This window comes from Enterococcus durans NBRC 100479 = LMG 10746, assembly GCF_001544215.1.
In the GTDB taxonomy this organism is placed as follows: domain Bacteria; phylum Bacillota; class Bacilli; order Lactobacillales; family Enterococcaceae; genus Enterococcus_B; species Enterococcus_B durans.
In genome coordinates, this window is record NZ_BCQB01000021.1 from 1 (window position 1) to 50,419 (window position 50,419).

General features: G+C 38.3%; 38 protein-coding genes and 1 pseudogene. 6 read left to right on the forward strand and 33 right to left on the reverse strand.

Going from position 1 to position 50,419, the window contains the following annotated elements; all coding sequences use genetic code 11:
• Positions 1-440: 440 nt before the first annotated feature.
• The 5 genes and pseudogenes from ED2_RS07535 to ED2_RS07550 all read right to left on the reverse strand — a co-directional run bounded on the left by ED2_RS07535 (position 441) and on the right by ED2_RS07550 (position 5,836).
• Complete coding sequence (locus ED2_RS07535; protein WP_016176501.1) at positions 441-2,372, reverse strand: PTS fructose transporter subunit IIABC; 1,932 nt, start codon at positions 2,370-2,372, stop codon at positions 441-443.
• 17 nt (positions 2,373-2,389) lie between these two features.
• Positions 2,390-3,304: a 1-phosphofructokinase gene (gene pfkB / locus ED2_RS07540; protein ID WP_016176500.1), complete on the reverse strand. Its 915-nt coding sequence runs from the start codon at positions 3,302-3,304 to the stop codon at positions 2,390-2,392.
• A complete protein-coding gene (locus tag ED2_RS07545; protein ID WP_016176499.1) occupies positions 3,301-4,053 on the reverse strand; it encodes a DeoR/GlpR family DNA-binding transcription regulator in 753 nt (250 codons plus the stop codon). Before ED2_RS07545 ends, pfkB begins: the two co-directional genes overlap by 4 nt.
• A 265-nt stretch (positions 4,054-4,318) precedes the next feature.
• Complete coding sequence (locus ED2_RS16375) at positions 4,319-4,501, reverse strand: hypothetical protein (RefSeq protein WP_016176498.1); 183 nt, start codon at positions 4,499-4,501, stop codon at positions 4,319-4,321.
• 10 nt (positions 4,502-4,511) lie between these two features.
• A pseudogene (locus ED2_RS07550) lies at positions 4,512-5,836 on the reverse strand (hypothetical protein).
• Between the two features lie 140 nt (positions 5,837-5,976).
• On the opposite strand from ED2_RS07550, the gene ED2_RS15670 reads away from it, so the two are divergent.
• Positions 5,977-6,126, forward strand: a complete 150-nt coding sequence (locus ED2_RS15670) for an SPJ_0845 family protein (RefSeq protein ID WP_005879995.1) — start codon at positions 5,977-5,979, stop codon at positions 6,124-6,126.
• Positions 6,127-6,199: 73 nt separating this feature from the next.
• On the opposite strand, the gene yihA is transcribed toward ED2_RS15670, so the two are convergent.
• From yihA to ED2_RS07590, 7 genes are all read right to left on the reverse strand, one after another.
• Positions 6,200-6,787 (reverse strand): ribosome biogenesis GTP-binding protein YihA/YsxC, encoded by a 588-nt coding sequence (yihA, locus tag ED2_RS07560; protein WP_005879997.1) that lies wholly within the window; start codon positions 6,785-6,787, stop codon positions 6,200-6,202.
• Between the two features lie 169 nt (positions 6,788-6,956).
• Positions 6,957-8,207: an ATP-dependent Clp protease ATP-binding subunit ClpX gene (clpX, locus tag ED2_RS07565; protein WP_005879999.1), complete on the reverse strand. Its 1,251-nt coding sequence runs from the start codon at positions 8,205-8,207 to the stop codon at positions 6,957-6,959.
• A 186-nt stretch (positions 8,208-8,393) separates the two neighbouring features.
• A complete protein-coding gene (gene tig, locus ED2_RS07570; RefSeq protein ID WP_005880001.1) occupies positions 8,394-9,680 on the reverse strand; it encodes a trigger factor in 1,287 nt (428 codons plus the stop codon).
• 139 nt (positions 9,681-9,819) lie between these two features.
• Positions 9,820-10,767 (reverse strand): hypothetical protein, encoded by a 948-nt coding sequence (locus tag ED2_RS07575; RefSeq protein WP_016176495.1) that lies wholly within the window; start codon positions 10,765-10,767, stop codon positions 9,820-9,822.
• 91 nt (positions 10,768-10,858) lie between these two features.
• Positions 10,859-11,521, reverse strand: a complete 663-nt coding sequence (locus ED2_RS07580; protein WP_005880005.1) for an RDD family protein — start codon at positions 11,519-11,521, stop codon at positions 10,859-10,861.
• A 2-nt stretch (positions 11,522-11,523) separates the two neighbouring features.
• Positions 11,524-12,552, reverse strand: coding sequence for a signal peptide peptidase SppA (gene sppA / locus ED2_RS07585; RefSeq protein WP_005880007.1), 1,029 nt, complete (start codon positions 12,550-12,552; stop codon positions 11,524-11,526).
• A 12-nt stretch (positions 12,553-12,564) separates the two neighbouring features.
• Positions 12,565-12,855 (reverse strand): hypothetical protein, encoded by a 291-nt coding sequence (locus tag ED2_RS07590; RefSeq protein ID WP_005880009.1) that lies wholly within the window; start codon positions 12,853-12,855, stop codon positions 12,565-12,567.
• 394 nt (positions 12,856-13,249) lie between these two features.
• On the opposite strand from ED2_RS07590, the gene glmS reads away from it, so the two are divergent.
• Positions 13,250-15,058, forward strand: a complete 1,809-nt coding sequence (glmS, locus tag ED2_RS07595) for a glutamine--fructose-6-phosphate transaminase (isomerizing) (protein ID WP_016176494.1) — start codon at positions 13,250-13,252, stop codon at positions 15,056-15,058.
• 180 nt (positions 15,059-15,238) lie between these two features.
• On the opposite strand, the gene ED2_RS07600 is transcribed toward glmS, so the two are convergent.
• From ED2_RS07600 to nifJ, 5 genes are all read right to left on the reverse strand, one after another.
• A complete protein-coding gene (locus ED2_RS07600; protein ID WP_060789739.1) occupies positions 15,239-16,948 on the reverse strand; it encodes a fibronectin type III domain-containing protein in 1,710 nt (569 codons plus the stop codon).
• A 430-nt stretch (positions 16,949-17,378) separates the two neighbouring features.
• Positions 17,379-18,734, reverse strand: coding sequence for a phosphoglucosamine mutase (glmM, locus tag ED2_RS07605; RefSeq protein WP_016176491.1), 1,356 nt, complete (start codon positions 18,732-18,734; stop codon positions 17,379-17,381).
• A 23-nt stretch (positions 18,735-18,757) separates the two neighbouring features.
• Entirely contained in the window at positions 18,758-19,912 is a 1,155-nt protein-coding gene (locus tag ED2_RS07610; protein ID WP_005880017.1) for a CdaR family protein, read from the reverse strand.
• Entirely contained in the window at positions 19,909-20,796 is an 888-nt protein-coding gene (gene cdaA / locus ED2_RS07615) for a diadenylate cyclase CdaA (protein ID WP_005880019.1), read from the reverse strand. Before cdaA ends, ED2_RS07610 begins: the two co-directional genes overlap by 4 nt.
• Positions 20,797-21,154: 358 nt before the next feature.
• A complete protein-coding gene (nifJ, locus tag ED2_RS07620; RefSeq protein WP_016176490.1) occupies positions 21,155-24,820 on the reverse strand; it encodes a pyruvate:ferredoxin (flavodoxin) oxidoreductase in 3,666 nt (1,221 codons plus the stop codon).
• Between the two features lie 263 nt (positions 24,821-25,083).
• On the opposite strand from nifJ, the gene ED2_RS07625 reads away from it, so the two are divergent.
• Positions 25,084-25,608: a thioredoxin domain-containing protein gene (locus ED2_RS07625; protein ID WP_016176489.1), complete on the forward strand. Its 525-nt coding sequence runs from the start codon at positions 25,084-25,086 to the stop codon at positions 25,606-25,608.
• A 283-nt stretch (positions 25,609-25,891) separates the two neighbouring features.
• Here the strand turns inward: ED2_RS07625 and ED2_RS16040 are convergent, their stop codons facing one another.
• The 9 genes from ED2_RS16040 to uvrB all read right to left on the reverse strand — a co-directional run bounded on the left by ED2_RS16040 (position 25,892) and on the right by uvrB (position 38,017).
• A complete protein-coding gene (locus ED2_RS16040) occupies positions 25,892-26,050 on the reverse strand; it encodes a hypothetical protein (protein WP_232103813.1) in 159 nt (52 codons plus the stop codon).
• Positions 26,051-26,146: 96 nt separating this feature from the next.
• The gene (locus ED2_RS07630; RefSeq protein WP_255209472.1) at positions 26,147-27,553 is read right to left on the reverse strand and encodes a hypothetical protein; all 1,407 of its coding nucleotides are present in this window, start codon (positions 27,551-27,553) and stop codon (positions 26,147-26,149) included.
• Positions 27,554-27,803: 250 nt separating this feature from the next.
• Positions 27,804-28,739: a DNA-binding protein WhiA gene (gene whiA / locus ED2_RS07635; protein ID WP_005880027.1), complete on the reverse strand. Its 936-nt coding sequence runs from the start codon at positions 28,737-28,739 to the stop codon at positions 27,804-27,806.
• Between the two features lie 42 nt (positions 28,740-28,781).
• On the reverse strand, positions 28,782-29,780 hold the full coding sequence (locus ED2_RS07640) for a gluconeogenesis factor YvcK family protein (protein ID WP_005880029.1): 999 nt from the start codon (positions 29,778-29,780) through the stop codon (positions 28,782-28,784).
• Positions 29,777-30,661 (reverse strand): RNase adapter RapZ, encoded by an 885-nt coding sequence (gene rapZ / locus ED2_RS07645; RefSeq protein WP_016176487.1) that lies wholly within the window; start codon positions 30,659-30,661, stop codon positions 29,777-29,779. The genes ED2_RS07640 and rapZ overlap by 4 nt, the downstream gene beginning before the upstream one ends.
• A gap of 272 nt (positions 30,662-30,933) precedes the next feature.
• A complete protein-coding gene (locus ED2_RS07650; RefSeq protein ID WP_005880033.1) occupies positions 30,934-31,656 on the reverse strand; it encodes an amino acid racemase in 723 nt (240 codons plus the stop codon).
• Between the two features lie 3 nt (positions 31,657-31,659).
• Complete coding sequence (locus tag ED2_RS07655; RefSeq protein WP_005880035.1) at positions 31,660-32,922, reverse strand: D-aspartate ligase; 1,263 nt, start codon at positions 32,920-32,922, stop codon at positions 31,660-31,662.
• Positions 32,923-33,196: 274 nt separating this feature from the next.
• Positions 33,197-36,013 (reverse strand): excinuclease ABC subunit UvrA, encoded by a 2,817-nt coding sequence (gene uvrA, locus ED2_RS07660; RefSeq protein ID WP_060789740.1) that lies wholly within the window; start codon positions 36,011-36,013, stop codon positions 33,197-33,199.
• Positions 36,014-36,022: 9 nt separating this feature from the next.
• A complete protein-coding gene (gene uvrB / locus ED2_RS07665; RefSeq protein ID WP_016176485.1) occupies positions 36,023-38,017 on the reverse strand; it encodes an excinuclease ABC subunit UvrB in 1,995 nt (664 codons plus the stop codon).
• A 293-nt stretch (positions 38,018-38,310) separates the two neighbouring features.
• On the opposite strand from uvrB, the gene ED2_RS07670 reads away from it, so the two are divergent.
• A complete protein-coding gene (locus tag ED2_RS07670; RefSeq protein WP_005880041.1) occupies positions 38,311-39,807 on the forward strand; it encodes an amino acid ABC transporter substrate-binding protein/permease in 1,497 nt (498 codons plus the stop codon).
• A 1-nt stretch (position 39,808) separates the two neighbouring features.
• A complete protein-coding gene (locus ED2_RS07675; RefSeq protein ID WP_016176484.1) occupies positions 39,809-40,546 on the forward strand; it encodes an amino acid ABC transporter ATP-binding protein in 738 nt (245 codons plus the stop codon).
• Positions 40,547-40,803: 257 nt separating this feature from the next.
• On the opposite strand, the gene dnaJ is transcribed toward ED2_RS07675, so the two are convergent.
• The 6 genes from dnaJ to ED2_RS07705 form a co-directional block, all read right to left on the reverse strand.
• Positions 40,804-41,973 (reverse strand): molecular chaperone DnaJ, encoded by a 1,170-nt coding sequence (dnaJ, locus tag ED2_RS07680; protein ID WP_005880045.1) that lies wholly within the window; start codon positions 41,971-41,973, stop codon positions 40,804-40,806.
• Between the two features lie 347 nt (positions 41,974-42,320).
• A complete protein-coding gene (dnaK, locus tag ED2_RS07685; protein ID WP_016176483.1) occupies positions 42,321-44,153 on the reverse strand; it encodes a molecular chaperone DnaK in 1,833 nt (610 codons plus the stop codon).
• A 51-nt stretch (positions 44,154-44,204) separates the two neighbouring features.
• On the reverse strand, positions 44,205-44,768 hold the full coding sequence (gene grpE / locus ED2_RS07690; protein WP_005880049.1) for a nucleotide exchange factor GrpE: 564 nt from the start codon (positions 44,766-44,768) through the stop codon (positions 44,205-44,207).
• Positions 44,769-44,855: 87 nt separating this feature from the next.
• Entirely contained in the window at positions 44,856-45,899 is a 1,044-nt protein-coding gene (gene hrcA / locus ED2_RS07695; RefSeq protein WP_016176482.1) for a heat-inducible transcriptional repressor HrcA, read from the reverse strand.
• Between the two features lie 248 nt (positions 45,900-46,147).
• Entirely contained in the window at positions 46,148-47,320 is a 1,173-nt protein-coding gene (hemW, locus tag ED2_RS07700; RefSeq protein WP_060789741.1) for a radical SAM family heme chaperone HemW, read from the reverse strand.
• A gap of 330 nt (positions 47,321-47,650) precedes the next feature.
• Positions 47,651-49,033 carry a tyrosine-type recombinase/integrase gene (locus ED2_RS07705; protein WP_016176480.1) on the reverse strand — a complete coding sequence of 461 codons (1,383 nt, stop codon included), beginning with the start codon at positions 49,031-49,033 and terminating at the stop codon, positions 47,651-47,653.
• Between the two features lie 251 nt (positions 49,034-49,284).
• Here ED2_RS07705 and ED2_RS07710 point away from each other — a divergent pair, with 251 nt between their 5' ends.
• The gene (locus ED2_RS07710) at positions 49,285-49,416 is read left to right on the forward strand and encodes a hypothetical protein (RefSeq protein ID WP_255209473.1); all 132 of its coding nucleotides are present in this window, start codon (positions 49,285-49,287) and stop codon (positions 49,414-49,416) included.
• A 176-nt stretch (positions 49,417-49,592) separates the two neighbouring features.
• Here ED2_RS07710 and ED2_RS07715 read toward each other — a convergent pair whose 3' ends face one another.
• Positions 49,593-50,141 carry an EF0163 family protein gene (locus tag ED2_RS07715; RefSeq protein ID WP_025481321.1) on the reverse strand — a complete coding sequence of 183 codons (549 nt, stop codon included), beginning with the start codon at positions 50,139-50,141 and terminating at the stop codon, positions 49,593-49,595.
• Between the last annotated feature and the right edge of the window lie 278 nt (positions 50,142-50,419).

Consider the following 50,419-nt stretch of genomic DNA (forward strand, 5'->3'; position numbering starts at 1 on the left):
ATAATTATATTTCCCACGAAAATGAATCGTTATTTTCTAATTGCTTTCATCTTTACTGGTTGCTTTCAATGTAAAGATTTCTCTTCTCAATCACTCTCATCAAATTATAACATTTATTCATTTTTTCAAACTAAAAGGAACGGTTTCGTTTTCTCCACTAAGTTTTATGTTCTTGTTTATTACAAAAAAATACCAAGATTCCAAATAGTATTTTCAGCTATATTTGTAGATACACTATGTATTCACGAAGATTTTCTCAGCAATATAAATAATTTTAAATTTTTCAAAATTGAGAAATCCATCATTATTGGCCAATGCGATTTATTAATTTTTGATTATAAATAAATGATACTATACACATTTTAAGCCGTCAAAGATTTGCACAAAAAAACTACTTGATTTCCTCAATAAAGGAAACCAAGTAGTTACTAGAACTGATCTTAAGCTTTTGCTAATTCGGGTGTTTTTCTCAATAGACCATAGATCACACCGGAAACAACTGCACCGATAGCAATAAATACAAGATACATGATTGGTTGACTTACTAGGAAAACAACGAAGATACCACCATGTGGTGCAAGTAATTTAATTCCCAATGCACCAACTAAGCCACCAGTTAGGGCTGAACCAATAATGAAACTTGGAATAGCACGAACAGGGTCAGCGGCTGCAAAAGGTATAGAACCTTCTGTAACAAAGGATAGCCCCATGATGATGTTTGTCAAACCAGCATCTTGATCTGTTTTGCTAAATTTATTTTTGAATAGACGTGTTGCTACGAAAATAGCTAATGGTGGAACCATACCACCTGCCATAACAGATGCCATGACTATACTTCCGCCAGTTGCAACAGTTGTAGCTAAAGTAGCTGTCCCAAATACATATGCTGCTTTATTGATTGGTCCACCAAGATCGGCTGCCATCATTCCAGCTAGCAAAGCACCAAGTAGTGCGGCATTTGAACCACTCATGCCAGTCAAAAAGCTATTCAATGCATCATTGATCGCCTTCATAGGGACATTGACCAGCAACATCAAGAATCCGGTAATCAATAAACCAAAGACTGGGTAAAATAGGATCGTTTTAATCCCATCCAATGATTTTGGCAAATTCTTGAATACTTTACGTAAGAACACGATCACATAACCTGCGATGAAACCACCGATCAATGCACCTAAGAATCCTGCACCACCAGTATTTGCTAAAGCACCAGCTGCAAAACCAACAACTAATCCAGGACGATCACCAATACTTGAAGCAATGAATCCCGCTAAGACTGGTAACATGAAGCCAAATGCAGCTTGTCCGATTTGATTGAACCAACTAGCAAGTTGGTTATAATTTCCTAAGTGTGCCAATTGATCGTGAGGAACACCCATGAATTGGTCGATCATAAAGGAAAGAGCGATGGCGATCCCGCCACCAATAACAAACGGTAACATATGAGAAACACCATTCATCAAATCTTTATAGATTCTTTGACCAACTGTACCATCAGCATTTCCTTCATCTGCTGCACCATCTTTTCCTTCTCCATGGAAAACTGGGGCAGTGTCATTCGTTGCCAATTGGATCAATTCTTCTGGCTTGCGGATACCATCGCTGACTGGTCGATTGACTAATTTTTTCCCATCGAAACGATCCATTTCAACTTTTTTATCTGCAGCAACGATGACCCCATCTGCTCGAGCGATATCTTCTGCTGTCAAACGATTCTTGATCCCTTCAGAACCATTTGTTTCAACTTTGATATCAACGCCCATTTCTTTTGCTTTTTTCTTAAGCGAATCTTCTGCCATATACGTATGAGCGATTCCTGTTGGGCAAGCAGTTACAGCAACGATATATTTCTTTTTAGGATCTAAACTTTTTTCTGTTGCTTGTGCTTCCTTTTCAGCTTTTTCTTCTGCTTCTTTTTGTTCTTCTGCTGTTTGGAATAATTCTTGAACAGCTTCTGGTGTTTCCACCTGTTTTAATTTTCCGACAAAATCTGGGTCGATCAAAAGTCGGGATAATGCTGCTAATGCTTGTAAATGAGTATCATTTGCCCCTTCTGGTGCAGCAATCATGAAAAACAAATATGTTGGTTGACCATCTAATGATTCATAGTCAACACCTTTTTTGCTTTTGGCAAATAAAACTGTTGCTTCTTTGACAGCTGCATTTTTTGCGTGAGGCATTGCAATACCGTCACCTAAACCAGTTGATGTTTGTGCTTCACGTGCTAAAATACCGTCTTTGTAGGTTTTAATATCTGAAATACGACCTGCTTCATACATTTTTTGGACCATTTCATCAATTGCGCCTTTTTTATCAGTCGCTTGTAGGTCCATGATCATTGCATCTTTGATCATTAAGTCTTTAATATTCATGATAACCCTCCTAGAAATCAATCAATTTTTGTAATTTCAACTTCTGGTATTAATTCATCGATCAATGCCTTTGTTGCTAAATCATCAGAGAATGCTGTAGCACTTCCACATGCAACTCCCCATTTGAATGATTCAACTGGATCTTGATCTTTGCTGTAAGATCCAATAAAACCAGCAATCATTGAATCTCCTGCTCCTACCGAATTTTTCAACGGACGTACTAAGACATTCGACTGATACGCACCATCTTTTGTGAAGAGTAAAGCACCATCACCGGCCATAGAGATCAATACGTTTTGAGCACCTTCTTCAAGTAATTTTTTACCATATGGAAGGATATCCTCGATACTCTTGAATTCTGTGTGATATAGTTCAGCTAATTCATGATTGTTCGGCTTGATCAGTAATGGTCTTTTCGCTAAAGCATCTTTAAGATCATCACCTGTTGTATCAATCACAAATTCTGCTTCTTTTCCACGGATAATCTCAATTAATTCTTGGTAAAATCCGTTTCTTAAACTTGCTGGTGTGCTACCTGACAAAACAACGATATCGCCTTTTTTAACGTTATTCATCACTTGTTTTAAATCTTCAATTTCTTTTTCAGAAAGAACTGGTCCTAATCCATTGATCTCCGTTTCAGTATCCGATTTCAATTTGATATTGATTCGTGTATCAGATTGGACGTTGGTAAAGGCTGTATTGATTTGCTCTTCCTTTAACCATTCAGAAATAAAATTGCCGGTAAATCCACCTAAAAATCCAAGAGCGGTCGATTCCGTGTCCATCCTTTTCAAGATCCTTGATACGTTGATACCTTTCCCACCAGGTAGTTTGAAGTCTTCTTTCATTCGATTCAAATCACCTAGTTTCAATCCATCAACTTTTACAATAAAATCAATTGACGGGTTCAATGTTACTGTGTAAATCATTGTATAGCCTCCTTAATTGTTGTCCGTTCACGATATTGTTCCGCATATTCTGATGGACAACACTCGGTTACGATCGTAGCTGCTTCTAAAGGTGCGACAAAAGTGAAACTTAATTGATTGAATTTCGATTGATCGACTAAGACAAAACTTTCTTCTGAATGTGCCATCGCTAGACGTTTTACCGCAGCTTCTTCTGGGTCAGGCGTCGTAAAACCACGCTCAACATGGACACCATTCATCCCCATGAACGCTTTATTGAAATGAAAGTCTTTTAATTGCTCGATCACGCTAGAGCCTAATACTGCATTCGTTGATAACTTGATAATGCCTCCTAGAATGATCGTAGGAAGTTGTAAGTCAACTAGACTTGCAGCATGTTTGACTGAATTGGTGACAATAGTAATTTTTTTTCCCTGTAGATAAGGAATCATTTCCAATGTCGTTGAACCAGCATCCAAGTAGATCACGTCTTCATCATTGATCAATTCCGCCGCGATTTGGGCAATTTTATGTTTTTCGTGAACGTTTTTGAGCGTTTTTTCGCTCATTGCTTGTTCAAAGCCTAAAAGCTGTCCTTTTTTTGCACCACCATGGATACGTTCAAGAAGTCCATCGTTTTCTAAGTCCTGTAAATCGCGTCTGATTGTTGATTCAGAAGCATTTAGAAGGTTTACTAGATCCTGTGACTTCACGATCTTATGTCGATCCAATAAATGAAGTATTTTCTGTCTTCGTTCCTCTGTAAGCATTTCCACGATCACCTCATGACAAATAGTAGCACATTGTTTTTATAAATTCAATACAAAACATTCAAAAACATTCAAAAATATTCTCTTACAACCATTAACGAATCATTTCATTCAAAATTCACCCTATATATCAAAAAAAGTGATAAATGACAGAACCTTGAATACGTCCACGTAAGTTCAAATACCACAGGTTTTTGTGTGCTTCGACGTTCTGTTATTTATCACTTATTTAACTATCACTTTCGGTCAACCAGCTGGTTAGCGATTAGACCTTTTCCTTTTGTTTACTTATTTTAGTTTTATGAAGGGTATAATAATAAAAGCCCAGTCCGGTAAGCATGACTAAAAATCCCAAAATTGAACGTATCGGTATTCTAGGAATCAAAAAAATGAGTAAAGCAAGTAATGCTGTAGGTAGCATGATGCGATAGTATAAACGTTTATCCATTTTTTTCACCTCAACTTTTTTGCGCTGTCGCTAACTGTTCTAACTTAGGATAATCTAAGATCTCTACTCTCAAATGATGGATATCTTTCTTTACGTCAAAAGCCAATCTACCTCTTCGTTTTTTAAATCTTTTGAACTTGATATCGGATAATTCCTCACGTATCTCATCCAGAGGCACTTTTTTTAAAATATCACTTGGGACATAAAGCCGCAAAATCAACAGGTATTCTTGATACTTTTCATCCTCTACCGCTACTTCCAAGTACTCTCGGATATAATAACAATAAGCTTGAATACCGTTATCTAGTGTAATGCTCGGATCGATTACTTTATAAGACATCATTTGCGCACGTTGCTCATCCACCCAAGGGAAGTAAGCTTGAGTATTCAATGCACCTTTTATCCTCTTTTCTTTATATTCATCTTTTTCAAAATTATAATTTCTAGTAACAAAAAAGGTAGCTTTCTTCTTGGGGGCAGGCTGCATCATTCTGTTTTGATATTGAACAGATTGAACACTTTTGTCTGTATAGGCATATTCTATAAAAGGAGTTTTTAATAGTCCTACGCCATTGTCCCACGCTAAGTGATCAAATCCCAACTGATCGCGATAGTAAGCTTGAAATTGCTGATTGACTTCAGCTTTCCAATTGAAGGGGTCGCGATAAAGCTGTACAGCAACTACCTGACTCTCATACTCTTTGACCCATTCCACTTGTTGCACATCCAAGAAGATTTGTTTGGGAATCACACGATAATAGTAGGAACTGTAGTACATTTCCCAGCAAGAAGTAAAACACAACCCTTGGTAAGATAGGTCATATCCAGAAAATTGATTACAATCAACGATGATTTCTCCATCTGCCCGTTTGATTTTTTGTAATAGACGAATCTCTTCTTTCGTTTCAATGAGCAAACGTTCATCTATATCTGTGGTATTGTTGTACACGAATTCATCGTAAGGTCTTAAGTAAGCAAAAACACCATGCTGAAACATCTTTGTTCTGATATAATCTCGTATGACAGCAGCATGCTTATCCATCAGTTGCTTTTGAAAAATATTTTTCATCACTATTTCTTTCCCGTCAAAGTGAATGCTGAATTCATTTCCGTCATTTCCTATGATGAACCAGCCAAATCCAGCGGACCCTCCTGAAGTAACACTTGATGGAATCTCTTCAATTCGAATGGTCTCATTCCTTGATGAGAAGATTGGAAATAGGACGGCGTAATCAACAATCGAATAAACGCAAGCCAATCCTCAATTTGATTTTTCTTCTCAAATTGATTCAATTCGGTCAGTTGGATCGTCATTAATAATTTATTCTCTTCCATACCTTTATCACCTCTTTCAAATTATTTTATAATTAAATTATAACCAAATATAAGAAAAAACTAAAATTTAAAGTCTTGACTGCATTTACAAATATTCCATGGTAGAATGAAACTATAAATTCTCAAACGAGGTGGACAAAATGGGCTTAAAATTTGAACGCACCGATAATCTTGATAAATTATTCGAATCATTTGCGGTTGATCCAGAAAAAACAGTTGCTTCTAAGGAAGAAATCGATCGCTTCTTAAAACCAAAAGATGATTTAAAAAAAGACAAGAAAAAGAAATAAAAAAAGACTTGTAGTAAATTTGAATTTCTCCAATCATTGGAGTATCAAATCACTACAAGTCTTTTTAACTTTTTTATTCTGCAATTGCCGCTTCAATAGCCTGCCACGCTTCTTCTTTTCCTTGCTTCGTTACAGAAGAAAACAAAATAAATTGATCGTTATGATCAAAATCAAGTGCTTTCTTTATTTCACTTTCGTGCTTATTCCATTTTCCTCTAGGGATTTTATCTGCTTTTGTAGCTACTATGATAACTGGAATATCATAGTACTTCAAAAATTCGTACATTTGGATATCTTCTTGTGAAGGTCTGTGGCGTAAATCAACTAACGAGACAACTGCACGCAATTGCTGCCTAGTTGTGATATAGGTTTCGATCATCTTCCCCCATTTTGCACGTTCTGTTTTTGATACTTTCGCATACCCATAACCTGGAACGTCAACAAAGTGCAACGCATTTTCAATCAAGTAAAAATTCAGTGTTTGTGTCTTACCAGGCTTGCCTGAAGTACGTGCCAAATTTTTGCGATCAATCAATGTATTGATAAATGATGACTTTCCCACATTTGATCTTCCTGCCAAAGCAATTTCAGGTAGATCTGTTTCTGGATATTGTTTTGGCGCGACCGCGCTGATCACGATATCCGCTTGATGTACTTTCATAACTCTTCTCTCCTTAAACACTACTAACCCTCAGTCAAACTGGTGGTATCATTCGATGCTTGACTAACAGATTTTTTAAACTGCCTTTTGCTTTTTCCATTTGTTCCTTCGATACTAAAGAAAGAGCTGCCGCAAAAGCGATAAACGACTTTCGCAACAGCCTAAAGTTTTAGCCAGCTTTTTTCTCAGAATCTTTGTAGACAATCGTTGGCTCACCAGTAAGTTCAGCAGCTTCTTTTGTGATGATCACTTTTTCGATTGCTTCATTTGATGGAATATCAAACATCACATCCATCATGATTTCTTCGATGATCGAACGCAAGCCGCGCGCACCGGTATTTCTGTCGATTGCTTTTTTCGCAATTGCTTCTAGTGCATCTGGTTCAAATTCCAACTCAGTATCGTCTAAGGATAGCAATTTTTGATATTGTTTGACTAATGCATTTTTTGGTTCAGTCAAGATGCGAACAAGATCGGCAGCTGTTAGTTTTTCCAGAGCCGCCATTACTGGTAAGCGTCCGATGAATTCAGGAATCAGCCCAAACTTCAGCAAATCTTCTGGAATGATGTGTTGCATCACACTTTCATCCTCTGATAATTTCTGATTGTTCGTACCAAATCCGATCGTTTTTTCACCCATACGATTTTTGACGATTGTCTCGATACCATCGAAAGCACCACCTACGATGAATAATACATTCGTAGTATCGATCTGGATGAATTCTTGATGAGGATGTTTACGTCCTCCTTGAGGTGGAACGCTCGCTACTGTACCTTCAAGAATTTTTAGTAAAGCTTGTTGTACTCCTTCACCCGAAACATCACGAGTGATTGAGACATTTTCACTTTTACGCGCGATTTTATCGATTTCATCAATGTAGATGATCCCTTTTTCCGCACGCTCAACGTTATAATCAGCTGATTGCAATAACTTCAATAAGATATTTTCTACATCTTCTCCGACATAACCCGCTTCTGTTAGACTTGTAGCATCCGCAATCGCAAAAGGAACATTCAATGTCTTCGCTAACGTTTGTGCTAAAAATGTTTTCCCTGATCCAGTAGGACCGATCAAACAGATATTACTCTTTTGTAGTTCTACTTCGTCAGCATCATCTTGCGCTTGTTGGTTGACGCGTTTGTAATGATTGTACACAGCTACAGCTAATGATCGTTTTGCACGATCTTGACCAATCACATAACTATTTAAGACATCTAAAATTTCTGCTGGTTTCGGCACTTCTGTAAACTCGCGTACAGCTTCTTCATAAAATTCTTCATCAATGATTTCTTTACATAGGTCGATACATTCATTACAGATGTAGACCCCTGGACCTGCTACGATTTTTTTTACTTCTTCTTGTGTCTTTCCGCAAAAAGAACAACGTACGGTCTCGTTACCACTTGGATTATCATACATGGTCTTCACCCCTTAACTCGCACTTGAACATGCAAGAAACTATCACAGACTTTACAGTCTTTTACTATCATAACATAATTTAAATAAAAGCAAAAGTACAAAACAATCTACATAATCCCTAAGAAAGGGAAAAAGAGACAGGCTATGATCATAGCCTGTCTACTTTCGATTTTCATCTAGCAAAAATTATTCTGCTTCAGTTGCTGTACCAGTGATCAAATCGATTGCTTTTTTCATTGTTACATCGTGTTCTAACATATCATCTGTCAATACACGTTTGATTTGGTCGATTGGCATGTTGTAAGAATCAGCCAATTCTTGGATTTCTGCATTGATTTCTTCTTCAGTTGCTTCTAAGTTTTCAGCTTTAGCGATTGCTTCGATCACAAGGTTTGTTTTTGTACGAGTTTCCGCTTCACCTTCAAATTGTTTATGCAAGTCTTCTTCAGTAGAACCAGTTAATTGATAGTACATTTCTGGTGAGATTCCTTGACGTTGCATATTGTTCAAGAATTCGTCCATTGAACGGTGTACTTCATCGTGGACCATTACGTGTGGAAGGTCAACGATTTCTGCATTTTCAACAGCTAAACGGATAGCAGCTTCGTCTTTTGCATCATCTGCTGCTTTTTCTTTTGCTTCAGTTAATTCTTTAAGATATTTTTCTTTTAATTCAGCCAATGTAGATACTTCATCATCCACATCTTTTGCAAATTCATCGTCTAATTCAGGAACTTCTTTTGATTTTACTTCATGAACAGTCACTTTGAAGACTGCTTCTTTTCCAGCTAGATCTTCTGCTTGATAATCTTCTGGGAATGTCACAGTTACATCTAGGCTTTCTCCTGATTTTTTACCAACAAGTTGTTCTTCAAATCCAGGAATGAATGAGCCAGAACCTAATTCAAGTGAGTAGTTTTCACCTTTTCCACCGTCAAAAGCTTCGCCATCAACGAAACCTTCAAAATCGATCACTACTGTATCGCCATCTTCTGCTGCAGCGTCTTCTTTGATCACTAATTCAGCTTGTGCTTCTTGTTCGCGTTTGATACGTTCTTCAAGGTCTGCTTCTGTTACTTCACGGTCTTGTTTTTCAACGACTAAGTCTTTATATTGACCTAATTTCACTTCAGGTTTCACTGTTACTTCAGCAGTGATCACCCAGTCTTGGCCTTTTTCCATACTTTCAACATCAATTTGAGGTTGAGATACAGGGTCAATTCCAGCTTCTTTAACAGCAGCTTCATAAGCTTCTGGTAAAACAGCATTCAATGCATCTTCATAAAGTGCTTCTTCACCATACATACGATTAAATACTTGACGAGAAACTTTTCCTTTACGGAATCCTGGTACATTCAAGTTTCCTTTAACTTTATTAAACGCAGTTGTTAGTCCTTTTTGGATTTCATCTTGCGCAATCGTAAATTTTAAAACACCATCATTTGTGCCTTTTTTTTCAAATGTTGCAGTCATTTAATTCCCTCCGAGTTTAGAAATTCATTTTATACATCAAAAACGTTTCATGCATACCTTTAAATAGTACACTAACCCTCTCAAATTGTAAACATATTGAGTGACTAGAATCCCCGTTTTTCATGACTTTTTTATCTTTTTAGTATCTGATCCCCTCTTGTAAGATCATCATTTCTTTCAAAATATCCGCTCTTTTATTCATGAATTCTGCTATTTCTACTTCTGTGTAGTCCGCAGGTAGGTCGTTGCGGTATACTGCTACAGTTAAGTTGAACCAGCTGTTGGGATCATTGATATATGTATCATAGATCGGATAAACGAGCGCAGATTGCATAGCAAACTCTTCTTTCAAAACTGTGCTTAAAAATGCGTCTTGGTTCTCAAATTCTTCTGCTAATCGACGAAGCTCTTGATAAGCAGGCTGGTTTTCTGGCATAGGCAGTGACTTAGGAATGAATTGGACTAATGTTTCGTCGATTGTCAAATACGAAATAGGATGACACTCTTTCACTTGGGTCAGTGATTCGAGCATCTTCGCTCTCGCCAATAACTGGACTTCAGGCATAATGATCAATTTTGTTACTACCTGAACAAATTCATGGTAGGGTAACTCTTCGATTTTTTTGATCATCAATAACTGTTCAGCCGGTGCCATTGTAGGTAATAACTCTGCCAAACGGTGGATTTCTCGAATATTTTGCCGTTCCATTTGGCTGGAAAATTGCTCCGCTTGTTGGACTTTATTGATAATAGACTGTTCAAATTCTTCTGGGAAAGTACAACTTGCAATCAATTTGCGGACATACAAAAAATCATTGTTTGCGATCAATAGATCAAAATAAAATCCAGCAAATTCTTCGCTTGCCAGATATTCACTTTCATGAAGCACTGCTTGACTCAACGCTTCTTGTTTTTCATCAAGTTCAAATAGACAAAAGACTAGCAGACTATTTGCCTCAAATTTAGGTTCTAGGTCATATGCCCGTAACAATAGTTCTTTCGCCTGTGTGTACCGGTGGTCTGCTAAGGCTTGTTGCGCAATACGCATCAGATTTTCATATTTATCTGGAAAATCAATTTGGTCCACTTCTTCCCCCTCCTTTCAGTTCATCGCTTCCAATAGTAGCAAATAAAAAAAATCATGACAATATTTTTTGTATTATCATGATTTTTTTATGTTATGCATTCACTTCTTGGTTGAAAGCCTTGATCAAATTGATCGTTACAACACTCGTATTTGAGAAGTAATCACCAATATGCTGTTTTTTCTTGCTAAAGATAACTGGCAGATAACCTATAAACAACAATGGAAATTTTAGTATGAATCGGCATGCACCTTCTCTAACCAAAACAGTCGACCAACTTAATTCTGTCTCGTCAAAACCAACTACACGAATGCCAAAAATCATTTTGCCGATCGTTTGTCCATGGTTCAGTTTCGTCAATAAAACAAAATAAGCTAAATAAATGACCAATGCCGCTCCACCATAGAAACTTAGGTAAGAATCCGCATAATCGATCCAACCAAGATTCAAAGCGATACCTAACGTCAATCGAGTAATTGAACCTATACATAACAAATCAATCAAAAAGGCACCAAGCCTTACCCAAAACCCAGCATAAAAATACTTTGGGAAATCATTGACTTTTGGAACTTCTGGTCGTTCTTTTGTATACCTTTGCCAATTTTTCTGTTTCGTCTCAATTTCACTTTCCGTCAAAGGACGTTCTTTAAAAGATTGGAGAACTTTTTGAGAGAAATTAGGATCAGGTCCAACTGCTGGACGGTCATGATGCTCTTGCTCAGCTTTTGTTTGGTCCTCTTCTAAATGTTCAGACATTCTTACTCACCTCCGTAATAATACATTGCTTTTGGTGATTCCGCTGTCCCAAGATTTTCAAGAAGTGTCAAGATCTGATTGGTTTCTGAAGCTTTTAATCCTTGGAATTGAGCTAATTTAGAACCTAGCCACGTATTAGCAAAACCAGTAGAACTAGCGGAATATTCAACTAACTGTGCATTTTCTAGTTTTTGTTCTTTACGCATTGCTTTTAGTGCATCCTCTGGATAAGCAATCTCATCGACTAAACCAATTTCTTTCGCTTGTGCCCCATCATAGATACGGCCGTCAGCAATCTGTTTCACTTCAGATTCTGTTTTGTGTCTTCCTTCGCTGACTACCTTCACAAACCGATTATAAGCACTATTGATGTACGCTTGAAGTACTTCTTGGTCTTCTTTCGTTGGTGGTCTAGTACTTGACCCCATATCTTTGAGCGCACCACTCTTCACAGTCGTATCTTCCACTCCGAGCTTTTCCAATAAGCCTGAATAATTCAAACCAGACATGATTACTCCAATCGATCCAGTAACCGTTTCGTCTGTTGCAAATATTTTGTCTGCTTGCGCAGAGATGTAATAGCCACCACTGGCTGCTGTGTTTTTCATACTCACATACATCGGGATTTTTCGATCTGTACGAATATCTTTCAATGTCTTAGCAATTTCGGCGCTTTCATAAACGCCGCCTCCTGGAGAATTCACTTCTAAAAAGATTCCCTTTACACTCTTGTCTTCTTGAATTGCTTTTAATTGTTCCATAAAGTTTTCATGGTTGTATCCTTCTGATGCAAACAGTCCCGATGAACCACCACTGGCTATCGTGCCATCAACAGTCAGTTTCACGATTTTTTCTGTACTATCCCCATCTTCAAGCACAGTTGGAGTCAATTCATCACTTCCATAAAGCAGACTATTCAAGCCAGTCATTTGTGTTTCTTCTTTCTCTTTCGTAGTTAAACTTGACGAGACTAACGAGATGACCAACAACCCAGCAGCAATCAAAACGGCGATCCAACGCTTTTTATTCATACGACTTCTCTCCTAATATAAATTTTTGATGACGATCACTTTTTCTTTTTTCTCTTCAGCATTCATTTTCTCTGCTTTTTCTTCTAATGCATAACCAATAAATTTTTCTTTTGTAAATTCATCTTCTACTGCAAAACGTTGTGCATCCTCCACTGCTAACGCGTCAGGAGAGATTTCTTGGATACTATCCCAACCTGTATCCAAAAATATTTTCGTTTCATCAGTGATCTCACTTGTTTTTTCAAGTTCGGCTAAACGTTGTTTCAACTGACCCAATGTCATGATTTCTATTTGCGCTTCCATTTTGCTCCTCCTTTTGTTTCTTAAATATTATTGTACCGAACTATTCAAAAAGATGATAGCTAAAATTAGGAATTTTACCAGTTACGCCGACCATATATATACCAATTATATTTTTTTGCTTATCCATTGACAAAACCAACATAAAAAAGTTATTATTTTAGATGTTTCCAGAAAAAATATTAAAAGGTGGTACGAATAGACCATTAACGGAATAGCGCCTGATCTGTAGCGACAGATGACGAGGAAGAGGTTTATCGAAATTTCGGCGGGTGACCTCAGGGAATGCACTCTATAGGATATTCAAAAAAACTATCTGTGAGGATAGAACAAAGGAATATTCATGCAGCTGGAAACTTTCTTAATGAGATTATTATAGAAAGTAGGATGTTTTTTTATGTGTGGAATTGTTGGAATGATAGGTTTAGAAAATGTAACTCCTGGTTTGATCAACGGACTTGAAAAATTAGAATACCGTGGCTACGATTCAGCTGGTATCTTTATTGCAAATGATGAAGCAGATTACTTGATCAAGGCGCAGGGCAGAATCCAAAATCTAAAGGATAAATTAACAGATGAAATGATCGGCTCCATCGGTATTGGCCATACAAGATGGGCAACTCACGGTGAACCGACTGAAGAAAATGCACATCCGCATACTTCACAAACAGGTCGTTTCGTTCTTGTCCATAACGGTGTGATCGAAAATTTTGAAGAAATAAAAACAAATTATTTAGCAAACGATACTTTTGTTGGAGAAACAGATACAGAGATCGTTGCTCATTTGATCGAATTTTTCGCAGATCAAGGATGGCCTACAAAAGTAGCATTCACTAAAGCATTACAATTGATCAAAGGTTCTTATGCTTTTGCATTGATAGACAGAACTCTTCCTAACACGATCTTCGTAGCAAAAAATAAAAGCCCTTTATTGATTGGCTTAGGGGATGGGTTCAATGTAGTTGCTAGCGACGCAATGGCAATGCTTTCTTATACTAGAGAGTTCATCGAAATCGAAGATGGTGAAGTAGTCATCGTAACAAAAGACGATATATCTATCCAAACAATTGACGGTATTTCTGTGGATCGCCCTTCTTTCGAGGCACAGATCGATGCAACAGACATCGAAAAAGGCACATATCCTTACTATATGCTGAAAGAAATCGATGAACAGCCCATCGTGATGAGAAAAATTATCCAAGCATATACGAACCAACAGCATCAAATTGTGATGGATGAAAAAATGTTAGCTACCGCGAAAGAAAGTGATCGGATTTTCATCGTAGCTTGCGGAACGAGCTATCATGCGGGCCTAGCAGGTAAGCCAATACTCGAAAAATTGACGAATATTCCTGTAGAAGTCCACTTAGCTAGTGAATTTGGTTATTCGATGCCTTTACTTTCAGAAAAACCATTTTTTGTTTTCTTAAGTCAAAGTGGTGAAACAGCTGACAGTCGTCAGGTTTTAGTTAAAATCAATCAACTAGGACATCCTACATTGACGATCACAAACGTTCCAGGTTCAACTTTATCAAGAGAAGCTTCTTTCACTCTTCTATTACATGCGGGACCTGAAATCGCTGTTGCATCAACCAAAGCCTATACAGCACAAATTGCTGTACTTGCACTGTTGGCGAAGGGCATTGGTGAAACAAAACAATTAACAAATGCACAAACATTCGATATTAGCCATGAACTTGGTATTGTAGCAAATGCCATGGAAGAGATCATCACACAAAAAGATGAACTGCATCAACTTGCTGCAGAGTATTTGACAGATACTCGAAATGCGTTTTATATCGGACGCGGAGCTGATTACGCTGTTTCACTGGAAGCTGCTTTGAAATTAAAGGAAATCAGCTATATCCAAGCGGAAGGATTTGCAGCCGGTGAATTAAAACACGGAACGATCGCTTTGATCGAAGAAGGAACACCAGTGATTGGGATCATTAGCGAGGCGGTTACTGGATCACATACAAGAGGTAATTTGAGAGAAGTAGAAAGCCGTGGAGCGAAAACATTAGTGATTGCGGCAAAGGGACTGGAAACGGAACAAGACCAACTCGTTCTTCCTGTGGTCCATCCATTATTGACACCATTGGCTACAGTTATCCCTACTCAATTAATTGCCTATTATGCCACACTTCTAAGAGGATTAGACGTCGATAAACCACGTAATCTCGCAAAATCAGTAACAGTAGAATGACAAAAAACAGTCGAGGCAGAAGTATTTCACTCCGAACATCAGGACGGATTCACAGAAATCACTTTTCGATATTTTGTGAATTGTGACTTATTTTCTCAACAACATGCTTCTGCCTTACTGTTTATGTGTATACAGATTCTGAGACAAAAAGTATTACTTGCTTTTGTACCAGAATCTTTTTTATTTTCTCCGTTTTCTTATATAAAACAAACACAAACTAATTACTGTTATACCCACGCCACTCATCTTTACAAGTGCGTTCTTTTGTGTACCGGTCATTGGCAATTTTTTAACACTATCTTTAGTCAATATTTTACTGATTTTTTGTATTGCCTCTGCAGTTAGATTAAGTGAATGATCTACGGGGCGATTCTTCTCTTGATTTATCATCCCCGTTTGTTCTTTCTCCATTTTGTTATCAGAAGCATCTACTGTTGAGTTGCCTATATTCTCTTTTTGTGGAGGTTGAGGCACGCTTGGAGAAGGTTTTTCTTCTTTCGGTTTTTCTTCTTTCGGCTTTTCTTCTACTATTGGAGGAAGGGTTGTTCCTTTGGTCGTGATGAGCAACGCTTTAGATGCCACCGATACATTTCCAGCATGATCACAGGCGGTTATTGTATAATAATATTTTGTTTTTTCAGATAAATTCGTATCTGTATAGGATAAGGTATCGCCTGGAAGACTACCGACCAAAATACTATTTCGATACACTTGGTAACTTCTAATGCCACTCTCATCACTGGAAGCTTCCCAAAGTAAGGTCACTTTATTTTCTGTCACGACTGTCGCCCTTACATTCATCGGTGTCGTAGGCGGCTTGTGATCAACGATTCCCTTCGTTCTTACATTGATTCTATTGCTTACTTCTGACTGGTTCCCTGCTGCGTCAAAAGCCCGTACCTCATATGTATATTCAGCGTCTTCCGTCAACCCAGTATCAGTAAACTGTTCTCCTTGAACCTCTTGGACCAACTGTTTATCCCGATAAACACGATAGCCGGCTACACCGATATTATCTGTGGATGCCCCCCACGACAAACTCACCGTATCTGTTGTCACATTCTCCACTTTTAGATTCAGAGGAATCGTAGGCGCCTCATCATCCACTGATACACTTGTTCGTGCAAAGACTTCATTGCTTGCTTCTGACTGATTCCCTGCTATGTCAAAAGCCCGTACCTCATATGTATATTCAGTGTCTTCCGTCAACCCAGTATCAGTAAACTGTTCTCCTTGAACCTCTTGGACCAACTGTTTATCCCGATAAACACGATAGCCGGCTACACCGATATTATCTGTGGATGCCCCCCACGACAAACTCACCGTATCAGAAGTAACACTTTCCACCAGTAAGTTTTGTGGAATCGATGGACTCTCCAGATCCAACCAAGCGGCTTGAATATTATCAAATTTAGCTTCACCATTGCCACTCGAAGCAAAGCGGATGACATAAGTATTCTCATCTGTTGGTGTTGTAAAAATAAATTCATGTTGTTTCCAAGCAATGTTATAATGCTTTTCTTCCTTCAGTGAATGGTATCCTTGGTCATGATTCAACGTGCCAAACTCGACAATCGCTGGAAAAACAGGATCACCAATCACGTAATACGCAAATCGATACGTAGAATTTGGTTTTAACTGAACATATTGGAGGATATTTTCACCATTCGTTGCTTTTACATATTGATTGCCGTTACTATCCACTACCAGAGATGGGTTGTTTTCTCCAGGACTTGAAACGATCCAATCTTTCAATCCTTCATTGAATTCTCCATTCTTGATGATCACCTCTTCAACTGATCCTTGTGTAGAAACGGCGACTGCTACAAAAGGTTTTATAAAAAGAAGTAGCATTGCAAATAAAGGCAGGTATTTCCTTATAGATTTCATCTTATCACTTTCCTTTCTGAGGGTATTATCGCTGTTAGTTTAATACATCTAGTGTTTTGGGAGACACTATTTTTCTTACATAAAGAAAATAAAGTTGGCACATAACAGTTGGCTGCATTAGAACACAGTACTTTGGAAATTCTCCTATCCAACTAACTTTTCTATAACCTGGAAAGATGATCTAAAGAAATCGTGTAGGATTTGACTTGTATGATTGGTTTTTGTGTCTCCTGGTGTTTTTAAGAAAGAGCGGTCATTTTCAGTCTATCTCCTTTTTTGTACTACTCGTCCAACAAAAAAAGCAATCAACCTCAAAATTTGTTTTCCAAATTTAAAGATTGATTGCTTTTTTATTTTAAAGCGATTCATTGACACCTTGGATAAAATCATTGATGTCGACTTATCACAAGAAAAATCACGTGACCAGATATTAGTCTAATCCAATTTCTTCTCTTACAACTGCTGCGATTTTATCCACGTAATAATCAACTTTTTCATGGGTTGGTGCTTCAGCCATTACACGTAATAACGGTTCTGTTCCAGAAGGACGAACTAAAATTCTTCCTTCACCACCCATTTCTGCTTCTGCCTCTTCGATAACTGCTTTGATTGCAGGTACTTCCATTGCACCATTTTTGTTGCTGACACGGATATTTACTAATTTTTGCGGATAGATCGTTACTTCTGCCGCAAGTTCAGATAGTTTTTTACCTGTTTGCTTCATGATATTCAATAATTGGATTCCAGATAACATACCGTCTCCAGTAGTATTGAAATCTAAGAAAATCATGTGCCCAGATTGTTCCCCACCAAAATTGTAGTCATTCTTGCGCATTTCTTCTACTACATAGCGATCTCCTACTTGCGTGATCACATCTTTTAAGCCGATACTTTCCACTGCTTTATGGAAGCCTAGATTACTCATGACCGTAGTAACGATCGTATCTTTCTTCAAACGATTCTTTTCAGAAAGATATTTCGCACAGATGAACATGATTTTATCGCCATCAACGATATTTCCTAGTTCATCAACTGCAATGATACGGTCGCCATCACCATCGAAAGCTAAACCAGCATCTGCACCTTTTTCCACAACCATTTCTGCCAATTTTTCTGGATGTGTCGAACCAACTCCATCATTGATGTTCAACCCATTTGGATTTGTTCCCATCGTATAGAAATCTGTTTCCAAATCTGCAAACAAGCGATTAACAGATGTTGAAGTCGCACCATTTGCAGCATCGACACAAATAGTCAATCCAGAAAGATCTCCATTGATCGTTTGTACTAGGAATTGAGAATATTTCAACAGACCTTCTGGAAATTCTTCTACTGTACCAAGCCCTTCAGCAGAAGGTCGTGGTAATTCGTCTACTTCTGCATCTAATAAAGCCTCAATCTCTAATTCTTGATCATCTACTAATTTAAATCCATCTGCACCGAAAAATTTGATTCCATTATCTTGCGCTGGATTATGAGAAGCAGAAATCATTACTCCGGCACTGGCTTTTTGTAATCTTGTTAAATAAGCGACTCCTGGAGTTGAGATCACGCCAAGTTGGAATACTTCAATACCAACAGATAATAATCCGGATATCAATGCTTCCTCTAACATCTGGCCTGAAATTCTTGTGTCACGTCCGACCAATACACGCGGACGTTTTCCGTCTGTCTCATGCTGACTCAAGACATAACCGCCACATCTACCTAATTTAAACGCTAATTCTGGTGTCAGTTCTTTGTTTGCCTCGCCACGGACACCATCCGTTCCAAAATATTTACCCATAATTGTAAATTTGCTCCTTTAACTTAATTTTCCGATGAATTCGTTTGACTCATTTGAGTACTGCTACTTGTTGATTCACTCGAAACGCTACTTTCAGAGCCTTGACTAGACTCCGATTGTTGTGATGAAGACGATGTCTTCGAATTCGTCGTTGAAAAACTTGTATTTGTATTGTTCTCTTTTTCAGAACCTTGACTTCGATTGGTTGAAGAACTGCTATCAGATGAAGCTAAAATCGGTGTGATTTCAACACTCACTGACTTTGGTGAAATACTTAACCCTCGTTCAACCGGGATATCGATGTTTCTTGTTGTCCGATGAGTGATACCTGAGACATCGATTGGTACCGGAATACTGTCGCCAATCAATGCAAGCTGTTCATTCGAACCAGTGATCACTGCATCTAGTTCTGAAAATTTAAAATCGTAACTCTTAACACCTGAACCTGGTGTGCCTTGTTGTGTTCCATATAGACGCACCGATTTTTTCGGTTTGATTGCATCTGCGGTCACTTTTACCTGAACAGGATCTGACACGATACTCAACGCCTCCCCTGCCTGATTCAACGCTTGAACAGGTACTTCACTATTGATACCTTCATCTTTGATCATGGAAGGATCAACAACAGCTACTACTTGGTGGATCTCAGATAGTGTTTTATCTCCTGTCGTGATCGTCACTTCATCTGGATAAACCTTGGTTTTATCCAATTCATAACCAGATGGTGTAGATCCAGATGGCACGACAGTTTCTACATCAAACGTTTTCGTCACTTTCTTTTCAATTGTAACGGTGATCGTTTCAGGTTGCAACCTCGATGTAACAGCACTGCTTAGGTTACGTACTTTCAATGATACTTCATGTGTGCCTTCACCAACATTCGTTAGATCAGCAGTAACTCTAAATGTTCGTGTATCTGCATTTGACTCTGCATTCAATTGCACACGGTTAGCACTACTAAGCTTTACAGTAGCTGTATTCTCATAGCCGTGGATATAGTATTTATCCGTATCATATAATAGTTGAATCGGCACATTCGAAACAGTTTGACTATACGACTCGTTTCCAGATAGCGTACTCTGAACTGTCTGTCCGTTGGCATTAAAGTAAAGAACGATACTGAACAGTAATGCCACGAAGCCATACAATAGACTGGTACGTCTCTCCTTTGAGATCATTTCCGATCCCCTCCCTTAGTCATTGCGTCCAAGAAAGATTGAATCCCATTTTTTTTGTTTTTAGGTTTTTCCTCAACAATCAACTGTTTTCGTAATATTGTGAGGTATTCTTCTTGTGATAATCCAGGAATCAATTGATTATCTAATGTGATACTGACGTCTCCTGTTTCTTCAGAGACAACGATTGTTATAGCATCGCTGACCTCACTGATACCGACAGCAGCTCGGTGACGGGTTCCGAATTCTTTCGGAATCAACATACTTTCAGATAAAGGCAGATACGCACTTGCTACTGCGATCTTCCCATTCTTAACAATGACCGCTCCATCATGCAACGGTGTATTCGGGATGAAGATATTGATAAGGAGTTCTCCAGTAATATCTGCATCAAGCGCTATCCCTGTTTCAATATATTCATCTAAACCCGTATGGCGTTCAATTGTGATCAAGGCGCCAATCTTACGTTTAGACATATATTGGATTGCTTTGTCGAAGGATAAAATCATTTTTTCATCTTCTTGCTGCTCGCTTTTTGATTGTTTGAAAAGCGAACTTCGACCGAGATGTTCCAAGCCACGTCGTATTTCTGGCTGAAAAATAACGATTGCTGCGATCACACCATAAGTGATGACTTGATTCATCAACCATGATAGAGTGTGCAGACCAATCAACTCAGCCACGATCCGAATGACAATGAAAATAGCCACCCCTTTTAGCAATTGGATTGCTTTCGTCCCTCTTAGTAGTTGGATCAGTTTATAGACCAAATACCATACTACCAAAATATCCAGTATGTTCACCAAAAAATTCAGAGAAAACAAGTCACCGGAAAACATTTGTTGCCAATAATCTAAGTTAAAAAGTTCTCCGATTTGAAATGACATAAAAAGCCTCTCTTCTCTTTTGAGATTTCTTCTTAAGTATATCATATGTTTGTATATCTGAGGCTTTTATGCCTGAATTTTTCCATTTTCACGACAATTTTTTCAAGAAAATTACATAGTTTTATTTTTTCAAAAAGACAAGGATGAGTTAAAAGTAAAAATCACTTTTAACTCATCCTCTAGATCCGAATAATCAATGGAAACAGAAACCAGCTTTTCGAAAATAAAGTTCAGTTATCCTAAATCAAAAAATAACTTTCGTAAATCAATTTTTAGCTCTTGGTTTCCTATTTTTTCCCTCAAGCTTATCATTTATAAAAATTCTTAAATCTATTTCTCTGAAACGAGGCACTAGTGTCTATTTTCTACGTGCGGCACGTTCTGCTCTTCTTGCCGCTCTTCTTGCTTCGGCTTCTGGATCACTTTTTTTCTCTCTTTTTTCTCTTACAGGCTTTTCGAGCGTTTCCTTTTCTTCAGCAGGTTCTATTTTTGCTTTGATTTTATCCAATTGACCTGCTAATGAAGCATAGTTGTAGAAGCGTGTCTTTGCATCATGAACTGTTTTTTCAAATAATTTTTCTGCTAATTGCGGATGCGCATTTTCCAATAATGAAAAACGTACTTGCTTACGCATAAAATCAGGCATTGTTGAAAAATCAGGTTTTTTGTAATCTAAAGTCATTGGTACTTTGTTCTTTTCGATTAATTCTGGATTGTATCGATATAGTGACCAATATCCAGAAGAAACGGCCTCTTTTGCTTCTTTGATTGATTCTTTCATTCCACCAAATAGACCGTGTGTGATACATGGTGTATAGGCGATGATCAATGAAGGTCCAGGGAATTTTTCTGCCTCTTCGAACGCTTTGATTGTTTGCATTTGATTTGCTCCAGAAGCGATTTGGGCAACGTAGACATTGCCATACGTCATCGCCATCATCCCTAAATCCTTTTTCGAAGCATATTTCCCGCTCGCAGCAAATTTTGCGATAGCTGATGCTGGTGTTGCTTTAGACACTTGTCCTCCTGTATTAGAATAAACTTCATTATCCAACACGAGAATATTGACGTCTGCACCACTTGCTAATACATGATCGATCCCACCGAAACCAATGTCATAGGCCCAACCATCGCCACCAATCATCCATTGGCTATTTTTCACAAAAATGTCTTTTTCTTTTAGAATTGCCCGCAATTCTGGAACGTCCACAACTTCTGATTCGATCGCTGCTTGAAGTTTTGCAGCTCTTTGTTGTGTGCCTTCACTATCGAATAAATGATCTAACCAATCCTCCATCAATGCCCGCAACTCTTGTGAAACTTTCGGCAACAATTCGCTCATTGCTTTTGCTAAAGCTTCGCGACGCGTTTGAGCCGCTAGCAACATACCATAGCCAAACTCAGCATTGTCTTCTAGTAAAGAATTTGACCATGCTGGGCCTTGACCACATTCATTCGTTGTATATGGAGAAGCTGGTGAAGCTCCACCCCAGATTGAAGAACACCCTGTTGCATTCGCGATCATCATCCGATCCCCAAACATTTGTGTCAATAATTTGACGTAAGGTGTTTCTCCGCAACCTGAACAAGCTCCTGAAAATTCAAGCAATGGTTTATTGAACTGCGTAGATAACACTGAATTTTTACCCTTTACTGGATTTTCTTTTTGTTTCAAGGTCATAGCAAATGCCCAATTGACAGCTTGTTCTTTTTGTTCTTCATAAGGTTTCATCACTAATGCTTTTCCTTTTGCTGGACAAGCTTCTACGCATAATCCACAACCTGTACAGTCTTCTACGGAAACTTGGATACGGTATTTTAGTCCATCTGGCCCTCTCATATCCCGTACAATAAATCCTTCAGGTGCCTCAGTCATTTCCTCATCATCTGCCAAGAATGGGCGAATGGCTGCATGAGGACAAACAAAAGCACATTCATTACACATTGTGCAACGATCACTGATCCACTCAGGCACTTCTAACGCAACACCACGTTTTTCAACTTTCGCCGTCCCTAAAGGCATTTCACCGGTTGTCATCTGGTTTTCGACCAAAGTCCCAACGGATAAACTATTTCCTTCTTGTGCATTGATTGGTTCAAGCACTTCTTGGACATACTGTGATTGATACTGATTTGTTTTCACTGGAATCTCTAATGTTCGCCAGTGTTCAGGCACTTCCACTTTGTGAAGCAATTCCACTGTACGATCGATTGCCTGCACGTTTTTTTCAACGATCTTCATTGATTTATGTCCATAGCTTTTTAGTGTTTCTTCTTTTAAGAGTGGCATCACTTCCTCAAACGGAATGATGTTCGCTAATTTGAAAAAGGCTGTTTCCATCGCCGTGTTGATTCGACGACCTAAACCTACTTCTTGTGCTAGTTGCATCGCATTGATCGTATAAAACTGTATGTCATTTTCTGCCAAATATTTTTTTAAACGGATAGGCAGGTGGTTCTCCAACTGTTTTTCTGTCCATAACGTATTAAGTAAGAACGTTCCGCCTTTTTTCAAACCTTTTACTAAATCATAACTGTGTAGATACGCTGGGGTATGACACGCAACAAAGTCCGCATGTTCAACCAAGTAAGTCGAGCAAATAGGTGTGTCCCCAAAACGCAAGTGCGAAACAGTTAACCCACCAGATTTCTTAGAGTCATAGTAAAAGTATCCTTGTGCATATTTATCTGTATGGTCACCAATAATCTTGATTGCTGATTTATTCGCACCTACTGTACCATCTGAACCAAATCCCCAAAATTTTGCCTGATACGTGTTGGGATTCGTTAAATCTAACGTAGGTCTTTTTTCAAGTGATTGATAGGTTACATCATCAACGATCCCGATCGTGAACCGTTTCTTCATATCTCTTTTTTCTTTTTGCAGTTCATCATAAACGCTGATGATCTGATCTGGTGTGACGTCTTTTGAGCCCAGACCATAGCGACCACCAATCACTTTAGGGCGGATATCCGCATCATAAAGTGCGCTTTGCACATCTAACAATAGCGGTTCACCACCAGCGCCTGGTTCCTTGCTTCGATCTAACACAGCGATAGCTTTCGTTGACTCCGGTAATTTTTCCAATAGATTCTCAATAGGGAATGGGCGATACAAGTGGATATTCAAAAAGCCGACTTTACGACCATTTTTATTCAAATAATCGACTGTTTGTTCTATCGTCTGCGCTACTGAACCCATCGAAACGATCACTTCTTCTGCCTCAGGATCACCATGGTAAGTCACGAGGTCATATGCTGTTCCACGTAATTCATTGATTTTTTGCATATATTTTTGAACAATACTTGGCAATCGATCATAATAAGCATTGATTGTTTCCCTTTGTTGGAAGTGGATATCTGGATTTTGGTTGGTTCCACTGACCGTTGGATGATTTGGATTCATCCCTCTTTCTCGAAATGAAGCGAGTTTTTCTTGATTTATCAATGGTGCCAATTCTTCATATTCCAATATTTCGATTTTTTGGATCTCATGACTTGTTCGGAAACCATCAAAGAAATTCACAAAGGGCAGTTCCGCCTCAAGAGAAGCGAGGTGAGCTACTGGAGCTAGATCCATCACTTCTTGCACACTACTTTCTGAAAGCATAGCAAAACCTGTTTGACGTGCGGCCATGACATCTCCATGGTCCCCAAAGATGTTCAGTGCGTTTGTCGTGACTGCTCGGCTAGCTACGTGAAACACGCTAGGAAGCAACTCACCTGCGATTTTGTACATATTAGGGATCATTAAAAGTAACCCTTGTGAAGCTGTATAGGTAGTTGTTAAAGCACCAGTTTTCAAGGAACCATGAACGACACCTGCCGCTCCTGCTTCTGATTGCATCTCTACTACTTTGACCGGCTGCCCAAATATATTTTTCTTTCCACTTGCTGACCATTGATCGACTAGTTCAGCCATCGTGGAGCTAGGTGTAATTGGATAAATGGCTGCTAATTCCGTAAACGCATAAGAGATATATGCGGCAGCGGTATTCCCATCCATTGTTTTCATCTTTCGCATTTTTTCATCATCCTTGTTCAAATTCTCTTAAATATCTGTTCCATTATAACGTAAAAAAATCAGAAAACCTACTTAATTTGCAAAACTGCTCACGAACTTTCCTTAGATTGAATATAAGACAAATCTAAAAATCAGTTTTGCTACAGAATCTAATTCTGAATAAAGGCGCCCAAAAGCCAGTTTTTTCGGTAATTTCAAAAAAGAACAAAATACTATTATTTCTTCAAAAAAATGATTACAATAAATGAAAGAGGTGTTGAGAAATGGATATATCTGTGATTAAAGCTGAAAAAACAACTACAGCAAACGGTATCATGTATGGTGAAGATCAAGCACCAAAAAAAATGATCGAATTTATCAATCTAGCTTGTCCATATTGCCGTCAATGGTTCAATGACTCGTTTGACTTGCTTGAAGAAGCAGTTGAAGCGGGGAAAATCCAGCGTGTCATCAAACTTTTTGACAAAGAAAAAGAAAGTTTGCAACGGGGAAACGTCATGCACCATCACGTGACTGCTACTGATGGAAAAAAAGCATTGACTGAAATCAAAAAGATTTTCGATACGCAAGATGAATGGAAACATTTAGGCTTATCTGAAGTTGCAGATTATGCAAAAAATCAGTTAGGTTTGACGGAACAAAAAGATTTTGATGCATCACAGGCAATCATCAAAGAGGCGTCCGAGGCAAATATCCGCTTTGTGCCTACGGTCATTTTAGGTGAAGCCATTTTTGACGAGTCGATCACCCATGAAAAATTAACAGACTTGATTGAAGCTTCGATTTAATGCCCATAAAAAATAGTTGCTCGAAAATTCAGGATATTTCTGATTTTCAGATCAACTATTTTTTCTTCTTTTAAATGGAGGCTGGGACAAAAGTAAGAAAACACTGTTGTCTCATTCTTTAAAAACGAATAAACGGTGGGAGCAGAAGCAACTCCTTCTTAAATAAGCTGAAATTCACAAAAATTTGAACAGCAATTTTCGTGAATTTCTTCTTATTTCTTGGAATTAAACACTTCTGTCTCAGCCTCTAAGTATAAATAGCAATTCTTCTTGTAACAAAAAATTATTTTTCTATGCTAAAGGAATGGTTTCTTGAAGTGGAAGCTTCTCTTGCGTCTTTCGTTTCATGTAAACTTTTATGAATGGCTCCCCATTTCAACTTATTTAGAGGCTCTTTTTTAACTGTCTGCTTTTTATCCCACTGTTCTCTTTTCTCTTTCACTTCCTGTGCTCTGCTTGCCATCCGACAAATGGTTATTTTACTCACATTAAAACGAGCAGCAGTTAGCTCTAAGCTTTTCGATGTATCTAAATAATTTCAAATTGCTTTTTGTTTTTCTTCAGGATACCATTCTTTTTTAAAGACCACATTTCTTTCACGGCTCACTCTTACACTTATTTGACGGACTGTATTTTTTGGAATTCCTGTGAGGTCTACAACTTCTTTAATCTTATGCCCCCTATTAAATAACTGTACCGCTCTTTTTTTCTGAGCGATTGTTGCTGAGTTGTTTGTTAATCGTTTAATATTAGGGTACCTTGCTAACGATGTATGTCCTATAATGTATATGATCGATTTTAACGGCAGATTGAATTTTTTTCTTAATTCTTCTCTTGTTATCCCGTTGTTTAAATCTGTAAGAATGGCCTCTTTTCTAATTTTTAGTATAGTTCTATGATTAATCGAAAATTGCTTTGCTATGGTGTTGATTTCTATTTTATTTTGACACAACTGAATGATCCCATTTTTTGTTTTTTCATCCACCTCAAAGTATTTTAGATTCTTTACTATTGAAGGTGCTTGCCGCTTACTCACGATCTTTGTCGCTATTGCTTTTTTCTCTATGATGTGCTGACTGGTATTTATTTTTTTCTGAAGATGTACATATGTTTTACCTTCTAGAACTTTTTGTGCGATATACTGATTTCTGACTTTTTTGACCTTCTCACAATCAATGAATAATTCCGCTCCAATAACTTCAATTGTTTTTCCTTTTGCAAGCTTCGTAAGGATTGCCAAATTCTGAATCTTCGTGACAGTAGTCGTACTAAGATTTAATTGCTTCGCTACTTTTTTATGTGAGGGACATTTTTTTAAGGCCGTTCGAACCTGTCGATGTTGCTCATTTAATTCCTTTAGATAAGTTGGCTCAAACATTTTTTGCTCATGAACTGTCAATGGCTGTTCTTCACCGATTTTTTTGACCAAATGTTCAATTTGGATCGTCCAAATCTCTTCTAGACTCAATCTGAAGTCAAAGGCAACTTCTTCAAGCGTTCGTCCCGTGGAAATCTGCATGAGCATAGCTGTATGCCAAATCTCCTTTACCACTTTTTGTGCCATACCGAACTTCTTCCCCAACGATCGAAGAGACTCTCCTTCTTCAATTTTATTTACTAAATATGTATTGCGATACTGGATAATCTCTTCTAGGCCAATAGGTATTTTTTCTGAAAGAATAACTGGTGATACTCCTTGTTGTAATTGTTGTATCGTATAATCGTTTAGGATCTTGACGATTTCTGTCGGAAATTTATTTAAACTCTCGGCAATCATTTCCATCGTTTTTTTTGCTTTCAATTGCTCACAGATGTGGTCAATTAATAGTTGTTTGGTTTTTTCACTTGACATTAGATGCATTTTTCTTGAAATTACATTGATACTTGTTCCTTGTGCGATTTGGTCAATTACTTGTTGCTTGATCCTTTCATCATCTTTTTTCACTTTTTTCTTACCAGATTCTGTTTTTTCATCCATTGTCTGCCCCACCTTCTTCATCTCCTAAAAAATGATTCTATGTACTAAGTTTACTAAAGATTCTCCAAAAAAAAGAGGCCGGGCATTCGATTGTCCTGACTCTCTAAAAAATTGTATAAGAAAAATTCAAAAAAAGTTTTATTTTCGATATCCACACACAGATGAAAATAGGTCAATTTCGAGTTTATTTGTCGTAAAAAAAGGCAAAGTCTGATGATCAACTTGCTTCTTCTTTCAATTTTTCCGCAAATTCATTGATTTTGCGAATCCGATGGTTGATTCCCGATTTAGAGATTGCTCCTGACGGGATCATTTCTCCTAGTTCTTTCAAACTAACTTCTGGATGTTGTAATCTTAATTCGGCTATTTCTTGCAATTTTTCTGGTAATGCATGTAACCCCACTCTAGCTTCGATCAACTCAATGTTTTCAATTTGTTTTGACGCTGCATCAATTGTTTTATTAAGGTTGGCAGTTTCACAATTTACAAGCCGATTGACAGAGTTTCTCATATCCCGAACGATACGTACATCTTCAAATCGCAACATCGAATTCGTTGCACCAATCAACGTCAAAAAGTCTGCGATTTTTTCTGCACCTTTTAAATAGGAAATATAGCCGTTACGTCTTTCCAATGTCCGAGCATGGAGACCATAGTAATTCAGCATATCGCAAATATCCTGATTGTGTTGTTCATAAATTGAAAAGATTTCTAAATGATAACGACTAGTTTCTGGATTATTGACAGAGCCAGAAGCCATAAATGCACCACGTAAATAGGACCGCATCTTTTGAGAATTCCCCATGATTTCATCCGAGACATGCCCATTGAACATCATGCCATCCATAATATCTAAATCCATCAATACGTTTTTTGTACCTTGCTTCAATCGCACGATATATACATTATTCTTTTTTAATTTCATTTTTTTCCGAACAAGTAATTCACTTCGAACATTATAATGATCTTTCAAAAGAGAATAGATACGCCTAGCGATTGCCGCATTTTCTGTCTGGACGTTCAAAATAAATTGTTGGTTCACGATGCCTAAAGAACCATTCATCCTTAGCAAGGCTGCTAATTCTGCTTTCGCATGTTCTCTGTGAACCTCTAACCCAGTCAGTTCTTTTTTCACATCTGCCGCAAAAGACATTCTATTCCCTCCTTTCTCTTTTCACTCATTTGTCTTAAAAATTTACAGTTTTGATCCAAATACTAAGCGGAAAAGTTCTTCCACTACTTTTTCACCATCATGGAATACGCCGCCATTTTTCAATTCTAAGAAATCCGTAGAAACGACACGGCACCCTTCATTTCTAAGTCCATTAAAATCATGTGCAACTTGCACGAGATATTCATCATAGATTTCCGGGTCCATATATCCTTCAGGAACCCTTTCCGTATTTACCAAGACTGTGTCGATAAACGGTTGCTTCAAATGCTCATGAAGCACACGGATATGATCCGCATCGCTAAAGTGTTCGGTTTCTCCTTTTTGGGTCATGATGTTACAGATATAAACGACTTCAGCCTCCGTCTGCACGATTGCCTCACCAATTTCAGGGATGACTAGATTTGGCAGAATGCTCGTGAATAAACTACCTGGACCTAAGACAACCATATCTGCTTCCATGATCGCGGAAACTACTTTTCGAGCGGCCTTTGCTTCTTTATCATCTGTTGTATTTCTTACATAAACATGATCGATCGTTTTCCGATCGATGGCGATCTTTGATTCCCCGATTGCCGTTGTTCCATCTTTGAAAACAGCATGTAATGTCAGTGGTGTTTCAGAAGAAGGATAAATGTGACCATCAACGTGCATCATTCTAGCTAATAGTTGAATTGCCTCATATGTACTTCCTCTCATTTCAGCCACTGCTGCAATAATCAGGTTTCCAATTGTATGGTTTGCTAAAAACTGATCTTCTTTTTTAAAACGATACTGAAAAATATCCTCATAAAATTGGGGCATATCAGATAGAGAAACCAAAACATTTCTCAAATCGCCTGGCGGAGCCATTGCAATTGATTCTCTGATTTCACCACTACTCCCGCCATCATCCGCCACAGTTACAATTGCGGTAATATCCGCACCTTGATTGCGCAAACTTTTCAATATGACAGGTAATCCCGTTCCACCGCCAACAACAACGATTTTAGGCTTGCGGATGCGATATGTCTTCATTTTCACGACCGATTCACCGTCTCTTTACGCTTATCCTTATCACGATGAGTTACATTCACTTTGTACGTTTGACCTAGTGCTTTTGCTAGACGTTCAGTCAAGGCCACTGATCGATGCTGACCACCAGTACATCCGATTGCAACAGTAAGACTGCTTTTTCCTTCTTTAATGTATCCTGGCAATACAGTCTCTAGCAGATCCAAGAATTTACTATAGAATGACTGTGTTTCATCAAATGACATCACATAGTCATAGACAGGTTTGTCTTTTCCTGTTAACGGTCTTAACTCTGGGATATAATGTGGGTTTGGCAAGAAACGAACATCCATAACGATGTCTGAATCGATTGGCAACCCATATTTGAAGCCAAAAGAAACAAATTCGATGCGAAATCCTTGATCTCCCTTCGATTTGAAAGAATGATTGATTTTTTCACGAAGTTGGCGAGGAGTCAGCGTCGTCGTGTCAATGACTAACGATGCTTGTGTCTTCAAATCATTTAATATTGCACGCTCTTTGCGGATACCTTCTGTCACTAAACCATCCATAGCCATAGGGTGGGTCCTTCTTGTTTCTTTATAGCGGGCAACTAGTTCCTCATCTGAAGCATCTAAAAATAAAATCGATGTATCGATAAAATTAGTATTTTCAATTTCAACTAACATGTTTTGGATTTCTTCAAAAAACGAGCGCGAACGCAAATCGACGCCCAGTGCCATTTTTGTCACTTTTCCCGATTCTTTGATCAATTCCCAAAATTTCGGTATCAGTCTTGGTGGCATGTTATCGATACAAAAATACCCCATATCTTCAAAACTTTGGATTGCTACCGTCTTACCTGCTCCACTCATTCCCGTAATAATCACTAATTGTAAATTATCAGCCATCGTGTAACGGCCTCCTCTCGTACATTATCTTTAAAATTATATCACTCCGGGCGTATCATTTCCACTTAAATCCATTTTTTATTAAAAATGAACCAATCCCTGAAGCAATTATTATGAATTTTTGAATCTCCCTATAGTAATACAAAGACTATTTTTCTCAAAAAATAAGCCAGATCATTCGAAAATAAGATTGAGTATTTTCGAAATCATCTAGCTTATCCTTTTGAATAATCATACGTATGCTATTCCATCTACCTGTCTTTTGTAGTAGATCAAACAGATTCAGGTAACTTTTTTCGATTTTCTAATGCAAGTTCAATCGTCCGATCTGCAATCAATGATTGCGCATCAATCACAGGATAAGGATTGTTTGATGCGAATTCTTGCATTAAAGATAACTCTGTGCAGCCTAAAATAACTTTTTCACAGTTCAAACGTCCCACTGCTTCGTCTAAAATCTCAAAGTATAAGTCTTTATTCAACCGATCAGACTCTTTGATTTCATGATAAATCAAATAATTGATTTTTTCTTGAAGCAATTGATCAGGAATCACGACTTCAAAACCTAAATTTCTTACTTCAGATTCATAAATACCAGCCTTCATACTGCCTTCAGTTCCTAAAATAGCTACTTTTCCAGATGTCTGTTGCCGAACAAGTTCATTGGCAGCTTCTCTTGGCATATGCAAGATTGGGATCGGTGTCGCGGCTTGCAATTCATCAAAAAAGTAATGTGCCGTATTGCATGTTAAAACAATAAAATTTGGTTCTAACAAATTTTGCTTTTTGATATCATCTAGCAAATAAGGCATTGGATCTTCCTTTTTATCGTCTAAGATGAACGCTGTACGATCGGGCACTGTTGCATGATTGAACAGAACATAGTTCAAATAGTCCTGATCTTTTGTCGCCTTTATTCGATGATTGATCAAGCGGATAAAGCTCTCAGTTGCCATCGTACCCATTCCACCTAAAATACTGAAAAAGTTTTCCATGAATTAGCCTTCTTTCACATGAAAGTATTTTTTGAATCGAGGAATGTAGTTTCTGAACATATATTTCATCAACAACCAACGTTTAAAAGATCGATCTTTCTCATAAAAAACAGTTGTTCCATAACGATTTTCTTTAATCATTTGTGTGGCGATCTTTTTGTCTTCGTTTTCTTTCGCATACTCTAAAAAGATTTTTTTAGGTACACCCATCCACAATTTTGCTTTGTCAGATTGATTCGTACCATACGTTGTTTCGGTAAAAGGTTCTCCGAATACGCGGTCTTCTGTTACAAATTTTGCTAGATTCAAACCATTTAAAGTAACAAAGAAACTACTTCTTCCTTGACGAAGATTGATTTCAAACAATTTGTATTCTCCATCTCTTGAATCATATTTCATATCAAAATTCGCAAAACCTGTATACTTGATTTCTTCTAAGAAACGTTTGATCGTTTGATAGATTTTTTCATTGTAATCAGGCATGATCACCACATAGTTTCCAATAGAAGCTGGTGTAGGATCTTCCAATAACGGATGACCTAAACACATCATACGTACTTGGTGATTTTCGTCTACATATGCATTCAAAACACGCATGTTGCTATCATCGCCAGGAATGAAATCTTGTACGATCATTTCACTCGTATAACCTGCTTCATAGATCCGTCCTAAAATCAAATCAAACTCTTCACGATCGTTGATAATAAATGCTTTTTTACGGCCTTCAAAACGAACCGATAAATATTCTACACTGTTTGCAGGTTTTAATGCGACAGGAAATTCAAATGGAATTTCTTGTTCTAACCGGCCACTTGCTAACATCTCTTTTCTTACGATTAATGTTTTTGGGTAAGGTAGTTTATACTCCTCACATACTTCATAAAAACTTACTTTGTTGATCAAACGTTCAAATAACGAGTAATCAATGTAAGGACAGATAAAGTATTCTGAAAGTTCTTCTTTGTGTTGAGAAATCAATTCAGCATATCCATCTCCACAAGCAATCAAAAGATATTTCTTGGTATCATCTGAATACTTTTCTTTTGCCAATCGCACGATTGTTTCGATAAACACTGGATCTTTGTCAAATCCTGGAATCACCTCTACATTGACGATCTTGCTGTACCGAGTGGGTGCCAATTGATTTGAGGCATACGCCTGACAAACTTTTCCATACGCTTCATGGAAGGAACGTGCCATGCCATAAACATTCATATCGCTGCCTAATAAAATAGGGATAAATTCTTCTTTTTCAATACTCTTCATTTTTATCTCTCACTTACTCATAATCTCTAGTTTTCTTTTCTAACTACACAAGGAATATCATACCATAAAGAAAAAAGCAATCAAAGGAAACTCCTCCGATTGCTCAATTCTTTTTTGAACGGATTGAACTTATAGGAAGTTTTTATCTATACTAATCAGTGTAGAAAGAACTACCATGTAACGTATTCTAGAATATAGCCGTTAATAACACAAGAGTTAATCCGCTCTTTTAATTCTTTTTTAACTATCATATAACATTTCTATTTTTAGTTCTTTAATCCATTACTTTTTTTAGGTAGCGACCTGTATAACTTTCTTTGACTTTGATCAATTCCTCAGGCGTGCCAGTAGCTAAAATCGTGCCACCGCCTTCTCCACCTTCAGGTCCTAGATCAATGATGTGATCTGCTGTTTTGATGACGTCGAGATTGTGTTCGATGACAAGCACTGTATTCCCCGCATCAACTAAACGTTGCAGTACATCAAGTAACCGTGCAATATCATCTGTGTGCAGTCCTGTTGTAGGTTCATCTAAGATATAAAAGTTTTTACCATTAGAAATCTTGTGCAACTCACTTGCTAACTTCATCCGTTGTGCTTCCCCACCGGATAGCGTTGTCGCAGGTTGCCCCATCGTCACGTAACCTAAGCCAACATCTACGATAGTTTGTAGTTTACGACGTATCTTAGGAATTGGTTCGAAAAATTCTACAGCATCTTCTACTGTCATCTCTAAGATATCTGCAATGCTTTTCCCTTTATAATGGACTTCCAGTGTTTCAGAGTTGTATCGTTTTCCATGACATACCTCACAAGGGACATATACATCTGGTAAGAAATGCATTTCGATCTTGATGATCCCATCTCCACGACAAGCCTCACAACGTCCACCTTTGACGTTGAAACTAAAACGCCCTTTTTTGTATCCGCGCATTTTTGCTTCATTGGTTTTAGCAAATAGATCTCTGATATCATCGAAGACACTTGTATACGTTGCTGGATTACTTCGTGGCGTTCTACCAATGGGACTTTGGTCGATATCGATGATTTTTTTAATGCTATCATATCCTGTGATCGTCTTGAACTTCCCAGGTTTTGCAGAGTTACGATTGATTTTTTGTGCAAGTGCTCGTTTCAAGATACTGTTCACTAACGTACTTTTTCCTGAACCAGATACTCCTGTAACGGCCACAAATTCGCCTAAAGGAAATTCAACTGAAACATTTTTCAAATTATTTTCCGTTGCCCCAGTGATTTTTATCGCTTTGCCATTTCCTTTACGTCGCGTTTTCGGAACCGAGATTCGTTTTTTACCTGATAGATATTGTCCTGTTAATGAATGTTCATCCGCAGCCACTTCTGCTGGCGTACCAGCCGCTACGATCTCGCCACCTTGATGCCCTGCACCAGGCCCTACATCAATCAGATAATCAGCAGCGCGCATCGTATCTTCATCATGTTCGACTACCACCAATGTATTTCCCAAATCACGCATTTTTTTCAAAGAACCGATCAAACGATCATTGTCCCGTTGATGGAGACCAATCGATGGTTCATCTAAGATATATAACACACCGGAAAGATTTGACCCGATTTGAGTAGCTAGACGAATACGTTGTGCTTCGCCTCCTGATAACGTACCAGAAGCACGGCTCAACGTTAAATAATCCAAGCCAACATTTTCTAGAAATGACAAACGGTCATTGACTTCTTTCAATATTGGGCGAGCAATGATCTTTTCCTGTTCTGACAGTGTCAAAGTAGAAAAGAAGTTCACTGCTTTTTGAATAGACAATTCATTTGTTTGACCAATATTCGTTCCATTGATCTGTACAGACAAAGCCTGCGGATTCAAGCGATATCCTTTACATGTTTGACAGGTAAGTTCTGTCATATACTGTCTCATTTGTTCTCTTGTAAAATCACTATTCGTGTCATGGTATCTTCTTTTGATGTTTTTCAAAACACCTTCAAAGGTCGTTTCAACATCTCGTACACCGCCAAAATCGTTTTCGTAATGGAAATGAAAAATCTCATCTGTCCCATTCAAAATGATTTCTTGATGCTCTGTTGGCAACTCTTCGAATGGCGTATCCATATCAATGCCATAACTCTCACACGCTTGCGCCAACATTTGCGGATAATATTGTGAACTGATTGGGTTCCAAGGGATAATCGCTCCTTGGCTTAGTGTTTTCGTCCGATCCGGGATCACAAGATCTTGGTCCACTTCCAGTTTGACTCCTAAACCATCACAGTCAGGACATGCTCCAAATGGTGCATTGAAAGAAAACAATCTTGGTTCCAATTCTCCCACCGTAAATCCGCAATAAGGACACGAATAATGCTCGCTGAACAGCATTTCATCTTCACCAATCACATCAACTAGAACATACCCATCTGCTAAACGTAATGCTGCTTCGATCGAGTCAAATAATCTTGAGCGAATGCCCTCTTTGATGACGATCCGATCGATAACGATAGCAATATCGTGTTTTTTATTTTTTTCAAGTTCTGGTACTTCGCTTAGATCATAAATCTCACCATCTACACGCACCCGAACGTACCCTTCTTTTTGGATACGTTCAAACACTTTTTTATGTTGTCCTTTTTTCTTCACGATGATCGGCGCCAAAACCTGGATCTTTGTTCGTTCTGGCAATTCCAATACTTGATCCGCCATTTGGTCAACTGATTGACTCGTGATTTCGATATGATCATTCGGACAGATTGGATGACCGACACGAGCAAAAAGTAGGCGCAGATAGTCATTGATTTCTGTCACTGTTCCTACAGTTGATCGTGGATTTTTACTTGTCGTTTTTTGATCGATCGAAATTGCTGGACTCAGACCATCGATACTGTCGACATCTGGTTTATCCATCTGACCTAAAAACTGCCGTGCATAAGCAGAAAGACTTTCAACATACCTTCTTTGTCCTTCTGCATATAGTGTGTCGAAAGCTAGAGAACTTTTCCCTGAACCAGATAGTCCAGTTACCACCACGAACTTGTCTCTAGGGATCGTTACGTTCACATTTTTTAAGTTGTGTGCTCTTGCACCATGAATAATAATTTTATCGTTAGCCATGTCATCCTCCTACTCTGAAGCTTTTAATTCAAGAATCATATCCCGTACATTGGCGGCGGTCTCGAAATCTAAAGCTTTGGCAGCATCTTTCATTTCTTTTTCTAATTTCATTAATAATGTAGCTTTTTCCTCTCGGGACATTTCTTCGTAGGATACTTGGACTGTTTCTTTCGCATCACTTTCAGATTCTTTCGTGATGGAAATCAAATCACGAATTTCTTTGATGATCGTCTTAGGTACGATACCATGTTCTTTGTTGTAAGCCTCTTGGACCGTACGACGTCGTGCAGTTTCATCCATCGCTAACCGCATAGAGTCAGTTACTCTGTCTGCGTACATGATTACTTTACCTTCTGAGTTTCTTGCAGCACGCCCAATAGTTTGGACCAATGATCGCTCACTACGTAAGAATCCTTCTTTATCCGCATCCAAAATAGCCACTAGAGACACTTCAGGCACATCAAGTCCTTCACGAAGTAAATTGATTCCGACTAAAACATCAAATTCTCCTAGACGCAAGTCTCGGATAATCTCCGTTCGTTCAAGTGTTTTGATATCACTGTGAAGATATTTGACTTTGATTCCTAATTCTTTGAAATAATCCGTTAGATCCTCTGACATTTTTTTCGTTAACGTTGTCACAAAGACCCGCTGATCTTTTTCAACTTGTTCATTGATTTCTCCGACAAGATCATCGATTTGTCCCATGATCGGCCGTACTTCAATGATTGGGTCAAGCAATCCAGTTGGGCGAATAATCTGTTGAATCACCGTATCAGTCTGTTCATACTCATATGGTCCTGGTGTAGCAGAAACATAAACGATCTGATTTACATGTTTTTCAAACTCTTCTAGTCGTAAAGGTCGATTGTCCAGCGCAGATGGTAAACGGAACCCATAATCTACCAGCATTTGTTTTCTGGCACGGTCGCCATTATACATTCCTCGGATTTGTGGCATCGTAACATGTGATTCATCCACTACGATCAACGAATCTTCCGGGAAAAAGTCAAGTAGCGTATAAGGCGGTTCTCCTTCTTTACGTCCGTCCATATGTCGCGAATAATTCTCGATCCCTGAGGTATATCCCATCTCCAACATCATTTCAATATCGTAATTTGTTCGCTGTTCCAACCGCTGTGCTTCAAGCAGCTTGTTTTCATTACGCAGAACGGCTAGTCGTTGCTCAAGTTCAGCTTTTATATTCGCCACTGCATGTTCCATATGTTCATCATTCGTTACAAAGTGAGTGGCTGGGAAGATAGCTACATGTTCCGTCTCGCCAAGTACTTCTCCTGTTAAGGCATTGACTTCTCTGATCCTCTCAACTTCATCACCAAAAAATTCTACTCGCAACGCCCGCTCATCACGTGAAGCTGGGAAAATTTCCACGACGTCACCGCGCACTCGAAAACGACCGCGCTGAAAATCAATATCATTTCGTTCAAATTGTATGCCTACCAAACTTCGAATCAATTGATTACGATCTAGTTCTGCGCCTTGTCTGATCGATACCACTTGTTTTTGGTATTCAAAGGGTGACCCCAATCCAAAAATACAAGAAACGGAGGCAATCACGATCACGTCGTTTCTTTCTAATAAAGAACTCGTCGCTGAATGTCGTAATTTATCGATCTCGTCGTTTACACTTGAATCTTTTTCAATATACGTATCGCTTGATGGCACATAAGCTTCTGGTTGATAATAATCATAATAAGAAACAAAGTATTCCACCGCATTATTCGGAAAGAACTCCTTAAACTCTCCATACAATTGACCAGCTAATGTCTTGTTATGGGCAATGATCAAGGTTGGCTTATTTACTTTCTCGATCAAATTCGAAATCGTATAAGTTTTCCCTGTTCCTGTTGCGCCTAATAGTATCTGTGCTTTTTTACCCTTTATCACGCCATCAACTAACTGAGTGATTGCTTCTGGCTGATCACCAGCTGGCTGATATTTCGACACTAGTTCAAAGTGGCGGGAGGTATCTCTTTCTATCATTTTTCATCCTCCTTTTCATTCTCTCCCTTTCATTTTACGACCCGCAAAAAGAAAAGGAAAGCAAAGGCATTCCCTGTTTAGAAATTATACCACACCGAACATACTTTCGCCACCGAAATGCGTCACGAAAGAATGTCAGCTTTTTTTATCACAAATGTCATATTTTATAACATGAGATGTTAGTAAAAGAGATTTTTTTCATTTTTTTATGCACAAAATCTTGTCTAGTTTATCTATTTTCGCCTATAATATAAAAACATGAAATAGTTATTGAAAAAATTAGGAGGTTGATTATGAAAAAAAGGCATTTGCTTTACTCAATTATTTTCATAATGACAGGACTTGTTACATTTGCCACTGGCTACAGTGTACAAGCTGACAATACAAAAACAACGGAATCAAGCACAAGCGAGACGATGCAAAAAATAGAGCCTAAAAAAGACACTTACGTCATTGCAAGTGATTCGGCTTTTGCACCATTCGAATTTCAGAACGCTGATGGTGAATATGAAGGAATTGACGTCAAACTCATGGAAGCTATCTCAAAACTCCAAGACATCAATATCCGCATGGATTATCGCGGTTTCGCTGCTGCTCTACAAGCTCTAGACTCCGGCCAAGCCGACGGTATGATTTCAGGAATGACCGTAACAGATGAACGAAAACAAAGTTATGATTTTTCTGATCCTTATTTCAACAGCGGTATCCAAATCGCTGTCAAAAAGGGCGATACTTCAATCAAATCATATAAAGACCTAAAAAATAAAACTGTTGGCGCCAAGGTAGGAACTGAAAGTGCGGACTTTTTAGATGCTAATCAGAGTAAATATGGCTACAAAATCAAATATTTCGATGCGGCCGATCAATTGTATGACGGCTTGAAAGTTGGCGCCATCGACGCTATGATGGATGACTATCCAGTAATCGGTTATGCCATCAAACAAGGACAAGCACTTGAAACACCAATCAAAAGAGAATCAGGCGGTGTTTATGCATTTGCTGTCAAAAAAGGCCAAAACCAAGAACTTCTTCAAATGTTCAACGAAGGTTTAAAAGAATTAAAACGAACTGGCGAATACGATAAAATCATCAATAAATACATTTCAGATGACAGCAGTTCAGAAAAAACAAAAGCAAACGAATCAACAATCGTTGGTTTGATCCAAAATAATTACAAATCCTTACTTAAAGGTTTATGGAAAACGATTCTTTTAACGCTGATCTCATTTGCTTTAGCACTGATCGTGGGAATCATTTTCGGCTTATTCAGTGTAGCACCGATCCGTGCATTACGCACGCTTGCTACCATCTATGTCGATATTATCCGTGGTATCCCAATGATGGTACTAGCATTTTTCATTTTCTTTGGACTACCAGGTATTCTTGGATTTACCATCCCTGATTTTATTGCCGGGATTATCACATTGACCTTGAATGCTAGCGCGTATATCGCTGAGATTGTCCGCGGTGGGATCAAAGCTGTACCAGTAGGTCAAATGGAAGCATCTCGCAGTCTAGGTTTGCCATACAACCGTACAATGCAAAAAATCATTTTGCCACAAGCAATCAAGATCATGTTACCATCATTCGTCAACCAATTTGTTATCTCATTAAAAGATACAACCATTATTTCAGCAATTGGCGTTGTCGAATTATTGCAAACTGGTAAAATCATCGTTGCCCGTACGACGCAAAGTACGTATGTGTACTTGATCATCGCAATCATGTATTTGATCTTGATCACTGCCCTGACTAAATTAGCAAAAGTTTTAGAAAAGAAGGTGAAATAACATGGCAGAAAAAATCTTGGTAGAACATCTTGTAAAAAAATACGGTGACAATACTGTTTTGAACGACATCAACGTTTCAATCAATGAAGGCGATGTTGTTTGTATCATCGGCCCTTCTGGTTCAGGAAAAAGTACTTTTCTTCGTTGTTTGAATCGTCTAGAAGAACCTTCAGATGGCGATATCATCATTGACGGCGCACATTTGATGGATAAAAATACAGACATCAATCTTGTAAGACAGCATATTGGAATGGTATTCCAACATTTCAACCTGTTTCCTCACCTTTCAGTTTTAGAAAATATCATTTTAGCTCCAATGGATCTTAAAAAAGAAACAAGAGAAGCCGCAGAGAAAAAAGCAATCAAATTACTTCAAACTGTCGGTCTCGAAGATAAGAAAGATATGTATCCAGAAATGCTTTCCGGCGGACAAAAACAACGTGTCGCTATCGCACGCGCATTGGCGATGAATCCTGACATCATGTTATTCGATGAACCAACTTCTGCTCTTGATCCAGAAATGGTTGGCGATGTATTGAATGTTATGAAAAAGTTAGCCAAACAAGGAATGACCATGGTCATCGTTACCCATGAAATGGGCTTTGCTAAAGAAGTCGCTAACCGCGTCATGTTCATCGATGATGGAAACTTTCTAGAAGATGGCACACCACAACAAATCTTTGAAAATCCACAAAATGAACGAACAAAAGATTTCTTAGATAAAGTATTGAACATCTGATCTCGTCAGATATTGAAATGAACACCATTCATAAAGAACTATAGGTACACAAAAAAACGGATCGAGGCTGGGCAAAAGTAAGAAACACTTCTGTCTCAGCCTCGATTCGCTTTTTCATGTGCAAATACAAAATATCAGCAATATCCCATTCAGTATAAAAAGACCGAGTAAACAACAGCAATGCGATCCAACAGTTGTTACTCGGTCTTCATTTTTTAATTTGACTAAAACAATCGCCTTCAAGCTATCAAAAACGACTATTTACGCTTTTTTCCACCAAACGCATCCTTTACCTTATCAAAGAAGCCATCTTCTTGTTGTTCTTCAACCTTCATCCCACCTGCTTCAGCAAATGCACGCAAGGCTTCACGTTGTTGCTCATTAAGATTCTTAGGCGTGATCAGTTTCACTTTGACATGTTGGTCACCCGTAGCCCCACCACGAAGCTTAGGCGCACCCTTACCACGTAGACGGAAGTTTGTCCCAGTTTGAGTTCCCGCAGGAATTTTCAATTTCACATCCCCATGGACAGTCGGCACTTGTACTTCGTCACCTAACGCAGCTTGAACAAAACTCAAAGGTAATTCATAATAGATTTCTGAACCATCACGATCAAAGATATCACTTTCTTCTACACGGAAAATAACATAAAGATCACCGAAAGGCCCACCATTTTCACCAGCCTCACCTTGGCCAGCTAAACGCATTTGTTGCCCTTCTTCTACACCAGCTGGTACATTTACCTTCACTGAATGAGCTTTCTTTTCATGACCAGAACCATGACAAGTTGGACAAGGATCTTTGATTTCTTTCCCAGTACCATGACAGACATCACATGTTTGACGACTCATCACTCGTCCAAGTGGTGTCTGACGTTCTACATTGATCGTACCTGCTCCATGACATTTGTGACAAGTCGTTGGTTGTGTTCCTGGTTTTGCACCATTCCCATTACACGTGTGACAGACTTCTTCACGGTTGTATTTGATTTCTTTTTCAACACCAAAAATCGCTTCTTCAAAAGAAAGGTCTACAGTATATTGTAAATCCGCTCCTTGACGAGGGGCATTAGGATCAACCGTTCGGCCGCCTCCTCCAAAGAATGAATCAAAGATGTCTTCAAATCCACCAAAGCCACCGCCAGAGAATCCACCGAATCCGCCGCCAAAGCCACCACCGGCTCCGCCAGCTCCATAATTAGGATCGGTACCAGCATGACCATATTGATCATAGGCAGCACGCTTTTGCGGGTCACTTAAAATCTCATAAGCTTCTGATACTTCTTTGAATTTTTCTTCTGCATCAGGTTCTTTATTGATATCTGGATGGTATTTCTTTGATAGCTTACGATAAGCTTTTTTGATTTCGTCTTCAGAAGCTCCTTTTGCGAGCCCTAAGACTTCATAATAATCACGTTTTGTTGCCATAGGCTTTCCTCCTATTGGTTCTCATCATTTCCACGTCGCTTGTTATCATATCATATTTTTACTAAAACAAAAACTGCAACTTTGAAGTATTTTCAAAAGAAAAAGCCAAAGTAGCAACTTTGGCTTTAAACATGCTCAGTCTTAAAGAAACAGAGCCATAAAACCATTATCGGCTGACTATTTCAAACTTTTATGGCTCTATCGTTTTCTTAGCGACCTCTGCTTACTAAAGTGTCCAAAGGCCTTCCTCTAATGAAGACAAGCTTGAACACGCGAAGAAATCTCAGCTCTATTCAAGACTTGTCTTCCATATAAATAGCCTATTTACAAACAACTCGACGAGTCAATTATTTTTTGTCGTCACCATCGACTTCTTCAAAGTCAGCATCAACGACGTCGTCAGCTCCACCTTGCGCTGCTTCTGGATTTTCTTGTGCTTGTTGTTGTGCAGCTTGTTCGTAAAGTTTTACAGTAAGGTTTTGTACGATTTCATTCAACGCGTCACGTTTTGTTTTCATTTCTTCGATATTGTTTGCTTCTACAGCTGCTTTTAATTCATCACGAGCTGCTTCTGCTTTTTTCACTTCTTCTTCGTCAACTTTACCTTCTAATTCTTTCAATGTTTTGTCAACAGAGAATAGTAATGCATCTACATCGTTACGAAGATCTACTTCTTCTTTACGAGCTTTATCTGCTTCTGCATTTGATTCAGCATCTTTGACCATACGTTCAATTTCTTCATCTGTTAAACCTGAAGAAGATTTAATTGTAATTTTTTGTTCTTTTTGTGTACCTAAATCTTTAGCTGACACGTTAACGATCCCGTTTTTGTCGATATCAAAAGTTACTTCGATTTGAGGGATTCCACGTGGTGCAGCAGGAATATCTGTCAATTGGAATCTACCCAATGTTTTATTGTCAGCAGCCATCGGACGTTCCCCTTGTAATACATGGATATCTACTGCTGGTTGATTATCTGCAGCTGTTGAGAATACTTGTGATTTACTTGTAGGGATCGTTGTATTACGATCGATCAATTTTGTAAATACGCCACCCATTGTTTCGATACCTAATGATAATGGAGTAACATCAAGTAAAACAACATCTTTCACATCACCAGTGATAACTCCACCTTGGATTGCAGCACCCATAGCAACTACTTCATCTGGGTTCACTGATTTATTTGGTTCTTTACCTGTTTCTTTGCGAACTGCTTCTACAACAGCAGGAATACGTGTTGAACCACCGACTAAGATCACTTCATCGATTTCTGATTGTGACAAACCAGCATCTTTCAACGCTTGACGTACTGGAACTTTTGTACGTTTAACTAAATCAGCTGTTAATTCATCAAATTTTGCACGAGTCAATGTCATTTCTAAGTGTAAAGGTCCAGCTTCTCCGGCAGTAATAAATGGCAAGCTGATTTGTGTGCTAGAAACACCTGATAAATCTTTTTTCGCTTTTTCTGCAGCATCTTTCAAACGTTGCAACGCCATTTTATCTTGTGCTAAGTCAATACCATTTTCTTTCTTGAATTCTGCAACCATGTAGTCGATGATCTTGTTATCGAAGTCATCCCCACCTAAATGGTTGTCCCCAGCAGTTGACAATACATCAAATACGCCATCTCCTAATTCAAGGATAGATACGTCAAATGTACCACCACCAAGGTCAAATACTAAGATTTTTTCGTCGCGGTCTGTTTTGTCTAAACCATAAGCAAGTGCTGCAGCTGTTGGTTCGTTAACGATACGTTCCACTTCTAACCCAGCGATTTTCCCAGCATCTTTTGTTGCTTGACGTTGCGCATCATTGAAGTAAGCAGGAACTGTAATAACAGCTTTTTCAACTTTTTCGCCTAAGTAATCTTCAGCAAACCCTTTGATATATTGAAGGATCATTGCAGAGATTTCTTGAGGTGTATAAGATTTACCTTCAGCTTCTACTTTGAAGCCAGCTTCACCGATATGGCGTTTGATTGATGAAATCGTATTTGGGTTTGTAACTGCTTGACGTTTTGCTACTTCACCTACTTGGATTTCACCATTTTTAAATGATACAACAGAAGGAGTTGTACGATTACCTTCTGGATTTGCGATGATTTTTGCTTCGTTTCCTTCTAATACAGCAACAGCAGAGTTTGTTGTACCTAAGTCAATTCCGATAATTTTACTCATAATTAACGTCTCCTTATCTTTACTAAACTTTTTTTATTCAATCATGACTTTTTACTGCGCAACGATGACCATTGTCGGTCTCAACACGCGGTCATGTAATTTGTAGCCTTCTTGAAGCACTTCTACGATCGTATCCGCAGGAACATCTTCCGATGCAGGTACTGTTTGTACCGCTTGATGGAGATTTGGATCGAATGCTTCACCCTTTGCAGGGATTTTTTCAATACCTTCTTCTCTAAGTGCATGTCTCAAACTTTCCAAAACCATTTCCACACCTTTTTTCAGGCTGGCACCTTGGTCATCGGAAACTTCCGTTGATAATGCACGTTCTAAGTTATCGATAGAAGGTAATAATTTTTTTGCTAAATCTTGCGAACGATATTTTTGCAACTGTTCACGTTCGTTCTTCCCACGATTTGCCATATTCGCGATTTCTGCACGAGCACGCAAATATTTATCTTCCATTTCTTCAAGTTCAGCTTTCAAATTCTCAATTTCAAATTCTTCGGCTTCAATTTCAGAAACACCGGAATCTTCGACAGCTTCCATATCGATTTCCGGGTCGGGATGAGTATCCGTAACTTCTTGATCTAATTCTTCTTGGTTTTCTTTCACGATACAGTCTTCCTTTCATTATTCAGTCAGCTGTTTGATTGATTCAACCTTACTTGGAGAATTCAATCCTTACAATCCGTTTTAACACTAAGAACCTGATAAATCAAGCGAGCGGTAATAGTCGGCAAGTTTCACCGCTAATTCCTGACGATAGACATCCACCAAACCAAACATCTTAGAATACGGCATGCTAGTTGGTCCTAACAATGCTATTGTACCTCGACCATGCCCGGCAATCTCGTAACTTGCTTGGATCATACTCATATTCTGCAAAAGATCGTTGCCTAGTTCAGTACCAATCTTGATATGGATATCACTATCCATCGGTACGATCATCTGCGTCAATTCATAGGTATCAGTCATAAAGGAAAACATCGACTTGAATTGGTCAAGATCCTGGTGTGATTCATAATCTAATAGATTCATTTGTCCACTTACATAAACTTTATCTTCTAACGCATGACCGAGTACCGTATCAAAAAGATTAGACATCCCTTCAGTTGTTTGGAAGTACTTATGCAAGATCATTGGAATTTCTGTTCGCAATTTGTGATAGACCGTCACTAGAGGATCTCCCACTAGACGATCATTGACAATGCGAACCATTTTTTCTAGGTCTTGACTTCCTAAATTCTCTGGAAGTGTAAATACTTGGCTTTCCACATTGCCTTTGTCCGTCACGACGATTGCAATAATCTGTCGGCTATTCAAAGGAATGATTCGAAATCCAGTTAATCGGCGGTCTTTGATTTCTGGCCCTAACGAGAAAGTCGTATAACTAGTCAGCTGGGATAAAATTTCAGCAGATTGCTTGATGATCTCGTTGATTTCATGAAACTCTTTGCTTAAAGACTGCCGAATCTGTTGCAAATCATCGTTTGGCACACGAGCCGGCTTTAGCAAATGGTCCACGTAATAACGATAGCCAAGTACTGAAGGTATCCTTCCTGAAGACGAGTGAGTCTTAAGCAAAAGGCCTTCATCTTCTAGTGCTTTCATATCATTGCGAATTGTTGCCGAGCTTGCCTCGACTCCTTCTTCCATTAACGTTTTGGAACCAACGGGCACGCCACTACTCGTATAGCTTTGGATGATCAGACGTAAAATCTCACTTTGTCTTTGTGTTAACATCTTCCTCACCTCTTGTTAGCACTCTTATCTTCTAAGTGCTAACCCACTTATTAATATAGCAAGAAGCCCTACCTGTGTCAAGAAAAATAGATCTATTTTTAGCACTCTCTTAAGTCGAGTGCTAAAAATAGACCTAACCAGTAAGACTATTGATCTATCAGTGTTTCATCAGCTTTTCAAACCTTTTTAAAAATACTTTTCACTTTCTTTTTTTGCTTTTTATAAAAATTTAACGTTTAAAAATGTTTTCAAATTTCATCTCCTAATAAAAAACGTTCAAATACATTGTTTCCTAAAAATATTCCTTTAGGTGTAAGATAGATTCTCTCATCAGCATTAACAAGCAGCCCCTCATTTTCCAACTCAATCAGCACAGTCGAATACAATGATTCTATTGAACATTGGTAACGCGTTTGGAAGTGTTTTTTTGAAATCCCCATTTTTTTCCGCAATCCCAAAAACATTTCTTCTTCTATCTGATTTTTCTTAGACAGTTCCTCTTTTTCTAAAACAGGCAACTCCCCTTGTCTCAATGGACGTAGATAATGTTGGATCGGTCCCTTATTTCGATAACGATTATTCCCAAGATAGCCACTAGCACCTGCACCAAAACCAAAATAGTGGTCATTGTTCCAATACATCAAATTATGCTGAGACTCATGCCCAGTCAAACCAAAATTACTGATTTCATATTGGTGACGCCCATGTTTCTCCATTGCCTCGATCGTTTCTTCAAACATCCTTGTCTCTGTTTCTTGATCTGGCAACTCCAGTCTCCCTTGTCGTACCCAGTTCATAAACATTGTTTTATTTTCTAAAATCAATGAGTACAACGAATAATGAGGTAAATCAAGCGCTAAAGCTTGCTCTAATGTCTGCCGATATCCTTCAAGTGTTTGACCTGGAAGAGCATAAATCAGATCAATACTTACATTATTAAAATTCTCCGCTTCCAAAAAGGACATCGTTTGATAAACATCTTCAGCGGTATGCTTTCGACCAATTTTTTTCAATAATTTATTATCAAAAGTCTGCACTCCCATTGACAAACGATTAACTCCATAATTTTTCATCACCTGCAGCTTCTCACGCGTAAGGTCACCAGGATTGGCTTCCACAGTAAACTCTTTCCCATCTTTAAAAGGTAAGATTTCCCGTGCGCCCGCCAACAAGCGATCCAACTGATTCGCTGACAGTGATGTTGGTGTGCCACCACCAACATATAACGTCTCTAAATCAGCCACCGGATATTTCTCCGTCATGATTCTCATTTCTTCCAAAAGCATCTCAACATATTCATCGACCGGCTGCCCCTCTAAAAAGACTTTATTAAAATCACAGTAATAACAAATATGTTCGCAAAATGGGATATGGATATACGCAGAAACCTTACGCTCTGCGGAATTTATTATTTCATTCATTAATTTTCTTTCTCCTTACGTCGAAAAGTCGTACTGATTTTCGACCTTCTTTAAACGGTGTTCAAGTACTAGCTCCTTGAAATAAGCCATAAATTTCTAAAACATGAAAAGCTGTTTGAGAAATTTCTTTCTTATTGTCATCGGAGCTACCTAGCACTCTCACGACCTCTTATCAAACGGTGCTCAAGCGATTGCTCCTGCGGAATTAAGTTCAAAAAATACAAAAATATGGAAAGCTATTTTCGATTTTTGCTCTTAATTCTTGGAGCAGATCATCGCTTTCACGACCTCTCATATACGCATACTAACTGTATTTGGTAAACAAATCCACTAAAAAATCCAAGAATCGACTTCTTGGATGACTTTTTCTTTGGTTGCATTCGTTACCTGATTATAAATTTCCAGTGTGGTTTTCATATTGGCATGGCCCACTCGATCCATGATGGCTTTGATGGGGACGTTGGCTTCTGCCAAGAGAGAAATATGCGTGTAGCGAAAAGTATGCGTAGTAACATGTTTATTAAACTCAGGATATTTTTCTCTTAAGATGTCTTTCACGCATTTCACTGGTTTTTTATTATTACCCCGTCCATTCATGAACTCATTAAACGAATGATAAACAACTGGCGTACCATTTTGTGTTTGGAAAATCGTGGTGGAGAAAAGAAAGTTCTCGGCAGCCTTCACCTTTTTTTGATAAGCAATTTGGTTCTTTCTTTGATATGTCTTTATAAAAGTTCCTTTTTCTCGTTGTTTCATCTCTTTTTGTCTCGCTTCTTTTATTTGAATTCGATTTCGAATAATCGCAAGCGAACGATCATCCAGATCGATTTCTCGAATGGAGGAAATTGTTTTTGGTGGATTTCGTATGTATTGATCAATTGTTCTACCAGCAGCCACAACACCTTCATCAATCAATAATTTTTTTGCAGAAAAATGAACCTTCTCCACCGTTAGCGCACTTAATTCACCTATTCTTAACCCATTTCGAATCAAAAATTCTGCCATGTCTAGGTAAAGCTTTCCCATCTTATTATTTCCATTATTTGTCTCATGCTTTTCGTTGATTGCCTGGAAAAGTATACTGATTTCTTCTTTCTCTAGAAACTTCTTTTTCCTACGGTGGACCGCTGGAATTTTTCGATCGTTTGGGATTTTCAAGACAATCTTATTCAAATCAAATAGAACTAAATCGTGCCGATAGCCATAAGCTAGAATTTGTTTGAGCAAGGAACGGATTTTTTCTAATGTCGCTTTTTCTAGAAATTTTTTTGTTTGTTTCGAGCGAATCGCCAGGATATCTGCCCAAGCACCTTCTACAAATAAGGGAGTTAACTGCTTCAGTCGCAGATCATCCGTAAAATACGGACATAGGTACCGTGCAAGAATCTCTTTTTGGTAGTGGACAGTCGTTTGACGAACAGTTGGTGACCAAGCTTTTAGCCAAAGAAGTGTCAATTCGCGAAACGTTTCACAATGGTTCGCATCAGAAAACATCGAATCCTTTTTGAACTCATTTTCAATCTGTTCCTTTAGATAGCGTAATGCTTGTTTTTCACTTTTAAACCCTTTTGCTTTCCAATTGACACTTTTCTTTCTCGTCTTTCCTTTGATTGGATCATAGTAAGCCTGAAACGTACGTAAATAACTTTTTTTATCAATGGTTGTATAGGAACTTCGCAAATACTGTTTCAACTCTGACGACCGCAGCAACTCCCCCCTCCTTTCATATAAAAAAAGCGCATAAGTGAAAGGTCTCCCTATCGCTTATGCGCTTTTCAATTTAAATATCATTCATTTTAAAAACTTTATCTATGCCTTTTTTACATAAATAATATATTCATGCTACTTGTTTATTGCTATAATAATAAACAGTAGAAAGTTTGTGGCGGTTGGCAAATCCAACTGAGAGGACGTGGTGCCTATGAGCTTACGGCTTGTTGGTCAGACTCTGCAGAAAGGAAATGCCTGATTTGTTCTCTATGGATCAAATCATAGCCATTATTGGATCAGTTGCAGTGATTGTTACTGCAGTCGCAAAAGCAAGTGATTCAGTTTTGGCATGGTTAAAATTCAAAAAAGAGCAAAAAAAATAGAGCCGTCTCAACTTTTGGCAGAGTAGACAGGCTCTAAACTTGTTAAAAAATGCCATCCGCTTTGAACGGACTACATTTAGGAACTGTTCGCGCAGTTCCTTTTGTTTTATTATAGTATCATGATAACATAATTTTTGTGTATTATCTATTGAAAATTATTACTTACATCTTCTAACTTAATACTCTTGCTTCAATGTGTTATAAGTCATTTCTGCTATTTTTCCATTTTCTACTCTTGCTAACAATAAAACTCGAATCGGTGAACCATTCTGAATACAATCAAGCAATACCGCATATTCATCTTGAGCATTTTGATAAATGGAAGTAATTTTGCCTTCACTACCTAAAGCATTTCCTGTTTCGATATCGATCCCATTCATTTGAATACATTCTTCTGTCATGAGGTCTTTTAATTTCTCATTACGATGGTTGAGATTTCTAAAGTTAGCATAGGCTTCGCCATATTCTTGTACTAATTTAGTATGATCTTCTTTTTCTTTTGACTCTTCTATTAGATTCTTATCTGTTTGTTTTTCTTTTGGTGTTGTTGATTCAGTTGGAACTGTTTTTCCTGCTTCTTTATCTATTTGACTAGAATCAACGGCTTCCATGAGTTGCACTTCTGCTGTAATGGTTGTGTCTTGTTTTGTTTCTTCCTGGACACAACCACTCAAAAGACTGCCACCACAAAGAAAGCTAGCAAAAAGAAGGATCTTTTTCTTCATTGATCTACCCGCTTTCGCTGGTCGGTTGGTACCCGAACCATTTCTTTTGCATAGACAATCTGTGAAATCTAATTGATCAAAGTTACTAGCCACTACATTTGCCCGAATCACGCCTATTGCTGAAGTGCCAATAAGTAAACAGATTCCCGTCAAAACAACTTTGTTTGCTTTTTTCTGAGAGAGTTTTTTTACTTGCGGACGTTTCTCTTTTTTCTCTTTTTTCTTGATCTTTTTAAAATCTATAGTTCCTCCTAGCGATTTTCTACGTTTTATTCATT

Coding starts and splice junctions, on each gene's coding strand:
- ED2_RS16375 (WP_016176498.1), bottom strand. CDS start 4,501: ATGGATAAACGTTTATACTATCGCATCATGCTACCTACAGCATTACTT.
- ED2_RS07580 (WP_005880005.1), bottom strand. CDS start 11,521: ATGTCTGAACATTTAGAAGAGGACCAAACAAAAGCTGAGCAAGAGCAT.
- ED2_RS07545 (WP_016176499.1), bottom strand. CDS start 4,053: ATGCTTACAGAGGAACGAAGACAGAAAATACTTCATTTATTGGATCGA.
- ED2_RS07590 (WP_005880009.1), bottom strand. CDS start 12,855: ATGGAAGCGCAAATAGAAATCATGACATTGGGTCAGTTGAAACAACGT.
- whiA (WP_005880027.1), bottom strand. CDS start 28,739: ATGTCTTTTGCGGCAGATGTGAAAAAAGAACTGACTGGGTTAGAGGTT.
- ED2_RS07670 (WP_005880041.1), top strand. CDS start 38,311: ATGAAAAAAAGGCATTTGCTTTACTCAATTATTTTCATAATGACAGGA.
- clpX (WP_005879999.1), bottom strand. CDS start 8,207: ATGTATGATAATCCAAGTGGTAACGAGACCGTACGTTGTTCTTTTTGC.
- rapZ (WP_016176487.1), bottom strand. CDS start 30,661: ATGGCTGATAATTTACAATTAGTGATTATTACGGGAATGAGTGGAGCA.
- ED2_RS15670 (WP_005879995.1), top strand. CDS start 5,977: ATGGGCTTAAAATTTGAACGCACCGATAATCTTGATAAATTATTCGAA.
- ED2_RS07610 (WP_005880017.1), bottom strand. CDS start 19,912: ATGATCTCAAAGGAGAGACGTACCAGTCTATTGTATGGCTTCGTGGCA.
- nifJ (WP_016176490.1), bottom strand. CDS start 24,820: ATGCGAAAGATGAAAACAATGGATGGGAATACCGCTGCCGCATATATC.
- ED2_RS07600 (WP_060789739.1), bottom strand. CDS start 16,948: ATGAAATCTATAAGGAAATACCTGCCTTTATTTGCAATGCTACTTCTT.
- sppA (WP_005880007.1), bottom strand. CDS start 12,552: ATGAATAAAAAGCGTTGGATCGCCGTTTTGATTGCTGCTGGGTTGTTG.
- ED2_RS07715 (WP_025481321.1), bottom strand. CDS start 50,141: ATGAAGAAAAAGATCCTTCTTTTTGCTAGCTTTCTTTGTGGTGGCAGT.
- hrcA (WP_016176482.1), bottom strand. CDS start 45,899: ATGTTAACACAAAGACAAAGTGAGATTTTACGTCTGATCATCCAAAGC.
- dnaJ (WP_005880045.1), bottom strand. CDS start 41,973: ATGGCAACAAAACGTGATTATTATGAAGTCTTAGGGCTCGCAAAAGGA.
- ED2_RS07625 (WP_016176489.1), top strand. CDS start 25,084: ATGGATATATCTGTGATTAAAGCTGAAAAAACAACTACAGCAAACGGT.
- ED2_RS07650 (WP_005880033.1), bottom strand. CDS start 31,656: ATGGAAAACTTTTTCAGTATTTTAGGTGGAATGGGTACGATGGCAACT.
- glmS (WP_016176494.1), top strand. CDS start 13,250: ATGTGTGGAATTGTTGGAATGATAGGTTTAGAAAATGTAACTCCTGGT.
- ED2_RS07675 (WP_016176484.1), top strand. CDS start 39,809: ATGGCAGAAAAAATCTTGGTAGAACATCTTGTAAAAAAATACGGTGAC.
- ED2_RS07655 (WP_005880035.1), bottom strand. CDS start 32,922: ATGAAGAGTATTGAAAAAGAAGAATTTATCCCTATTTTATTAGGCAGC.
- tig (WP_005880001.1), bottom strand. CDS start 9,680: ATGACTGCAACATTTGAAAAAAAAGGCACAAATGATGGTGTTTTAAAA.
- uvrA (WP_060789740.1), bottom strand. CDS start 36,013: ATGGCTAACGATAAAATTATTATTCATGGTGCAAGAGCACACAACTTA.
- cdaA (WP_005880019.1), bottom strand. CDS start 20,796: ATGTCATTTCAAATCGGAGAACTTTTTAACTTAGATTATTGGCAACAA.
- pfkB (WP_016176500.1), bottom strand. CDS start 3,304: ATGATTTACACAGTAACATTGAACCCGTCAATTGATTTTATTGTAAAA.
- uvrB (WP_016176485.1), bottom strand. CDS start 38,017: ATGATAGAAAGAGATACCTCCCGCCACTTTGAACTAGTGTCGAAATAT.
- yihA (WP_005879997.1), bottom strand. CDS start 6,787: ATGAAAGTACATCAAGCGGATATCGTGATCAGCGCGGTCGCGCCAAAA.
- glmM (WP_016176491.1), bottom strand. CDS start 18,734: ATGGGTAAATATTTTGGAACGGATGGTGTCCGTGGCGAGGCAAACAAA.
- ED2_RS07535 (WP_016176501.1), bottom strand. CDS start 2,372: ATGAATATTAAAGACTTAATGATCAAAGATGCAATGATCATGGACCTA.
- dnaK (WP_016176483.1), bottom strand. CDS start 44,153: ATGAGTAAAATTATCGGAATTGACTTAGGTACAACAAACTCTGCTGTT.
- hemW (WP_060789741.1), bottom strand. CDS start 47,320: ATGAATGAAATAATAAATTCCGCAGAGCGTAAGGTTTCTGCGTATATC.
- ED2_RS07710 (WP_255209473.1), top strand. CDS start 49,285: ATGCCTGATTTGTTCTCTATGGATCAAATCATAGCCATTATTGGATCA.